Here is a 56970-nt window from a genome sequence, read left to right as displayed (position 1 = left end):
CAGGCTCACTCCTAAAAAAGCTTGAATCCCGAATTCGAAGAGAAAGACCATGAGCAGCCTGCACATCACCCCATTAAGCTCAGCCCTCGGCGCGCAGATCAGCGGCGTCGACATCAGCCAGCCATTGAGCCTGGAACACCGCGACGCGATCGAGCAAGCGTTGCTCAAATATCAGGTTTTATTCTTCCGCAATCAGCCAATCGAGCCGCCGCAACAGGCACGTTTCGCTGCGTACTTTGGTGACCTGCACATTCATCCGATCTACCCGAACGTGCCGGAACAACCGGAAGTGCTGATTCTCGACACCGCCGTCACCGACGTGCGTGACAACGCGATCTGGCACACCGACGTGACCTTCCTGCCGACCCCGGCGATGGGCGCAGTGCTCAGCGCCAAGTTGCTGCCGGAGTTCGGTGGCGACACGTTGTGGGCCAGCGGGATTGCTGCGTATGAAGCGCTGTCGGCGCCGATGAAAGGCTTGCTTGAGGGGCTGACCGCGACCCATGATTTCACTCGCTCGTTTCCGCTGGAACGCTACGGCAATACGCCGGAAGCGTTGGCGCAGTGGGAAGAGGCGCGACGCAAGAATCCACCGCTGTCACACCCGGTGATTCGTACGCATCCGGTCAGCGGGCGGCGGTCGTTGTTCGTCAATGAAGGGTTTACGTCGAAGATCAATGAGCTGTCGGAAACCGAGAGCGAGGCGATTCTGAAGTTTCTGTTCGCCCATGCGACGCGGCCGGAATTCACCATTCGCTGGCGTTGGCAGCAGGACGATATTGCGTTCTGGGACAACCGCGTGACGCAGCATTACGCGGTGGATGATTATCGGCCGGCGCGGCGGGTGATGCAGCGGGCGACGGTGTTGGGGGATGTGCCGTTTTTTCGTTGAGCCCTTTTAAAGCCAAAAGCCCCTCACCCTAACCCTCTCCCGGAGGGAGAGGGGACTGATTGGGGGATGCTTTGGAGGTACGCCGACTTGATATTGCTTTGCTGAACCCATAATCGACTCGGTATTTCAGGTCGATGTATGGCGCAAGACACCTCGGTCGGCTCCCTCTCCCTCAGGGAGAGGGCTGGGGTGAGGGTGACTTACTCCGCCGTCGAAGGCTTCTCCCAAAGATTGATCCCGCCCTCCTGGGCAAACCGGTCAATCTCCGCCAACTCTTCAGCACTGAAGCTCAAATTCTTCAACGCCCCGACGTTCTCGATAATCTGCTCCGGCCGGCTCGCACCAATCAGCGCAGAAGTCACTCTCGGATCACGCAGCGTCCACGCCAGCGCCAGTTGCGCCAGGCTCTGACCACGGCGCTTGGCGATCTCGTTCAACGCGCGCACGTGAGCAATGTTGGCGTCTGACAGGTGCGAAGCCTGCAACGAACCACCGCCCGGACGATTGACCCGCGCATCTGCCGGTACGCCGTTGAGGTACTTGTCGGTGAGCAGACCTTGCGCCAGCGGAGTGAAAGCGATCACGCCCGTACCGAGTTCATCGGTAGTATCGAGCAGGTCTTTTTCCACCCAACGATTGAGCAAGTTATACGCCGGCTGATGAATCAGCAGCGGTACTTTCCACTCTTTCAGCAATGCAGCGATCTCACGGGTTTTCACCCCGGAATACGACGAGATGCCGATGTACAACGCCTTGCCCTGCTGCACGGCGGTGGCGAGGGCACTGGCGGTTTCTTCCAGCGGGGTGTCCGGGTCGAAGCGGTGCGAATAGAAGATATCCACATAGTCGAGACCCAGGCGTTGCAGGCTCTGGTCGAGGCTGGCCAGCACGTATTTGCGCGAACCGCCGCCCTGACCGTAAGGGCCAGGCCACATGTCCCAACCGGCCTTGCTGGAGATGATCAGCTCGTCGCGATACTGCTTGAAGTCTTCGCGCAGCAAGCGGCCGAAATTAGTCTCGGCGCTGCCGTAGGGCGGGCCGTAGTTGTTGGCCAGGTCGAAGTGGTTGATGCCCAGGTCGAACGCGGTGCGCAACAAGGCGCGCTGAGTGTCGATCGGCGTGCTGTCACCGAAGTTATGCCACAGGCCCAGCGACAACGCCGGCAGCACCAGACCGCTGCGCCCGACGCGGCGGTAAGGGATGGAGTCATAGCGGTTTTCGGCAGCGGTGTAAGTCATCGAATCCTCTCTTGTCTGTCTTGAAATGGGTGTCGACTGCTTCGCGAGCAAGCTCGCTCCCATATTGGAATGCAGTCTCCTGTGGGAGCGAGCTTGCTCGCGAAGGGTGTTACACAAATCGATTGCCGGGTCGGGCCAGGCCAAGGTTCTCGCGCAACGTCCGGCCCTCATACTCCGTTCTGAACAGCCCACGCCGTTGCAGTTCCGGGACCACGCCATTGGCAAAGTCTTCAAGTCCGCCCGGCAGGTGCGGCACCAGCACGTTGAAGCCGTCCGCAGCGCCCTGTTCGAACCATTCCTGCAAGCGATCAGCGATCTGCTGCGGCGTACCGACCAGGCTGTAATGCCCGCGTCCGCCAGCAATCTTGCGCCCCAGTTCGACAAGGCTCAGGTTCTCCCGCCCCGCCAGCTCAGTGAGCAGTTTCTGACGGCTCTGCTGACCGCTTTCCGTCAGCGGCAAGTCCGGCAACGGCCCGTCCAGCGGGTACTTCGACAAATCGAAGTTGCCCAGCATACGCCCAAGCAAGGCGACGCCAACCTCGGGTTCGACTAATTGCTGAAACGTTTCACATTTTTCCCGCGCTTCGGCTTCGGTGCCGCCGACCACGACGAAAACCCCGGGCATGATTTTCAGTGCATCGGCGCTGCGACCGTACTTGGGCAAACGTGCTTTGAGGTCGGCGTAGAACGCCTGAGCGTTGGCCAGAGAGGTCTGCGCGGTGAACACCACCTCAGCGGTCTGCGCTGCCAATTCGCGCCCGGTTTCGGAAGAACCGGCCTGCACGATCACCGGTTGCCCCTGCGGTGAACGCGCGACGTTCAGCGGGCCTTTGACCCGGAAGTGGTCGCCGACGTGATCCAGCACGTGCAATTTCGCAGGGTCGTAATACGCCCCGCTGGCCTTGTCGCGAATGAAGGCATCATCCTCCCAGCTGTCCCAAAGCCCGGTCACCACCTGATGAAACTCGCGGGCTCGGCTGTAGCGTTCGGCGTGGCCGATGTGTTCGTCACGCCCGAAATTCAGCGCTTCGGCAGCATTGTCCGACGTCACCAGATTCCACCCCGCGCGCCCACCCGACAGGTGATCGAGCGAAGCGAATTTGCGCGCCACGTGATACGGCTCGTTGTAGCTGGTGGTGGCCGTGGCGATCAGGCCTATGTGTTCGGTCACTGCACTCAGTGCAGAGAGCAACGTCAACGGTTCAAAGTGATCGGAGCGCGCCATGCGACTGGCGATGTCCTGGGTCGGCGCGGCAACACTGTCAGCAACAAACAACGCATCGAACTTCGCCGCCTCGGCAATCTGCGCCAGCCGCTTGTAATGGGCGAAATCCAGTCCCGCATTGGCCGGCACCTCAGGATGACGCCACGCCGCCACGTGGTGCCCGGTGGCCATGAGGAATGCGCCGAGTTTCAACTGTCTGCTCATCTCAGAAATCCTTGCGCAGTTGCACGCCAAAATAGCGCTCGTCATCCCGGGGCACGGCGCGATAAATGTAGTTACCGCCGCTGGCAAGCAATGGCGAATAAGATTTGTCGGTGAGGTTTTTGCCCAGCAGTGCCACGCGCCAGCCATTGCTGTAATCGGCCAGCGCAACACTGGCGTTCCACAGACCGTAGGCGCCCTGCTTGGTGTCGACGTTCTGGCTGATGTCGTACTGCACTTCGCTCTGCCAGCTGTAATCGGTGCCGAGTTCGATATCAAGGCCGTTATCCAGCGGGATGCTGTAGTCGGCGCGTACGTAGCTTTTCCAGTCCGGACTGAACGGCAGCGGTTTGCCGTTGACGTTGCACGACGCCGCCGCGCCCGCCGGGCAGGCGAACTCGTCGATGCGCGCGCGGGTGTACGCCAGTGCGCCGGACAGCTTCAATTGCTGGGTCGCCTGCAAGGCGTAGTCGAGTTCGACGCCTTCGGTGCTGACGCTGCCGGCGTTGATCAGACGCGTTACGACCTGGCCGGCGACGGTGTCGAAGAAGTTCGCCTGATAGTTGTCGTACTCGCTGTGGAATACCGCGAGGTTGGTGGTCAGGCGATTGTTCCAGGACGTGGCTTTGATGCCCGCCTCCCAGGTGTTCGAGGTCTCCGGTTTCAGCGCTTCAGTATCGCGCGGCTGCATGTTGAAGAACACGTTGTAGGCCGGGCCTTTGTAGCCGCGCGAGTAGGTCAAGTAAGTGGTGACCGCATCGCTCAAGTCGTATTGCACACCGAGGCGGCCGGACCAACCGTCTTCGTCCACTGAACCGGAACTGCTGGTGGCCGGTTGAATGCCGCTGACCGTGGTCGCCGAAGTCGAGACGCGGCGGTGATCGTATTCGAGATCATCGTGGGTGTAGCGCAGGCCGGCGATGCCGCGAAAGTCGGAGGTGAAGTTCAGTGTGCTCTCGCCGAACACGGCATAACTGTCGCTGGTGGTGCTGTAATTGGCGACGCCACGGTCGCTGCGCGTGGTCGTTGTCAGCGTGCGCTGATACGTCTCGTCGTCCTTGCCGTGCATGTAGAACAGGCCACCGACGTATTCGAGGAACTCACCCTTCGGTGAAGCCAGACGCAGCTCTTGCGAGTATTGATCGAAGGCCAGATCGCCCTTGTCCGCGGTGCCCGGAAACGCTGCGGTTACCGTGCCGAGACGGTCGCCATCCTGATACTGCGTATTGTCCCAGCCACGCCATGCGGTGATCGATGTCAGCGTGTAATCGCCCAGTTGCCAGTCGAGCTGGCCGGACAAACCTTTGTTGATGTCCTCGACGTGTGAACGGGTGTCGGTGTTGATGTCACGGTTGTGGCTGCTCGCATTGACCGGGCTTAGCGCATTGGCGAAGGCCGGGGTCAGCGACTTGCTGACCACGCCGTTGGGGCCGTCGTCGTGGGACTGCATGTAGTCGGCGATCAGCGTGAAAGTGACGTCGTCATTCGGAGTGAATTCGAGTTTGCCGCGTACGCCGCGATGGTTGTAGCCGTTGACCTCCTGACCGTTGTGTTGGTTGTCGACGTTACCGTCGTAGCTGCCGAACAGGGTGCTGATCGAGCCTTTCAACGTCTCCGGAATCAGGCTGCCGCCAATGCCGAATCGGGTGCGACTTTCGTTGCCGCTGTAGTACGACTGGTCGATGTAACCGTGGGTTTCGGCGGTCGGTGCTTTGCTGGTGATGTTGAGTACACCGGCCGAGGCGTTTTTGCCGAACAGTGTGCCCTGTGGGCCGCGCAATACTTCGACGCGCTCCAGATCCAGCAAGTCGAGAGTGGATTGGCCGGGACGCGCGTAGACCACGCCGTCGATCACCGTGGCCACAGTCGGCTCGACGCCCGGCGAGGTGGAAATCGTGCCGACGCCGCGCACGAACAGCGAGGTGTCTTTGTTCGACGCGCCGGTGCGGAAGTTCAGCGACGGCACTTGCTGGACGATGCTCGCTACGCCGTTGCGGTTGTCGCGCTCCAGTTGTTCGCCATCGATGACCGAAACCGCGACCGGTACTTTTTGCAACGACTCTTCGCGGCGAGTAGCGGTGACGGTCACCGACTTCAGTGTCAGCTCTTGCTCGCTGCTATCAGCGGCGAAGGCATTGGGCAGCGGCAGCGCCGCCAATCCCGTGAATAACCAGCCTGCGGCGCGAATCGACTGCGCCAGTGTGTGTGTCGCCCCAGGAATATTGTGCATGCTCTGCCCGCTCGAAATTGGCCCTTAACCGCTGCCGTTCTGCGACGACAGCGCCTGAATCGGTGTCTTGGGCATTCGCTCGAGCGAGTAGCAGACAGCGCGCTTTGTTAGCGCTACCATCGACAGTATTGGCAAGCCGTACATAGAGCGTCCAATACTGAAAAATTACTTTTATATGCGATTTGGTTTTTAAGAAGGATCGAGCCTTGAGCGAAGAGAAACAGCGCAAACGCCGTGGCGCCGGACGTGTGACCCTGAATGCGGTGGCACGTGAGGCTGGGGTTTCGGCGATTACCGTGTCGCGCTATTTCAATCAGCCCGAGCAGGTTTCGCCCGAACGTCGCGAACGGATTGCGGCGGTGGTGGCACAGTTGGGTTACGTGCCGAATCTGGTGGCCGGTGGGCTGGCCTCGGCGCGGGGGAAAATCGTCGGCATGGTGATCCCGAACATCTCCGGGCCGATCTTCGCCAATACCATTCAAGGCTTCAGCGATACGCTTAGCCGCCATGGCTATCAGCTGTTGCTGGCGTCGAGTTACTTCAGCACTGAACAAGAAGAAAACGCCGTACGTGCGTTTCTCGGCTGGTCGCCAGCAGCGCTGGTGCTGACCAGTCACTTTCACAGTGCGGGTACGGAAAAGATGATCGCCGAGGCGGATATTCCGGTGATTGAAACCTGGGATTACCAGCCGGATCGCGAACCGATGCAGATCGGCTTTTCGCATTTTGAAGTAGGCGTGACGGCCGCCCGATATCTACTCGGAAAAGGCTACCAACGTATCGCCTTCGTGCAGAACAGTGCGCCGGGAGACCTCAGCGCACTGGAGCGCCGTGACGGCTATGCCGCGACCCTGCGCGAATCCGGTCTGAAGCCGTGGGTGTTTGCACCCGATGCCGATCGCGCACCGTTCGAAGCCGGCAAACAGGCGATGGACGCCCTGATGAACGCCTCACCGCGCCCCGATGCAATCATCTTCGCCAACGACAATCTCGCCGCCGGCGGCTTGCTCGCCGGGCAACGCGCAGGCCTGAAAATCCCCGAAGACTGCGCCGTCCTCGGCTTCGGCGATTACCCCTTCGCCGAGATGCTGCTGCCGAGCCTGAGCACGATCAAACCACCGGCACTGGAGATCGGCGTACTGGCTGCAACCCGCGTACTGGAAAGCCTTGGGGTATTGCCGAGCGACGAATTGCAGCGGCTGAATCTGCTGCAGTGCCAAGTCATCGAACGCGAAAGTACCTGATGAATATGGCAGGGGCCGGATTGTCTATGCTCTAAAGGACACAGAGGTGGCCCTTTCGCGAGCAGGCTCGCTCCCACAGGGATTTCCTGTGTACATAAATTTATGTCCAGCCGAGATCCATTGTGGGAGCGAGCCTGCTCGCGAAGGGGCTCTTCCCGACACTGCACCTCCATCAGGCAGAACGCCCCATGCACACCGCCATCATCATTTTCTTCGGCCTGGTCCTGCTCGCGCTGATGCTGTACATCGGCGAGCGTATCGGCTTCAGCCGCCAGACCATGGCCTACGGCTTCGCCGCGCTGTGGCTGGCGTTGACGGTGATTAACGGCGCGGTGGGTGTGGTGCACGCCGGTGAGCCGCTGGGGTCGGAAATAGCCATTGGCAGTGCGGTGTTCGGCGTGCCGATGGCGGCGATGGTGTTGTTCATGGTGCTGAGCGCCGAGTCGTAAAACGTCCCGGCGCCCAGCCGCCGATCAACGTACCAGATGCAGGAACTGCATATGGCGTTCGTACTGATCGAGGATGTCGTTGATGATCTGCTCTTTGGTGTAGCCGACCAGATCGTAGTCCTGACTGCCCTCGCTCAAATGCACTTCGGCGCGGTAGTAGCGACGATTGTTGAGCTGCTTCGAACCCATGCCACCCCGCGCGAACGACGGCGTGAAGTAGCCGCGCATTTGCACCTGATAGATAAACGGATGCGCATCGCCATGGCCGATTTCGAGGCTGACGCTGTCATTCGCCGGATCCGGTTGGGTGACCACGTTGAGGCCTTTCTCGACGAACACCGCCGTCACTTCTTCAATCGCCGGGCGCACCGTGGTGTCCATGAAGCGGTACACCTCGTCCCGCGACGGGAAATGCACAGCCTGACTCAAGCGCTGTCGCCAGCCGCCCGTGCCGCGCCGCGAACCGGAGACCGGGGCCAGCGAATGCAATTGCGCGATCTGTTTCTGCGACTCCAGATAGAACGCCTTGTGCAGGCCCCACATCATCAGCAGCAGAATCAGCGAGAACGGCAACGAGGTCAGCACCACCGCTGACTTCAGCGCATCGATACTGCCGGAGAACAGCAGTGCGCTGGTGATCAGCGCGGTCATCGCGCCCCAGAACACCCGCAGCCATTTCGGCCCGTCTTCGTCCGGGCTACCGCCCTTGGCCGACAGGGTCGAGAGCACCACAGTGCCGGAGTCGGCAGAGGTGACGAAGAATACGAAGCTGATAAACACCGTCACGGCGATGACGGTTTTGCTCCATGGATAGGTTTCCAGCAGCAGGTAAATGCTCATCGACGGGTTGTCGAGGGCCGACATGCCCAGCGCGCTCATGCCGTGGTTAAGTACCTGATCGATGGCGCTGTTGCCGAAGATCGACATCCACGCGAGGGTGAAACCGAGCGGAATCAACAGCACGCCGAAAACGAATTCGCGGATGGTGCGGCCACGGGAAATCCGTGCGATGAACAGGCCCACGAACGGCGACCATGCAATCCACCAGGCCCAGTAGAACACGGTCCAGCCGCCGAGCCAGTCGCTCGGTTTGTCGTAGGCGTAGAGGTCGAAACTCTTCATCGGCAAGGCGCCGAGGTAGTCGCCAAGGTTCTGGATCAAGGTATTGAGCAGATGCTGGGTTGGCCCGGCGAACAACACGAACAGCAGCAGCGCACAAGCCAGCAGCATGTTGATGTCGGACATCACCCGCACGCCTTTATCGACGCCGGAAACCGCAACGATGATCGCCGCGCCCATCATCAGCGTAATCAGGCCGACCTGAATCCACTGGGTGTGAGCGATGCCGAACAGGTAGTCGAGACCGGAGTTGAGGTGCAGCACGCCAAAGCCCATGTCGGCACCCAGACCGAACACCGTGGCGATGATGCCGAAGCCGTCCACCGCGTAACCGATCGGGCCGTTGATGCGCTTGCCGATCAGCGGATACAGCGCCGAACGCAAGGCCAGCGGCAGGTTGTGACGGTAAGCGAAATAGGCCAACGCCATGCCGACGAAGGCGAACACGCCCCAGCCATGCAGGCCCCAGTGCAAGAACAGAATCTGCATCGCCTGACGCGCCGCATCCGCCGTGCCGGCCTCGCCTTGCGGCGGCTGCAGCATGTGGGTCAGCGGTTCAGAGACGCAGAAGAAGAACAGCGTGATGCTGATCCCGGCGGCGAACAGCATGCCGGCCCAGGACAGGTAACTGAATTCGGGTTCGTCGTGGTCGGCACCGAGTTTTATCTTGCCGTAGCCAGATAAGGCGGTGACCACCACGAAGACCAGATACAGGGTCATCGCGAGCATGTAGTACCAGCCGACCGTGTTGGCCGCCCAGTTTTGCGCTTCCAGTAACCAGGCGCCGGCCTGTTCAGGCATGGCGATGACAACGAGACCAAACAGCAGAATGACCGTCGCGGCGAAGTAGAACACCGGCGGATTCATGCGCACCAGACCGCTGGCGGGGGTGGACGATGCACTCATGAAACGTGCACCTCAAGGGGTTGAAACGTGGCTGAAATGATCGGACTCAGCAAAGGCAAGCCTCCTGTTGTGAGCGGGCAGCGAACCACCGGTTTAACTTGAATGAACGTTCAAGTTAAACATGGATGGGGGGGTAAGGACTAATCGTACGGCTAGGCGGTAGTTTTCCTACGCTAGCTCAAGGAGGGGTATGACGTGGGTTTGAGGGTATTCGTTCACTGGAGAATTGGCTGAAGGCCATTATCTCGATTTGCCTGAAAACCATTCGCGAGCAAGCTCGCTCCCACATTTGAAATGCATTCCATTGTGGGAGCGAGCTTGCTCGCGAAGAGGTCAGCAGCCGCGAAGCAAATTTAGAGGCCTACTTCTGCGTCCCGTCATCATGCTGCAAATTGGCCTGAGTCAAATTGCACCCCGCCGGCACACTCCTCGTCAGCCACACATTGCCGCCAATGGTCGAGCCCTTGCCAATGGTGATCCGCCCGAGAATCGTCGCCCCGGCATAAATCACCACATCATCCTCAACAATCGGATGACGCGGATGGCCCTTCTGCAACTGCCCATCCTCATCCGCCGGGAAGCGCTTCGCCCCTAACGTTACCGCCTGATAAATCCGCACACGCTCACCAATGATCGCGGTCTCGCCGATCACCACGCCCGTGCCGTGGTCGATAAAGAAACTACGGCCGATCTGCGCACCCGGATGGATATCGATACCGGTCGCCGAATGAGCGATTTCCGCGCTGATTCGCGCCAGCAACGGCAACCCGGCGCGATACAAATGATGCGCCAGACGATGGTGAATCACCGCCAGAATCCCCGGATAGCACAGCAGCACTTCATCGACACTGCGCGCCGCCGGGTCACCGTGATAGGCCGCCAGCACATCGGTGTCGAGCAGCGTGCGAAGGCCCGGCAATGCGAGGGCGAAATCCTGCACGATCTGGATCGCGCGGGCCTCGACTTCAGTGTCGGCCTGGGCGCTGTGCCGGGCAACGTAACGCAGCTCGAGGCGGGTCTGCGCCAGCAACGCATTCAGTGCGACATCGAGGGTATGGCCGACGTAAAAGTCCTCACTCTCTTCACGCAGATCCACCGGCCCCAGACGCATCGGGAACAACGCACCACACAGCGCTTCAAGAATCTCCGCCATCGCCGCCCGCGACGGCAACTCGCGACCACCCTGCTCGCCGGATGCCCGGCCGTTCTGTGCCCGCCACTGATCCCGCGCGCTGCGCAGTTGACTGACGATGGTCTGCAATTGCCAATGGCTGGAACGCTCGCTCACGGTAAAGACTCCTCACGGGCGGCCGGACTATCTGGCCGCGTCAACGGCGCCTACTTTACGGCATGCTCACGAAGGCGAATTAAGAACCGATAGTGCTGGGCTCAGTCGATTTGGCTATAAGCGATTGGCGGTTGCCCCTGCAAAATCGCGTGCCTATAGTCCTTTCATCTTTCTCCGCCAGTACGGAATCATGATTAAACAACAGCTGGATCGCTTTAACCGTCTCGACCTGCTCGGCCATCCGACGCCGCTGGAAAAACTCGAACGCCTGTCGTCCTGGCTCGGCCGCGAGGTGTACATCAAGCGCGATGACCTGACGCCGCTGGCCATGGGCGGCAACAAGCTGCGCAAACTCGAATACCTCGCCGCCGACGCCCTCGCGCAAGGCGCCGACACACTGATCACCGCCGGTGCGCTGCAATCGAACCACGTTCGGCAAACGGCTGCGCTGGCCGCCAAACTCGGTCTCGGCTGCGTGGCGTTGCTGGAAAATCCACTCGGCACCGATGACAGCAACTACACCGGCAACGGCAATCGCCTGCTGCTGGATCTGTTCGACACCAAGGTCGAGCTGGTCGACAACCTCGACAACGCCGACGAACAACTCGCCGCCCTCGCCGTGCGTTTGCGCAGCAACGGCAAGAAGCCGTATCTGGTGCCGATCGGAGGCTCGAATGCGCTCGGTGCGCTGGGCTACGTGCGCGCCGGACTGGAACTGGCGGAGCAGATCAAGGACACCGGTCTGGATTTCGCCGCTGTGGTTTTGGCCTCTGGCAGCGCCGGCACTCACAGTGGTCTAGCTTTGGCCTTGGCTGAAGTGCTGCCGCAATTGCCGGTGATTGGCGTGACCGTCTCGCGCAGCGAAGAAGACCAGCGACCGAAGGTTCAGGGACTGGCCGAACGCACGGCGGATCTGCTCGGCGTCGAACTGCCGGCCAGTTTCAAGGTGGAGTTGTGGGATGAATATTTCGGCCCGCGTTATGGCGAACCGAATGCCGGGACATTGGCGGCGGTGAAGTTGTTGGCGAGTCAGGAAGCGGTGTTGCTCGATCCGGTTTATACCGGCAAGGCGATGGCGGGGTTGCTGGACGGGATCGGGCGTCAGCGCTTTGATGAGGGGCCGATCATTTTCTTGCACACCGGCGGCGCGCCGGCGTTGTTTGCCTATAAGGACTTTCTCTGACTGATCGTTCCCACGCTCTGCGTGGGAATGCAGCCCGGGACGCTCTGCGTCCTTTCGACGCTGGAACGCGGAGCGTCCCTTGAGGCGTTCCCACGCATAGCGTGGGAACGATCATATATACATATTAGATCTAACAAATTAGATATTAAGTATTTTCAAGTCTAACGAAGACATCCTATAGTCTCGCCGCAGGCGAATTTCGCGCAAGACGCATAAGCTGCTTTAAGGCAGGATAGCGCTGTCGTCGAAATCATAAATTCGCCAACTTTCCTTAAGCGTCTTCCATAAGAAAACACAGGGGCTCGTCATGAATTTTTCCGCACTACGTCGCAATCTGCTGGTGGGTTCGCTGGGCCTGGCGCTGAGCGCCGGTCTGATCGGCCAGGCAGTGGCCGGTGAGCAGCTGCAACAGATCAAGGACAAAGGCGTTATCAACGTCGGCCTGGAAGGCACTTACCCACCGTTCAGCTTCGTTGATGCCGACGGCAAGCTGTCCGGCTTCGAAGTTGAATTCTCTGAGGCGCTGGCCAAAGAGCTGGGTGTGAAGGTCAAGCTGCAGACGACCAAGTGGGATGGCATCCTCGCGGCGCTTGAGTCCAAGCGTCTGGATGCAGTGATCAACCAGGTGACCATTTCCGAAGAGCGCAAGAAGAAGTATGACTTCTCCGAGCCGTACACCGTTTCCGGGATTCAGGCGCTGGTGCTGACCAAGAAAGCCGCCGATCTGAACATCAAATCCGCTGCCGATCTGGGTGGCAAGAAAGTCGGCGTGGGCCTGGGCACCAACTACGAGCAGTGGGTCAAAGCCAACGTGCCGACCGCTGACGTGCGCACCTATGAAGATGATCCGACCAAATTCCAGGACCTGCGTGTCGGCCGTATCGACGCCATCCTGATCGACCGTCTGGCCGCACTGGAATACGCGCGCAAAGCCAAGGACACCACTGCCGCAGGCGAACCGTTCTCTCGTCAGGAAGCTGGCGTTACCTTGCGCAAAGGCGAGCCTGAACTGCTGGCTGCAGTGAACAAGGCTATCGAAAAGCTACGCGCCGATGGCACGCTGGCCAAGCTTTCGGAAAAATACTTCAGCGCTGACGTCACTAAATAATGGAAGCAACTTTCCAAATCGTACGGGAGGCCTTGCCCTTTTTGCTCAAGGGCATGTACTTCACTGTCATCCTCAGCCTGGGTGGCATGTTCTTCGGCTTCCTGCTCGGTTTCAGCCTGGCGTTGATGCGTCTGTCGCGCTTCAAGGTGGCGAACTGGATTGCCCGCATCTACGTGTCGTTTTTTCGCGGCACGCCGCTGCTGGTGCAACTGTTCGTGATCTATTTCGGCTTGCCACAGGTGGGGATCGAACTCGATCCGATCCCGGCCGCCATGATCGGCCTTTCGCTGAACATGGCGGCCTACATTTGTGAAATCCTGCGATCTTCGATCAGCTCGATCGAACGCGGTCAGTGGGAAGCCGCTGCGAGCATTGGCATGACCCGCGCGCAAACCCTGCGGCGGGCCATCCTGCCGCAAGCGATGCGTACGGCATTACCGGCGCTCGGCAACAGCTTCATTTCACTGGTCAAGGACACTGCACAGGCCGCCACGATCCAGGTGCCGGAGTTGTTACGTCAGGCGCAGTTGATCAGCGCACGTAACTTCGAAATTTTCACCATGTACCTTAGTGCCGCACTGCTCTACTGGATTCTGGCCTCGGTGCTCGCGCACTTCCAGAACAAGTTGGAAGAGCGGGTCAATCGGCACGACCAGGAGTCCTGACCCCATGATTGTCGTGGAAAAACTGACAAAGCAGTTCAAGGGTCAAGAGGTGCTCAAGGGCATCGATCTTGAGGTGAAAGAAGGCGAGGTTGTGGCAATCATCGGCCCTAGCGGTTCGGGGAAAACGACGTTCCTGCGCTGCCTGAATTTCCTTGAACAACCCACCAGTGGCCGGATCAAGGTCGGCGATATCGAGATCGATACCAGTCGCCCGTTGAACCAGCAGCAAGCGCTGGTGCGCAACCTGCGCCAGCACGTCGGCTTCGTGTTCCAGAACTTCAACCTGTTCCCCCATCGCACCGCGCTGGAGAACGTCATCGAAGGCCCGATCGTGGTCAAGAAGATGCCGCGCGAAGAGGCCGTTGCTCTAGGCAAAAAGCTGATGGCAAAGGTCGGGCTCGCTGGCAAGGAAGACGCTTATCCGCGTCGTCTCTCGGGTGGTCAGCAACAGCGCGTGGCGATTGCCCGGGCGCTGGCGATGGAGCCGGAAGTGATCCTGTTCGACGAGCCGACTTCGGCTCTCGACCCGGAACTGGTCGGTGAAGTGCTGGCGACCATTCGCGGCCTGGCCGAAGAGAAACGCACCATGGTGATCGTCACCCACGAAATGGGCTTTGCTCGCGATGTGGCCAACCGTGTGGTGTTTTTCGACAAAGGCATAATCGTCGAACAAGGCGAAGCCAAGGCCTTGTTTGCCAACCCGAAAGAAGAACGCACTCGACAGTTTCTCAGCAAGTTTCTGAATCACGCCTGAGCACTTCAATGCGTTATTGGTAACTTCCAAGGATGGAAGTCATCAGTTATCAAAACCCCATCCTGAAAACCTTGTTTGACGCATTACATATATATGTTCTGCAACAGATGATGCCTGCCTGAAACTCTTATCACCCGTCATGACAGCATTCGAATAAATCAGCGCAAAACCCCCATAAAAAACCCAGGTTCCGTGGTCTGTTTCGCTTTGGCGCCTAGGCATACCGCCACAACAGCGTAGGAAACTTCTGATTAATTCGTAATTCCACGATTAACTAACATCGTCTATTGACACCCCCTCCAACACACTCTTATCTAGTCGACGACCGGCACCACTTAGTTTAACAACCCCGTATTCAACTTGAATAAAAGTTAAAGTTTTATTGCCAGTTTATTCACGCCTTTTGTTCTTTCAGAAACGGACTTCGCTGCAAGGCTTCAAGGAGAGAAATCGATGACCCGTACTTCGCACACCCCCGAGCTGGCAGCGCCGATTCTCGCGCCAGCACAAAAAACCGGCATCAATCTGGCCGCCGCCGCCTATCTGCAGATCGAGGTGGCGCCCTATCCCGAAATGGATAGCGGAGACCTCATCGAGCTGTTCTGGAACAAATGCTATGTCGCCTCCAGAGTGCTGACGACCGGTGACGTCGGCACGGCAGTCAGCCTGCGGGTGCCGGAGAGTTTCATCGCCAACGGCACTGCGCGCATTCACTACCGGGTGATGCAGGTCGGTCAGGGGCCGGCGTTTTCGGCGGCGACGCGAGTGCAAGTCAAACTGGACTGCCCCGGTGGGCAACCTTCAGCGCTGAGCGCGGATGAAAACCAGCAATTGGCACCCGTGACCATCCCCGACGCAATTCGCCGCCAAGGCGTGAATCCGAACCAGATCAAACGCGGTGTGCCACTGACCATCGAGCCTTACCTGAACATGGCCGAGGACGACGCCATTACCTTGCGTTGGGGCGATGTACGCATGGATCTGGCACCGATCACCGCCGCAGATGTCGGCTTGCCGATTCAGGTCTGGGTCCCACCGTCGGTGATTGTCGAAGCGGGCGAGGATCTGCGGCTGGACGTGACGTATTGCATTCTCGATCGGGTCGGCAACAACTCACGCTGGGCGCCGCCACGCACCTTGAAGATCGGCTGCGTAAATCCGTATCTGAAAGTCCCTCTGAGGCAGGAACTCAAGGCGGCCGAATCGCGCCAGGCCTGATGCGCCTTACTGGTGACGGGGGGCGAGCCCCCTCACTTGAAACTCTTAACCAACCCGACCATCACCCCTTCTATGCATATTCCTAAAAGTTAGTTTATTTAATTTTTATACACGCTTAGGGTATATGAACCGGACCACCGGACATTCTTTCATTCGCCGCACTTTGCGGCGTTTTTCATGAGATGTGAGGTAGGTCGTATGGTCCGGAACACAATCACCCCAGTGCAGATCGCCAGGGCATTGCGTGCAGCCAAGGAGCGGCACTGATGTCCAGTCTGGCAGACGCAAACGTCCAGTCGGATCTGGACATCGCCCCGTTGTTGTTGCCCGCGCAGGTGTTGCGCAACGACGCCCAAGCCATCAAGGCCGCCCATGAGCTGGCGCAAGTCGCCCGCGTGCAGGCCGCCAAGCGCGACCGCCAGCGCAAGCTGCCGTGGTCGGAAATCGAACAGTTCACCCGCAGCGGTCTGGGCAGCATTGCCATCCCGCGCGAATACGGCGGCCCGCAGGTTTCGTTCGTCACATTGGCCGAAGTTTTCGCGATCATTTCCGCCGCCGACCCGGCGCTGGGGCAAATTCCGCAGAACCAGTTCGGCATCATCAATCTGGTGCTCGGCAGCGCCACCGAAGCGCAGAAACAACAGCTGTTCCAGAGCGTTCTGGAAGGCTGGCGCATCGGCAATGCCGGCCCGGAACGCGGCACCAAAAACACCCTGGAGTTGAAGGCGCGGATCACCGCCGATGGCGATGATTACGTGATCAACGGCCAGAAGTTCTATTCCACCGGCGCACTGTTTGCGCATTGGGTGGCAGTGAAAGCGCTGAACGATGACGGTAAGCAAGTATTGGCCTTCGTCCGTCGCGGCACGCCGGGGCTGCGCATCGTTGATGACTGGTCGGGCTTCGGTCAGCGCACCACCGCCAGCGGTACGATTTTGCTGAACAACGTGCGTGTCGAATCCAGCCTGGTTGTCGACAACTGGAAGATCAACGAGATCCCGAATACCCAAGGCGCGGTGTCGCAGCTGATTCAAGCCGCAATTGACGCCGGCATCGCCCGTGGCGCCATTGATGACGCCATCGAGTTCGTCAAAACCCGCGCACGGCCGTGGATCGACGCCAAGGTCGAGCGCGCCAGCGATGACCTCTATGTGATCGCCGACATCGGCAAACTGAAAATCGAACTGCACGCCGCCGAAGCGCTGCTGCGCAAGGCCGGGCAAGTGCTCGATCAAGTGCACGCCGCGCCGCTCACTGCCGAATCCGCTGCGCGTGCGTCGATCGCCGTCGCCGAAGCGAAAGTGTTGACCACTGAAATCTCACTGCTCGCCAGCGAAAAGCTTTTCGAACTGGCCGGCAGCCGCGCGACCCTCGCCGAATTCAATCTCGACCGCCATTGGCGCAACGCCCGCGTGCACACCCTGCACGACCCGGTGCGCTGGAAATATCACGCGGTCGGCGCCTATCGCCTGAACGGCACTTTACCGGCTCGCCATTCCTGGATCTGACGACCAGACATCTGGAGAAACCTATGACTTTTTCCCATCACGTCGCGGTCATCACCAGCGATGAGCAAGCCCTGATCGTCGCCAGCGACCTGGCCGAAGACTTCAAACGCGACAGCGCCCTGCGCGACCGTGAACGTCGCTTGCCACTGCCGGAACTCGAGGTATTTTCCCGCTCCGGTCTATGGGGCATAAGCGTGCCCAAGGAATACGGCGGCGCTGGCGTGTCCAACGTAACTTTGGCCAAAATCATTGCCCTGATCGCTCAGGCTGACGGCTCGCTCGGGCAGATTCCGCAGAACCATTTCTACGCACTGGAAGTGCTGCGGGTGAACGGCAGCCACGCGCAGAAACAACGGCTGTACGCCGAGGTTCTCGCCGGCCAGCGCTTCGGTAATGCCCTGGCGGAACTGGGCACAAAAACCGCTCACGACCGCGTCACCAGTCTCAAACGCGACGGCGAGGGCTATCGCATCAACGGCCGCAAGTTCTATGCGACCGGCGCGATTTACGCCCAGCGCATTCCAACTTCGGTGGTGGATGAAAACGGCGTGCAGCAACTGGCCTTCGTCCCGCGCGACAGCCAAGGCCTGACCGTGATCGACGACTGGAGCGGTTTCGGCCAACGCACCACCGGTAGCGGTTCAGTAGTATTCGAAGACGTCTACGTCGCCGCTGCAGACGTGCTGCCCTTCCAAAGCGCCTTCGAACGGCCAACCACTGTCGGCCCTCTGGCGCAGATCCTTCACGCCGCCATCGACACCGGTATCGCCCGCGCCGCTTACGAAGACGCGCTGCACTTCGTACGCAGCAAGACACGCCCATGGATCGATTCCGGCAACGACAAAGCCACCGAAGATCCGTTGACGCTGAAAAGCTTCGGCCACTTGAGCATTCGCCTGCACGCCACGGAGGCGTTGCTTGAACGTGCTGGCGAATTCCTCGACGCGGCGCAAGCCGAGACCAACGTCGAGACTGTCGCCGCCGCATCCATTGCCGTTGCCGAAGCACGGGCCATCAGCACCGAAATTTCCCTGGCCGCCGGCAGCACGCTGTTCGAACTGGCCGGCAGTCAAGCGACTCTGATCGAACACGGCCTCGACCGCCACTGGCGCAATGCCCGCGTACACACGCTGCATGACCCGGTGCGCTGGAAATATCACGCGGTGGGCAACTACTACCTCAACGATGAAAACCCTCCGTTGCGAGGGACGATCTGATGAGCGCCGCGAAAAAGAAGATCCTGCTCAACGCGTTCAACATGAACTGCATTGGCCACATCAACCATGGTCTGTGGACGCATCCGCGTGACACCTCGACGCGCTACAACACCATCGAATACTGGACTGAACTGGCGCAGTTGCTGGAACGCGGACTCTTCGACGGGCTGTTCATCGCCGACATCGTCGGCGTGTATGACGTCTATCAGAACTCGGTCGACGTACCGCTGAAAGAGTCGATCCAGTTGCCGGTCAACGATCCGCTGCTGCTGGTTTCAGCCATGGCTGCCGTGACCAAAAATCTCGGTTTCGGTCTGACCGCAAATCTCACTTATGAACCGCCGTATCTATTCGCCCGACGCATGTCGACGCTGGATCATTTGAGCCGTGGTCGTGTTGGCTGGAACATCGTCACCGGTTATCTCGACAGCGCCGCCAAAGCCATGGGCCTCAGTGAACAGGTGGAACATGACCGTCGCTACGACCAGGCCGACGAGTACCTGGAAGTGCTCTACAAACTCTGGGAAGGCAGTTGGGAAAACGGCGCGGTGCTCAATGACCGCCAGCAACGTATCTACGCCGACCCGGAAAAAGTGCACAAGGTCGAGCACAAGGGCGAGTTCTATCAGGTCGAGGGTTATCACCTCTGCGAGCCGTCGCCGCAGCGCACGCCAGTGCTGTTTCAGGCCGGCAGTTCCGATCGCGGCTTGCTCTTCGCCGGGCGTCACGCCGAGTGTGTGTTCATCAGCGGCCAGAACAAACCGTCGACCAAAGTTCAGGTCGACAAAGTGCGTGCCAGCGCTGTTGAAGCGGGGCGTAATCCTGAGGACATCAAGGTGTTCATGGGCCTCAACGTGATCGTCGGTGCGACCGAAGAGGCCGCATGGGCCAAGCACGCCGAGTACCTGAGCTACGCCAGCGCCGAGGCCGGCGTGGCGCATTTTTCCGCGTCGACCGGCATCGACTTTTCCCAGTACGAAATCGACGAACCGATCCAGTACGTGAAGAGCAACGCCATTCAGTCGGCCACCAAGAACCTGCAAAACAACGACTGGACCAGGCGCAAGTTGCTTGAACAGCACGCCCTTGGTGGTCGCTACATCACCGTGGTCGGTTCGGCTGAGCAAGTGGCGGATGAGCTGGAGTCGTGGATCGCCGAGTCCGGCCTGGATGGCTTCAACCTGACCCGCATTGTTACGCCGGAGAGCTATGTCGATTTCATTGACCTGGTAATTCCGGAGCTGCAGCGGCGCGGGTCGTACAAGACCGGGTACGACACCGGCAGCTTGCGCGAAAAGCTGTTTCATGGAGCGGCGCAGCTACCGGAGCAACACACCGGCTCTTCGTACCAGCATTAAAAGCTTCGCGAGCAAGCTCGCTCCCACATTTGGAATGCATTTCCCTGTGGGAGCGAGCTTGCTCGCGAAGAGGCCCGACCAGACACCACAAATTTATGCACTGACTGGAAAACTCATCATGACCAAAAAACGCCTGTCCCACCCAGTCAAAGCACTGGCCCTGGCCCTCGGCCTGTTCAGCTCGGCCATCTTCGCCGCCGACGCGCCCCTGAAAATCGGCACCACCGCCGCCTTCGCCATCCCGCTGGAAGCTGCCGTTGAAGAGGCCTCCAAACAAGGCCTGAAAGTCGAGTTGGTGGAGTTCACCGACTGGATCGCGCCAAACGTCAGCCTCGCCGCCGGCGACATCGACGTGAACTACTTCCAGCACATCCCGTTCCTCGAAAACGCCAAAGCCGCCTCGGGTTTTGATCTGGTGCCATTCGCGCCGGGGATCATCAACAACGTCGGCCTCTATTCGAAAAAATACAAAAGCTTCGACGAGCTGCCCGAAGGCGCCAGCGTCGCCATCGCCAACGACCCAATCAACAGCGGGCGCGGTCTGCAACTGCTGGCCAAGGCCGGTTTGATCACGCTGAAACCGGGCGTCGGCTACAAGGCTACCGAAGACGATATCGTCGCCAACCCGAAGAAAATCAAAATACTCCAGGTCGAAGCCGTGCAACTGGTGCGTGCTTACGACGATGCCGATCTGGTCCAGGGCTACCCGGCCTACATTCGTCTGGCGAAGACCTTCGATGCCGGTTCGGCGCTGCTGTTCGACGGCCTCGACCACAAGGAATACGTGATCCAGTTTGTTATCCAGCCGAAGAGCAAAACCGATCCGCGCCTGATCAAATTCGTCGACATCTACCAGCACTCGCCCGCCGTTCGCGCGGCACTGGATAAGGCCCACGGCAAGCTGTATCAAGCCGGTTGGGAAAGCTGAGCATGACGGCCGCGATCCAACGGCGACTGGAAATTCCAGAGCCACACAATGCTGAAAAAACCGAGCTGCACCCCGAGCTGAATCGCGCCCACGTACGCTTCATCGGTCTGGGCAAAATCTACAACGGTCGCCAAGGTCCGGTCGCGGCATTGCAGGGCATTGATCTGGCGATCCAGCGCGGCGAAGTGTTCGGCATTATCGGCCGCAGCGGCGCTGGCAAGTCATCGCTGATCCGTACGATCAATCGTCTGGAGCAACCGACTTCGGGGCGGGTGCTGATCGATCAGGTCGACATTAGCGAGTTCGATGAAGATCGTCTCGTCGCTTTGCGCCGACGCATCGGCATGATCTTCCAGCACTTCAATCTGATGTCGGCCAAGACCGTTTGGCAGAACGTTGAACTGCCGCTGAAAGTCGCTGGCGTGCCGAAAGAGCACCGCGAAAAAAAGGTTCGGGAGCTGCTCGAACTGGTTGGCCTGCAAGAGAAACACAAGGCTTATCCGGCGCAGCTTTCCGGTGGACAGAAACAGCGCGTCGGCATCGCCCGCGCGCTGGTGCATGACCCGGATATTTTGCTCTGTGACGAGGCCACTTCGGCGCTCGACCCGGAGACCACCCAGTCGATCCTCGGCCTGCTGCGCGAGATCAATAAACGCTTGGGTCTGACCATCGTTCTGATTACTCATGAGATGGCGGTGATCCGCGAAATCTGCGACCGCGTTGTCGTGCTTGAGCACGGCCGCGTCGTCGAGCAAGGCCCGGTATGGGAAGTGTTCGGCAACCCGCAACATGAGGTCAGCCAGACCTTGCTCGCGCCGCTGCAACACGCATTGCCGGAGGAATTGCAGTCCCGCTTGCACGCGCTGCCGCCATCCTCCGACGCCGCTGTGGTGCTGCGCTTGCAGTTCACCGGCAGCGCCAGTGACGAGCCAGATCTGGCGGCACTGTTCGCGGCATTGGGTGGCCGGGTGAAGTTGCTTCAGGGCGGCGTCGAACGGATTCAGGGTCACTCGTTGGGGCAACTGTTGTTGGCTGTCAGCGGCTCAGCGTTTAGCGCCGAACAATTGCGCGAGCGCGCCGCACCATGGGCGCAACGTGTGGAGGTATTGGGTTATGTGGTTTGATCGCTTGCTACAGGGGTTTATCGACACGTTCCTGATGGTCGGTGTGTCGTCGCTGATCGCGTTGCTGGTGGGGATTCCCATGGCGGTGATTCTGGTCACCAGCGACAAGGGCAGGATCTATGAAGCGCCGGTGTTGAACCGTGCCTTGGGCGCGTTCGTTAACCTGTTTCGCTCGATCCCGTTTCTGATTCTGATGGTCGCGCTGATTCCGTTCACCCGGTTGATTGTCGGTACCACCTACGGTGTCTGGGCTGCCGTCGTGCCGCTGACGATTGCGGCGACGCCGTTCTTTGCGCGGATTGCCGAAGTGAGTCTGCGCGAGGTTGATCATGGTTTGATCGAAGCCGCGCAGGCGATGGGCTGCCGGCGTTGGCACATTGTCTGGCATGTGTTGTTGCCGGAGGCGCTGCCGGGGATCGTCGGCGGGTTCACTATCACGTTGGTGACCATGATCAATTCGTCGGCGATGGCCGGGGCAATTGGCGCGGGCGGGTTGGGGGATATCGCCTATCGCTACGGCTATCAGCGCTTTGACAGCCAGATCATGCTGACGGTGATTGTGTTGCTGGTAGCGTTGGTGGCGGTGATTCAGTTGGGTGGGGATCGGTTGGCGCGAGGCCTCAACAAGCGCTGAGTTTGTTGTCCTCCTTTCGTCACGGCCCTGGCTCTGCCCTAGTCGCAATACGGATGCAATTCCAACGCTGGCTCACCCTGCGACATGCACATGAATGGAGTTTTTTTTCAAAAAGCGTTGGGTGCTTTCGTGGCTGATAACACTGTTCAGATCCTGTTGACTCTGAAAAACCAGATCGGTCATGTTTTTCCAACTTACAGCGCTGTGGGATTGCCATTCCACGTATTCGGCAGGCGATTCAAGACCCTTTTCACTTCCGTCAATAACCTGGCTTAACACTTTCCAGGTGCCCAGTTCCATTGTGTGAAAAACGGGATATAAATTTTCAAATGAAGCGAGGTTATTCATTGAAGGTTTCAGATCGAAGCTGTCAACTCCGGTCAGCGTCATGTACTCGCGCGACTGATCCGGCAAATAGAACGCGGCCGCACCGTATGACGATGCACCTCCGGCGCTAGCGAGATGTTCAGAGAGTTTCAATGCTCCGTAAACAGGCCGCATTTCTCCGCTGAATTTTGGATGATCCACCGACCCATACTCTTTTAATATCTTGGAGGGGGAATGAGCATAGTCGTACATGCCCATTTCAAATCCATCCCTGATTTCACCAAACCCTGGTTCAAATCCCCGCTGCCATAGATTTTTAACAACACTGCCTCTTAATTCATTAATACTCTCGATCGTATAATTGATGGTGAGTTTCGAATTGGCAATAACCTCCACGGCTGCCTTAAGCAATTCTTCCGCAGCGCCTGCGTTGTCTACACGCGCCAGTTTTTTCACTTTTAAGATGGCGTAGCTTTTATCCGTTTCTTTGCGGGCCATTATGTTGGGTACCAGATGCTGTTTGAAGTGAATTTTTTTAGCGGCCTCAGCTTTGCTTTCACCACTAAAAAATTCACTTAGCCCTCTTACTGTTCCTTGCTCATCAGTAAAGATCACTGGATTGTTCCCTACCATTTCGAATAAATTCAGACCGTCAAGTTCCCCCATTGGATCGGCACTGACCCACCGTTGCAACCAAGGTGCATAGTAACGATGACCGTAGTGATAAAGCCCGGTCGCATCCCTCTCCTTACCCGAATAACGGATGGTTTTATACTTCGCGACCAAGGCATTTTTACCAGCCCAGCACGCCGTACCACCAAACGGGTAATAGTGCTCCTGAGTCAAAATTCCTGCGCCATCGTCCAATTCCAGAGAGCTGGAACCAAGATGATCACTCAGGCTGTAACGCAGTTGATCGCTTTCAGCGCCATCAGGCCAATGCAGCATTCGCACCTGATTACGCCCGGCTTCGACACTGATCACATGCCGCTCTTTTCCGTTCGCTTCGCGATGCACCTCAAGACCCGGCAGATAACGCACTTCTGATTTCAGGGTTTGCCCGGATGTCTGGCTGAGGCGTGCTTTACGCAGCCGATGGCCGGGTCGATCGTAAACATAACCTTCGTCGTCATTCGGCTCGTCCTGGCGTTGCACCAGCGTCACTCGTCTCAATTGATTGCGCACATCCCAGCTCATGGCCTGTCCGCGCTGCAATTCCAACTGATTGCCAGCGAAATCAAATCCTTCCGAGATCTGCGGTTCTCCCGGCAGAGAACCATCGTCGCGCTGGGCCAGACTCCGATTGCTGTACGCAGAGGTAAACATCGAAAATCCCGGCGCACCGCTGTGATGTCGAGTGAGCAGATTGCCCGCTGCGTCGTAATCGAATGTCTGGGTGTAATTGCGCCGCTGATTGGGGTCCAATGGTGTGGGCAGCAAATCCGGTAACGCCGGACCATGGCTCGGGGAACTGACTTCCCAGCCCCTGGCTTCGATCAGTTGATAGAGGCTGTCGTAGCGATACCGACTGACGGGATCGACGCGCTGATTGCTGAAGTAAGTCACCGCCTGGGTTTTATCTTCCAGACTGACGATGTTGCCCACCGGGTCATAGGCGTAGTTCAGATCCTGCAAAGGCGTTTGCATACCGACAGCTGCCACTAATCTGAGTAGGCGGCCGTCTTCACTGTTGTACTCGGTACGGGCGATGACACCGTTACCAGCCGTCTCACTTTCGACCTTATCCTCGGCGTTGTAGCGGATTTTGCTGACCAGGTATTTCGGCTGCCGACCCTCGCTGGCCTGCAAAAGCCAAGTCGCGCAAGGTTTTCCCGCGACGTTGTAATGCAGCGTTTTTGTGTTACCCGCCGCATCGATATGACGCTGCAGTTCTCCTGTCGGGTTGAAGATTTGACGGGTGACATACATTTTTTCTTCGAGATACTCATCGCGACCGGCGGGTTCGAGTGGCCAGTCGGGGCTCTCAAGCTTGATCAGAAACCGCCGCGACTCCACCAGCATGGCGCCGCCAAGGCCATAGTCATTGAAGTGCCGGTTGCCGGCAGGGTCGTCATGGCGAATGAGTTGGCCGCACAGATTGTTGAGCGCGCATTCATCGGTGGCTTCGCCATAAGTCCAGCGCTCGACTACTTGAGACTGTCCGCCGAGCGCTTGCTCGGTAAGCGTTATCGGACGTTGGAGATCATCGTATTGGTGATGACTCTCGTTGCCCCGCGCATCCCAGCCAGAACCCATCGATCCCGCTTCACTCAAAAGACTCAACTGCCAGCCAGCGTCAACGCTCTCTGTAAGTAGCGCCTGACCACTCAATGCGTAAATTGTGGCCAGATTCGGCTTCGGCGCAGTGCCCCACAAACGCGGATCCCACGCCGCCACCTGACGCCCGGGCGCATCAAAGATCTGCCGGGTGATGCGCGATTCGATGTCGGGTTGGTCTGGATGCCGACAATAGGCAACGCTACGAATCGCCAAGGTACGCGGGTCCATGACCGACAAGGTCGGAGTGGCGGTGTCATGATGAGTATTCATGTTGACGCGAGTCCCTGGCATCAGTGAACCAAGAATGAACCTGTTTTCCTTCGCCCGATACTGTAAGAACTAACAGGTGCGACCAGCCATTTATCGCCAGCGCTCCCGCCGTCATGGCGTATATTCGGCACATCCCAATTGCCTGCGTATCCCGACCATGAAGCAGACTCCCACCGATCTCGAACAGATCACCGCCACCACCCTCGGCCACTACAACTCGGTGGCTGAAGACTTCCGTGAAGGCACCCGCGACCACGATGTCAGCCAGAATATCGATGCGCTACTGCGGCATATTCAGGGTTCAGCGCCGTTCACCATTCTGGATTTCGGCTGCGGTCCGGGGCGGGACTTGCAGACGTTTACCCGCATGGGTCACATCGCCGTCGGCCTCGACGGTTCGCAAGAGTTTGCGCGAATGGCCCGTGAGGACAGTGGCTGTGAGGTGTTGCAGCAGGACTTTCTGAAGCTCGATCTACCGGCGGAGCGCTTCGACGGGATCTTTGCCAATGCGGTGCTTTTTCATGTGCCGTTGCAGGAACTGCCACGGGTATTGCAGCAGTTGCGCGGGGCATTGAAGCCCGGCGGGGTGTTGTTCAGTTCCAATCCGCGTGGGGATAATCGTGAGGGCTGGAACGGGCCGCGTTATGGCTCGTATCACGATCTGGCAGCGTGGCAAGGGTTGTTGACGGCGGCGGGGTTTGTTGAACTGGAGCATTACTTCCGGCCGGCGGGGCTGCCGCGAGAGCAGCAGCCTTGGTTGGCCAGTGTTTGGCGTAAGGGCTGAGTAAAGTCAGGAAAAGCCCTCACCCCAGCCCTCTCCCACAGGGAGAGGGGGCCGACCGAGGTGTCTCACTTCATACATCGACCTGAGAGACCGAGTCGATTATGGATTCAGCGAAGAGATTTCAGGTCGGCGTATCTCCAAGGCATCCCCCAATCAGTCCCCTCTCCCTTTGGGAGAGGGTTAGGGTGAGGGTCGCTGTTGACTCAGTCCTTCTTCGGTTCGCGAATCTTGTACCAGGCCACATACAGCGCCGGCAGGAACAACAGCGTCAGCAACGTCGCGACCACAATCCCGCCAATCATCGCGTACGCCATCGGCCCCCAGAACACTTCGCGGGCGATCGGGATCATGCCCATGCTCGCTGCCGCCGCCGTCAACAGAATCGGTCTGCGCCGGTGTTCGGTCGCCTCCACCACCGCATCCCACGGCGCATAGCCTTTCTTCTCGAACTCATCGATCTGCGTCACCAGAATCACCGAGTTACGGATGATGATGCCGATCAGCGCGAGAATCCCCAGAATCGCCACGAAACCCATCGGCGTACCAGTCGGCACCAGCGCCAGCACCACGCCGATCAGCCCCAGCGGCGCGACACTCGCGACGAGGAACATCTTCTGCACGCTGTGCAACTGGATCATCAGGAAGGTCGCCATCAAAAACAGCATCAACGGCAGAACCTTGGCAATCGGTCCCTGGGCCTTGCCGCTTTCCTCGACCGTACCGCCGGTAGCGACTTTGTAGCCGACCGGCAGTTTTTCGGCGAACGCATCAATCGACGGCTTGAGGATTTTCACCAGATCGGTCGGCTGGATCTCGTCGCGCACCGACGCCTTGATGGTAATGGTCGGCAAGCGGTCGCGACGCCACACCAGCGGCTGCTCCAGTTCATAACGCACGGTGGCGAACGCCAGCAGCGGAATCGACGTACCGCTCGGCGTGACGATCTGCAGGTTCTGCAGAGTCTCCGGCGTGCCGCGTTCGGAATCCACCGCGCGGCCGACCACGTTGATCAGGTAGATATCGTCATCGACCTGGGTCAACGGCGAGCCACTGACGATGCTGTTCATCAGCTTCGCCACGTCTTCGGAGGACAGCCCGAGTTGGCGCGCCTTGTCCTGCGCGATATCGATGCGCAGGACTTTGCCCGGCTCGTTCCAGTCGTAAATGATCTCGCCGATGTGCGAGTTCTTGTCCAGTTCGGTAGCAAGGTCGATGGCGTGTTTGCGCACTTGATCGATGTCCTTGCCGCTGACCCGGTACTGGATCGGACGTCCCACCGGCGGGCCCATTTCCAGTGCCTGCACGTAGCTGCCGATACCGACGAACTCTTTGCGCAAGCGCTCACGCAGCCTTTCACTCAGCGCCTCGCGGGATTCGAAGCCTTTGCTGACGATCACCAGTTGCGCGTAGTACGGGTTCTGCAATTGCTGGTCGAGCGGCAGGTAGAAACGGATCGCGCCCTGACCGATGTAGGTACTCCAGCGCACGATGTCCGGGTCGCCCTTGAGGGTTTCCTCCAGTTTGTCGACGGCCTTGCGGGTTTCGTCGATCGAGGCGTTTTGCGGCAGGTTCAGGTCGACGAGAATTTCCGGGCGATCCGACGCCGGGAAAAACTGGTTCTGCACAAAGCGCATGCAAAATACCGCGAGCACGAACATCAGCACCGTGAAACCGATTGCCCACCAGCGGTTGCGCATCGCCCACAACAGTCCGCCATTGAACGCGCGGCCAATACGCCCTGGCTCAGCGGCATGGGGTTTGACGTTGGTGCTGAGAATGTGCACGCCGATCACCGGGGCGAAGAACACCGCCACCACCCACGAGACGATCATCGCCACGGCGATCACCGCAAACAGCGTGTAGGTGTACTCACCGGCGGAACTGGCGTTGAGGCCGATCGGCACGAAACCGGCGACGGTCACCAGCGTACCGGTGAGCATCGGGAACGCCGTCGAGGTGTAGGCGAACGTCGCCGCCTGCTCCTTGGTCTCGCCCATTTCCAGGCGCGTGACCATCATCTCCACGGTAATCATCGCGTCGTCGACCAACAGGCCGAGGGCGATGATCAGTGCGCCGAGAGAAATCCGCTGCATGGTGATGCCGCTGTATTCCATGAACACAAAGACCATCGCCAGCACCAACGGAATCGAGCAAGCCACCACCAGACCGGCACGCACGCCAAGGCTGATGAAGCTCACCACCAGCACGATGATCACTGCCTCGAACAGCGCGCTGGTGAAGCCGCCAACGGCCTCTTCCACCACCACCGCCTGATCGGACACCGTGTGCACGCCAACGCCGACCGGCAAGTCCGCCGTCAGTTGGTCGATACGCGCGTGCAAGGCTTTACCGAATTCCTGCACGTTGCCACCCTTCTGCATGGCAATGGCGAGACCGATGGCCGGTTTGCCATCGAAGCGGAATTCCGGGGTGGCCGGATCGACGTAACCGCGACTGATGTCGGCAATATCGGCCAGACGATAGAAGCGGTCATTGAGCTTGAGATTGACCTCGGCCAGATCCTTCTCCGAGGCGAACTGCCCCGAGGTGCGCACGGAAATCCGCTCCGGTCCGGCCTCGATCACACCGGCCGGGGTCACGGCGTTCTGTGATTGCAGGCTTTCCACCACCTGACGCTGATCGATGCCCAACGCGGCGAGTTTGCGCGTGGAGAAGTTCAGGTAGATCACTTCGTCCTGCTGGCCGACCATTTCGATCTTGCCCAGCCCCGGCACATTGCGGATCTCGGCCCGCGCCTGCTCAACGTAATCGCGTAACTGGCGCATGGTCAGGCCATCGGCAGTGAACGCATACACCGAACCGAATACATCACCGAACTCGTCGTTGAACCCCGGGCCCTGAATCCCTTGGGGAAACTGCCCGCGAATGTCGTTGATCTTCTTGCGCACCTGGTACCAGATTTCCGGGATGTCCTTGGCACTGGTGGTGTCGCGCAGGTACACGTACACCGTCGATTCGCCTGGGCGCGTGTAGCTTTTCACGTAGTCGAGGGAATCGAGTTCTTCGAGTTTTTTCTCGATGCGATCGGTGACTTGCTTGAGGGTTTCCTCTTGGGTTGCGCCCGGCCATTTGGTCTGGATCACCATGGTTTTGATGGTGAAGGACGGGTCTTCTTCGCGGCCCAGATTGAAGTACGAAAAGACGCCCATCAGCAACGCAACGAACATCAGGTACCAGACGAAAGACTGATGTTTGAGGGCCCATTCGGAGAGGTTGAAAGAGCCTTTCATTGACTGTCCTCGTCAAGTTTTACCGATTGTCCGGGTTTGAGACTGTTGACGCCGGCGCTGACCACACGCTCGCCGTTCTTCACGCCGCCCGCCAGTACGACGCTGTTGTCGGTACGGCTGATGACCGTGACATCGCGGGGGCTGACGGTTTTGTTTTGCGTGTCGATCACCCAGATCCGCGGTTTGCCATCGACCTCCTGCAATGCCGTGGCGGGCAATTCGATGCGCGGTTTGATCGCCGAACTCAGGGTGACGCTGATCGCTGTGCCGAGGCGGAAACCGTCCGGCGTGTCGGCCAGGGTCAGGCGCGCCCGTCGTGTGCGCGTAGCACTTTGTGCCTGTGGTTCGATTTCACGAATGATCGCGGTGGTGTTGATGCTCGGATCGAGCTGCGCGGCCACGGAAAACACTACATCGCTGGGGATCTGATCGACCAGGGTATCGGGCAGATCGATCACCGCTTCCTTGATGTCCGGTTGCGCCAGGGTCACCACTTGCTGACCGGCCGTGACGACCTGCCCGGCCTCGGCGTTCCACGCAGTAACCACGGCGCGGTGGTCAGAGCGCAATTCGGTGTAGCCGAGTTGGTCCTTGCTCTGATTGACCGCCGCGCGCGCCTGATCCAGCGAGGCCTGGGTGGTTTTCAGATCGGTGGTGGCAATGTCCAGTTGTGCCTGCGCACCGACGCCTCTATCGAACAGCGCCTGCTGACGCCGAGCGTTGGCTTGCGCGTTGATCAGTTGCGCCTGGACCTTGGCCAGATCGCCTTGAGCCGAGCGCAACTGGTTTTGCTGATCGGACGGGTCGAGGGTGGCGAGCAATGTGCCCTTCTCCACCTCGGCACCGACATCGACGTTACGGCTGGCAATACGGCCACCGACGCGGAAACCGGTGTTGCTCTCGTAACGCGCCTGGATGCTGCCGGCAAAACGCCCGAGATTCTCTTCACTAAGCGCTTCGACCTTGACCGACAGCACCGGACGTACCGGCTCGGGCGGCGGTTCTTTCTTGGAACACGCGGCCAGCAATACCGCCATGGATAACAACCACAAGCGCTTCATGGCTGTGCTCCCGGTTGCAGATCCTTGTAGGTGTTTGCGGCGATCTCGACTTTCATGCCGGGATGCAACAATTGCCCGCCGGCGACGATGACTTTTTCGCCCCCCTTGAGACCTTCGCTGATGATGACTTTGCCGGTCAGGTAACGGCCGACCGTGACTGTGTGCAATTGCGCCTCACCTTTGTCGTCGACCAGCCACACCGCCGGGTCACTGATATTTTTCGTCAGCGCCGACCACGGCAGTTCGACTGCCGATTTGCCGGAGCCTTTGGCCGTGGCACTGACCACCGAACCGAGCTGCATGCCCGGCGGCAGTTTGTCGAGGGTGACTTTGACTTGCACGGTGCCGGATTGCGCCGACACTGCCGGGGTGACTTCGCGCACGGTGCCGGTGGTTTTGATCTCGGGGTTGTCGAGCAGGCTGACGGTGATCTTGTTATCCGCAGGGCGTTCGGCGAGCAGCGATTCATAGACGTTGAACACCGCATCACGATCGCCATCACGGGCCAGACTGAAAATCGGCGCGGTGGCCTGCACGACCTGGCCAACTTCGGCCTGACGCTCAGTGATAACGCCCGGCGCGTCAGCGATCAGTGAGGTGTAACTGAGTTGATCCTTGGCATTGGCCAGTTGCGCCTGCGCCGCGCTCAGAGCGCTCTGGCTGCTGCGCAACGCGGCTTGAGCGGAATCGTATTCGCTCTGACTGGTGTAGCCCTTGGGCAGCAGTTTTTGCTGACGCACGAAGGCTGCCGCACTCTGCTTCACCCGGGCTTGTTCAGCGACGACCTGAGCTTGAGCCGAATCGACGTTGGTCTGCAAATCCTTGGGGTCGAGTTTGGCCAGCACCTGCTTGGCGGTGACCCGGTCACCGACATCGACCATGCGCTGGATGATCTTGCCGCCGACGCGGAACGACAATTCGGTCTGCACGCGCGCCTGCACGTCACCGGTCAATGTCACCGAAGCCGCGTAATCCGCGGGTTTGACTTCCTGTACAAAGACCCTTGGCAAGTATTCCTGCGCGGGTTTCTTGTCGCCGCAAGCGGTCAGCAAGGCCATGGCACTGAGGGCCACCACCACTTTCAATCCGGGACCCGCCATGCAGACTCCTTGGCATTTTTCGAGACTATCGGGACGATACGACTTCAGAGCTTAGAACAGGGTTCCCGGCTTGCACGTTGGTCTTATGAAGAAAAAGCCTGGCGCGCTGCTAACGGTTATCCTGTTGGCTGTCAGCCGCACCTGAAAAAGGACGTCCATGCTCAACACTCTGGCAGTGGCCAATTACCGTTCGATCAACAAACTGGTGATCCCGCTGGGCCGGCTGAACCTGATCACCGGCCCCAACGGCAGCGGCAAATCCAACCTCTACCGGGCCTTGCGCTTGCTGGCGGAAACCGCTCAGGGCGGCGTGGTCAATGCGCTGGCCCGTGAAGGCGGACTGGAGTCGACCTTCTGGGCCGGGCCGGAAACCATCAGCCGACGCATGCGCAACGGCGAAGTGCCGATCCAGTCAACGGTGCGCCAAGGTGTGAAGCGCCTGCGTCTGGGATTTGCCGGGGAGGATTTCAGTTATTCGATCAGCCTCGGCCTGCCCGATTCCAACGGGCACTTCATGCTGCCCGAACATTCGCGCCCCATTCCCTCGCGCTTCAGCCTCGACCCGCAGATCAAGCGCGAATGCATCTGGGCCGGCGCGCTTTACCGTCCCGCCAGCCTGCTTGTAGATCGTGACGGGCCGATGATCCGCGCACGCGCCGAACGCAAATGGGATGTGCTGGCGCAACACACGCCGAATTTCGATAGTTTGTTTGATCAGGTCGGCAGCCTGCGCAGCTCGCCGGAAGTGTTTCAGATGCGCGAGTTCATTCGCCGCTGGCGCTTTTATGATCACTTTCGCAGTGACGCTGACGCGCCGGTGCGCCAGCCGCAATTGGGCACGCGCACGCCGGTGCTGCATCACGACGGTCGGGATCTGGCGGCGGCGTTGCAGACCATCATCGAGATTGGTGATGGCGACGCGATGCGTGCGGCAATTACCGATGCGTTTCCGGGCGCACGCGTGCATATCGAAGCGCAGGCCGGCGGACGCTTTGCCATCGAGTTTTATCAGGAAGGCTTGTTGCGGCCGCTGTCGGCGGCGGAGTTGTCGGACGGGACGTTGCGTTATCTGTTGCTGGTCGCAGCGTTGCTGACGCCGAGACCGCCGTCGCTGATGGTACTGAACGAGCCGGAAACCAGTTTGCATCCGGATCTGTTGCCGGCGTTGGCGCGCTTGATCATTCGTGCGTCTGAGCAGTGCCAGGTGTGGGTGGTGTCGCATGCGCGGCGATTGATTTCGGCGTTGCAGGAAGATCCGGAGTGCAATTGCATTGTGCTGGAGAAAACCCTGGGGCAGACCGGGATTGTCGGGCAGAAGGTGCTGGATGAGCCGGCGTGGCATTGGCCGGATTGAGTGCTTCGGTCAAAAGCCCCTCACCCTAACCCTCTCCCAGAGGGAGAGGGGACTGACCGAGTTGGTCTTTCGAGTTACGCCGACATGAAAGTCTCAAGTTGAACTCAGGTTTTGAAAAGCCCAGAGATCGGCTCCCTCTCCTTCGGGAGAGGGCTGGGGTGAGGGGCAGGCCTCACCACCGACCTGACAGACAATCACCCCTGCCACTTGCCGCCTTCGACAATCACGCTCTCAGGCTTGGTGTCATCGCTCAGTTCCTTACGCACATATTGGTCGTACAGCTTGAGCAAATACTTCTCTTCGCCCAGCTTGGTCAACTCGGTATTCACCCAGTCGCGCAGCTCGATATTGCCCTTCTTCACCGCCGGCGCAATCGGTGCTTCAGCCCCCAGTTTGTCCTCCAGCACGCGATAGCCCGGGTTCTGCTTGGCCCAACTGAACAACACCAGATTGTCCTGTGCATAAGCATCGCCTCGACCATTGGCCAGGGCCTGCAACGACTCGGAGTTTTTCTCGAACTTCAGCAGTTTCCAGTCCGGGTGATTCTTGGTCAGCCAGATATCCGCCGTCGTACCGGTGGTGACGATAGTGGTGCGGGTCGCCAAATCATCGAGGTTTTTCACCGAGCTGCTTTGCGGTACGAGCGCCTGCACCGCAACCTTGAGATTCGGATTGGTGAATTCCACCGCTTCCTTGCGCTCCGGGGTGACGGTCATGTTGGCGAGGATCAGGTCAACCTTGTCGCTTTGCAGGAACGGGATGCGGCTCGCCGGTTCAACCGCGACGAATTCGACTTTGTTTTCATCGCCGAGCAGATCTTTGGCGAAACGGCGACCAATGTCGGTATCGAAGCCGACGTAACGCCCTGCTTCATCGACGAAACCGAAGGGCGGCTTATCGGTAAAGACGCCAACGATCAGTTTGTCGCGAGCCTTGATCTTGTCCAGATAACCGGCCGGCGCGGTGCTTTCGCTGGCGACCTTCGGCTTCGGCGGTTCTTCGGTCTTGCTGCAACCGGCAAGCAAGGCGAGGCTCAGTAGGGGCAGTAAAAAAGCGGCAGTTTTCATAACAGTTCCAGTTCCTTTGTCGGATTCGTTTTTGGCAGTGTTGCAACGAAGGAGAACTTCTCCAGAAACTGCTGCGCGCGTGCGGTTTGCGGGTTCGTAAAGAAAATCTCGGGCGGGTTCTGCTCAAGGATGCGCCCGGCATCCATGAACACGATGCGGTCGGCCACCGCGCGGGCGAAGGCCATTTCATGGGTGACGATCAGCAGGGTCATGCCTTCGCGAGCGAGGCCCTGAATGACCTGCAAAACTTCCTTGACCATCTCCGGGTCAAGAGCGGCAGTGACTTCGTCGAAGAGCATCACCCGTGGGTTCATGCACAGCGAGCGGACGATGGCGATGCGTTGCTGCTGACCGCCGGACAGCTGACGCGGGAAGGCGTCGCGCTTGTCCAGAAGTCCCACGCGTTCAAGCAGCGCTTCGGCTTGCTGCTGCGCTTCGCGGCGCTGACGTTTTTGCACCTTCAGCGGCCCAAGCAGCAGATTGTCGAGCACGCTCATGTGCGGGAACAGGTGATAACTCTGGAAGACCATGCCGATCTGCTGGCGGATGTCGCGCCAGTCGGTGGCCTTGTCCAGCAGTTCGCGGCCGACAAATTTCAGGCTGCCGCTGTGGGCCTGTTCCAGACCATTGAGGCAACGCAGCAGGGTGCTTTTGCCGCAACCGCTGGGGCCGAGGATGACGATCACTTCGCCACTCTGCACCTGCAAGTCAATACCGTTGAGCACCTGCTGCTCGCCATAGTATTTGTTGAAGCCGTGAAACTCGATCAATGCGCTCATGCTTGCGTCCAGCGCCGCTCCAGCACGCGCGAAGCGGCCGACAGCGGGTAGCAGATGAAAAAGAAAAACAGGAACAGCGCGCCGTAGATCAGCACCGATTCGTAGGTGCGCTCGATGATCTGTTGGCCGACTTTGATCACGTCGACCACACCGATCAGCACCGCCAGCGAGCTGGTCTTGATGATCCGCGTGTAGACGTTGATGGTTGGTGGCGTCATGCGTTTCAGCGCTTGCGGCAGCAGCACGTAGCCGTAAAGTTGTGCGGCGTTCAGACCGATCGACAGCCCCGCTTCACGCTGCCCGCGTGGCAACGAATGCAGAGCGCCGCGCGCCACTTCGCCCACTTCGCTGGCGCCCCACAGCGACAGCACCAGCACCGCGCACCAGAAACTCGGAATGCTCAGGCCGAAGAAAATCGGCAAGCCGAAAAACAGCAGATACAACCAGACCAGCACCGGAATCGCCCGGAACAGCTCCAGATACACCCGCAAAATCGCGTTCACCCACGTGATGTTGAGCGTGCGCAACACGCCGTAGAGCACACCACCGACGGTGCTGATGGCGATGCTCAGAAACGAGATCGACAAGGTTTGCCCAGCGCCTTTGGCCAATTGCGGCAACGACACCCAGAGCAATTCAAGACCCGAACTGGCCATGCTGGAGCCTCCTTTCCAGACGGCTGAGCAGCAGCGACAGCGGCAGAAACAACAGCACGCAGATCAGCGTCAGCACGGCGAGCATTTCGTAGGTTTTGTAATAGAGCGCGATGTAGCTCTTGGTGGTGTAGAGGATTTCCGGCACCGCCACCGCCGAGACCACGGTGGTTTCCTTGAGCAGAAAAATGAAATTGGCGAACAACGACGGCAGGCTGAGAATCCCCGCTTGCGGCAGGATCACGTAGCGCAGCAACTGGCCGTGGGACAGGCCGATCGAGCGCCCCGATTCCAGTTGCGCCTGCGGCACCGCATCGACGCCAGCACGCAGCACTTCGGTGAGGTAAGCGCCGCCGAGGAAGGTCATGGTGATGATCGCGGCGGTGAAACCGGACACCTGAATCCCCACGGCCGGCAAGGCGAAGTAGACGAAGAACAACTGGATCAGCAGCGGCGTGTTGCGAGCCAGTTCCACGTACAGGCCGACCAGTTTTTGCAGGTATGGCGTGCGGAACACCAGAATCGTCGCGTTGAGTAGCGCCACCAGCAACGAGGTGCCAATAGCGATGAAGCCGACCTGCAGCGTCACGCCCACAGCTTTGAGAAACGCCGGCAGGGTGCTGAGGATAAATGCGTAGTCGAAAGTCATGAAACGTCCTGGACGCCGCTCGGTAAGCGACGGTGGCGCAGTCCATGGACAGCGGGTGGCTGTCCGGCAGACACCGACTTTATAGGTATAAAAAAAAGAATTTAAATACCGTTAAAGCATATTGATATCACCCAAAAAACTATCCTGTGGGTTTGCCGGGAAGGAATAAGAAGGCTATTTTCCTTTGCGCTGTAGGACGGATCTTTTTTTCACGAAAGCCCTCCAAGGACGAACAGCTTTTGGCCAGACTCCCCCGGCCAAACCCATAACAAGGAAGAGAACATGGACGTAAAAGTGCCGCAGCGACTGGATCCGCAGGAAATTGTGAAATTGTTGGTGGCGTTGAGGCGGGCGTTGAAGGCCCAGGTGGCCTGAGCTCAAGATCAAAAGCACCCTCACCCCAGCCCTCTCCCAGGGGGAGAGGGAGCCGACCGAGGTGTCTTGCGTCATACATCGACCTGACAGATCTTGTCGATTATGGATTCAGCAGAGATCTTTCACGTCGGCGTACCTCTACGACATCTCCCAATCAGTCCCCTCACCAGCCCTCTCCCGGAGGGAGAGGGGGCCGACCGCAGTGTCTTTCGTCAAACATCGACCTGAAAGACCGAGTCGATTATGGATTCAGCAGAGATCTTTCACGTCGACGTACCTCTAAAGCATCCCCCGATCAGTCCCCTCTCCCTTTGGGAGAGGGCTAGGGTGAGGGGCTTTTCCAAGCCACACACAAAAACGCCGATGCCCATCACTGGCCATCGGCGTTTTCACACCTTGAAGGGGTTCACTCAAGCGTCAGATCAGAACGCCGGCAGTACCGCGCCGTTGTACTTCTTCTCGATGAACGCTTTGACTTCCGGGCTGGTCAGGGCTTTGGCCAGTTTCTGGATTGCATCGCTGTTCTTGTTGTCCTCACGGGCCACCAGGAAGTTCACGTACGGCGAGTCAGCGCCTTCAATCACCAGCGCATCTTTCTGCGGGTTCAACTTGGCTTCCAGCGCGTAGTTGGTATTGATCATGTCCAGATCAACTTCCTTCAGAACACGTGGCAGCAGGGCCGATTCCAGTTCCTTGAACTTGAAGTTGTGCGGGTTCTTGGCGATGTCTTTCGGCGTTGCCAGCGCGTTTTTCGGATCTTTCAGCTCGATCAGGCCAGCCTTCTGCAGCAGGATCAGCGCACGGCCGCTGTTGCTGCCTTCGTTGGGGATGGCGATGGTCGCGCCGTCCGGCAGTTCAGCCAGGGTCTTGTACTTGCTCGAGTAGCCGCCGAACGGTTCAACGTGCACGCCCTGCACGGTCACCAGGTACTTGGACTTGTCGTCCTTGTATTTGCCCTGGTTGAAGCTGTTCAGGTACGGCAGGGTCTGGAAGTAGTTGGCGTCCAGACGTTTCTCGCCAACCTGTACGTTCGGCTGAACGTAGTCGGTGAAGACTTTGATTTCCAGATCCACGCCTTCTTTGGCCAGGGTCGGCTTGATCAGCTCGAGGATTTCAGCGTGCGGGACCGGGGTCGCAGCGACCACCAGTTTCTCGCCGGCATTGGCCAGGGAAGCAGTCAGAGCAGCCGCCAATGCGGTAAACAACAGAACCTTTTTCATGCAGTGTCCTTATCGAAAATCACGGTCGTCATCGACGACGGCATCTAATACGTGTGCCAGTGAAGTGATATCGCTGGCGTGGGTCGGACAATACCGGGATTTTTTATTCCCGGACAATAACGTTTATTCAGCTTCATATTCCATTTTGTTCATGTTGAACGAAACGGTTACAACGCCGCACTCAAGCTCAACAGTAAATCTTTCAATGCCTTACGCTCGGCGACGCTGCCGCCGATGTTGATTTGTGCAACCAGACGTTCGATCTGAAGCTGCGGCCCAGACACCTCCGGCAGGTTCAGGTGCTCAGGCAGAATCTCTTCGCCGGTGCTCACCAGCAAGGCAAAGTGAATGACGTTTTCCAGCTCACGGGTGTTGCCCGGCCAGCTGTGTTGTTCTAGCACGTGCTGCGCCGCTTCGCTGATTAGTGGCACGGGCAAGTCGAGGCGCTGGCTATAAATGCCGAGGAAATACTCGGCCAGCGAAAGAATGTCGCCTATGCGTGCGCGCAAGGCAGGCAGTTCCAGTTGCCCTTCGCTCAAGTAGTGATAGAGGCGCTCATGAAATTTGCCGGCGTCCACCGCTTGCGCCAGATCGATGCTGGTCGCCGCGACCAGACGCACATCCACAGGGCTCGGTTGAAGCGCACCGACACGGGTGACTTCGTGATTCTCCAGCGCCGCAAGCAACTTGATCTGGATCGGCAGCGGCAAATCGCCGATTTCATCGAGGTACAAGGTGCCGCCATTGGCCGAACCGAACCAGCCCGCGCGACTACTCGCCGAGCCGCTGTAACTGCCGGCGGCATAGCCGAAGAGTTCGGCATCGGCGTAAGTTGGGCTGATCGCCCCGCAATTGACCGAGACAAATAAACCGCTGCGATCACTGGCGCGATGGATGTGCCGGGCGAGCAGTTCCTTACCGGTGCCGGTCTCGCCGCGAATCAACACTGAAATCGCACGCGGTGCCAGTTGTTCCAGCTCCTCGCGCAACTGACGCGAGCGCTGGTCGACAAACACCAGCGCTTTGGCACGAATGCTCAGGGGGCTTTTTTCAGCGTCGGGAAAGGTCAGCAATGGCTGACCGAAGGTTTCAAAACTCATGGCAGACTCCCGCCCAAAACCGCCGGCAGACGGGGGCGTTGAAAGAAATAAAAATCAGGCGCGTCGGCGGGCGTGGTGTTCCATGCGGTTTTGCAGGCGATAGAGATAAGCAAAACCCTGCTCCCAGCGCTGATGCCCGGACTTGACGTTGATGTGTCCGGCACCGGCGAGAATTCCCGCCTCGGCACCCCAGTTGCGCGCCAGTTCCAGAGCACGCGGTGCGCTGACGGCGGCGTCGTTGTCGGAGCTGACGACCTGGCTCGGAAATGGCAGCAAGTCAGTCGGAATCGGTGCGAAGTTACGCAGCGCCGGCGCGCAGGCCGGGCGCTCGACATCGGCCGGCGCAACCAGCAAGGCGCCGCGGACCTGACGCAGATATTGCAACGGCGCAGTGGCTGCCCAATGGGCAACGGTGACGCAACCCAGGCTGTGGGCGATAAGGATCACCGGCGTACTGTCGGCGGCAATCGCCTCGGCCAGTGCCGCGACCCAGTCTTCACGACGCGGCGTCAGCCAGTCGGCCTGCTCGACCCGCGCGCTGTTCGGCAGGCTGTTCTGCCAGTGGCTTTGCCAATGATCTTCTGGCGATCCTTGCCAGCCCGGCACAATCAGGTAGCGGATTGATTCGTTGCGCATGGGGAGCTCTCCTGCATCGTGTCTGTTCCTGAACGAGTATAGGGAGGGGATTTATATTCGTTAAGGAATAAGAAGCTATTTATTAAGACCTGAAACGAATATGAGATGTGTGCATGGCTGGAAATCTTTTCCCCCTCACCCCAGCCCTCTCCCCCACGGGGGCGAGGGGGGAAGGGAGCCGATCACCTGGCCTTTCAAATCCGGAGTTCGACTGGATTTTTCATGTCGGTGTAACTCGTAAGAACAACGCGATCAGTCCCCTCTCCCTCTGGGAGAGGGCTAGGGTGAGGGCTTCGCTTCTAATGCCAGAAATAAAAAAAGGGCCGCACCCTGCCAAGGAGACGGCCCCGGAAAAACGTTAAATCTGTCACCGCGCAGTAATCACCGACAACTTGGTAATCCCCGCCCGTTCAATCGAAGCCATCGCCCGCGCCACTTCGCCGTAGTTCACCCCATCATCGGCCTGCAATTGCACACGCACTTCCGGGTCCTTGGCCTTGGCCGACTTCAGGTTGAATTCCAGCAAGTCCGGCTGAATCTCATCCTTGTTGATAAACAGTTTGCCGGCACCATCAATGCTCACCACCAGCGGATCCTTCTGTTCGACCGGCGCCACCGCTTCAGTCTTCGGCAGGTTGATCGGGATCGCGTTGGTCAACAGCGGTGCGGTGACGATAAACACCACCAGCAGCACCAGCATCACATCCACCAGCGGCGTCACGTTGATCTCGCTGAGTACCTCATCACTGTCTTGCGTGGAGAAGGCCATATCAGGACGCCTCCTTCACTTTTGCCGAACTGCCGGTTGCTGCGACCTTGTGCGCGGTCGGGTGAATCAACACGCGGAACGAGCTCTTCTGCGCCAGGCTGTAAAAGTCGTGGGCGAAGTCATCGAGATCAGCCGCCGTCAGTTTCAACCGACGCAAAAAGTAGTTGTAAACCAGCACTGCTGGCACCGCGACGGCGATCCCCACACCCGTTGCAACCAGGGCTGCACCGATCGGGCCGGCGACGGTTTCCAGGCTCGCCGAACCTGCGGCGCTGATGCCTTTCAATGCTTCCATGATTCCCCATACCGTGCCGAACAAACCAATGAACGGCGACGTACTGCCAATACTGGCGACCACTGCCAAGCCTGTTTCCAGCGAACGGCGTTCGCGGACAATTTGCTGGCGCAGGGCGCGCTCCAGTCGATCCTGATGGTTGATCGCCTGGCTCAGATCATTCGCCTGTGGCGCCTCGCCCACTTGAATCGCCGCGTAACCAGCCTGTGCCACTCGGGCTGCTGCGCCGGGCTGGGTTTCACTCAACTCAGCGGCGGAATCCAGACTCGACGCCGCCCAGAAACGTTTATGAAAACGCCGATCCTGCGCCTTCAGCCGTCCGAATTGCCAAGCCTTGAGCAATGCCAGGCCCCAGGTGGCAACGGAAAAAACCACCAGCAGCCAGATCACCGCGCTTTCGATGGATTCCAGTGGAGATGCCAGTAACGTCATGATGTATTCCCTCGTGTAAACGTTTCGCGCGAATTTGGTTTCGGTTTAATGAATCTTGAAATCGATGGGCACGCTGACCCAGCCGTCCTGGGCGACATCACCCTGCTTGGCCGGAACGAAACTCCAACGTTTCACGGCATTCAGCGCCGCGTCGTCGAGCTGTTGCCGGCCACTGCTTTTTGCTATCTGGATCTCGCCCGGCTTGCCGCTGGCCAGCACATGTACGCGTAGCAACACCGTGCCTTCCCAACCGCGACGCTGAGCCAGCGACGGATATTCCGGTGCCGGGTTTTTCAGGTACGCGGCATTTGCCGAGGCCGGGGTTACCGGTGCCGGCGCCGGTGGTGCAGGTGGCGCTGGCGCTGCAACCGGGGCTGCAGGTTGTGGCGGCGCGGGCGGCTGTTCGACCGCTTTCGGCGCTGGCTTGGGTGCCTGTTTAACCACCGGCTTGGGTTTCGGAACCGGTTTTGGCGGCGGTGGTTTTACCGCCAGTTCGTCTTCCACTGGCGGTGGCGGTTCAACCACCGGCGCAGGTGGCGGCGGCTCGACAACCGGTGGCGCGGGCGGTGCCGGACGCGAAAACTCGATGGTCATCGGCGGAATTTCCGGCGGCACAATCGGCAGCACCGGCGTCGGCTTCTGGCTGATCCAGTAGATCACCGCGCCATGCACCACCAACGCGAGCACGCCGAGCAGAATGGTTTCGCGCCGACTCAGAATGCCCTTGGGCGCACGTTGCAAACGCAACTGTCCCAACGGCACACGATGCGGTCGGCCAAGATCGACCAATTCGCCACTTGGCGTCTGACGCCACAGCAATTCCTCTGCGCTGGCGGCGGTCTGGACATTGCCCATTGATTCACTCCCTGCGGTCTTTTTGCGTTCTCTACAAAAACTGCCGATCAACCGTTCGTTGAATCCCCCACGGTGGATCGTTAGGTGAATCATTGGGCTTTCCGCTTATCTCCGAAAGTAATCTTTAAAGTTGTAGATAGATCATTAAGAAATATACAAATCGATCATTTTCCGCAAAGCCGCGCCAATCAAGGGCTGCAGCCCTGCAGCCAAATGTCGATGCTTTTCAAGCATTAAAAATATTCGCTGAAGGTATGGGACGGCACCACATTCCTGCTTACAACAATCGAGTTGATTGACATGCCGTGGGCGCATTAGATGTCAGCGCATTTTAAAATCGACTCAGGAAGAGTAATGATGCAATTAACCAAACGGACAATGATGTACATGGCGCTGATACTGGCGCCCTTATCGATGGCATCGGCAGCGACGAAGGATGCGGAGCCCGCTCAGTTGGAGATCAGCAACAAAACCAGCTTCCCTCTTTATGTATTTCAAAACGAGTGGCGCAAAGTTGTGTTGCCGGGCGAACGTATTCAGGCGAAGGACTACAAGGAGTCAGCTGTGACAGTTGCTACATCGACGCCCGAGGCGGCGATCAAGTTTGTAACGCTGAGTTACGCAAAAGGCTGTAAAGCGCAAACGTGTGTATTGATTACCGGAAATTAATTAAACGCCGGTATCGCAGAAGCGATTTTCTCGATGCTGAAAAAAAACCGCCACGCTCGATAAAGGCGTGGCGGCTTTTTCATCCCTTTGTTATTGCTTGACGACATTCAACTATCGTCCACGTCAACGACTAACGAATTTGCAATAAGCACTGTTCAACCCACCCACGTCTTATCACCGTTCGTTCGAGCACTCTTTCCAATTCAACTAACGGCTGGCATTGGTTTGCTGCACACCGACAACGGGTGCAATAACCGCTGTCTCGGAGCGTGGCGTGCCCGTTGGCACCCAGTCATAACTCACAGGCAACGCCCGATACACCCAATTGCTGATCGCATCGCTGCCCGGTGCCTTGCCGAGATACGGGCTGACGTATTCCCAGACGTTTTCACCGTTGGCCGTCACCTGGAAAAAGCGCCCGTTCATACCTTCGTCGATCAGCGTGTTGCCATTGGGCAAGCGCCGCGCACTGCTGATGAATGAACTGTAGAACGCCCACCCAGGCTGCTTCGAATTCGCTGCGCTGTACTGCCAGACAATCTCGTTTTTCAGCGGGTCGATTTCCAATACTCGCGAACCGGAAATCAGCCCAAGGGTAACGTTCGGATAGCCCGCCGAACCCTGGTTGTCGAACACAAGCAGATTGCCGGCGCCAAGTAATCCGGCCGGGATGATGTGTGCATCATGCTGACCGACAAACTGATCCACCGGGCGTGGCAATTTCTGCGCAGTTTTCGGGTTGATCAGCGGCAGGTTCGGGCCGAGACGCCAGACCACTTTGCCGCTGTTCTTGTCGATGATCGCGATGAAGTTGGCGTTGCGTGAATCGATCAGCAGGTTGTCCGGATTGAAACGCTTGTCACCGGCATCGAACCACTTGTTCGGCCCCACCAGACTGAGGTTGTTGATGTGCAGGTAGTCCGGATTTTCACTGGCGCGCACCAGCTTCAACTGCTCGGCGGTAAAGCCGAATTCATTCAGATGCTCCGAGGCCAGCCACTGCCATTTCACCGCGCCGTCGGGGCTGACTTCATAGATGGCATCGTCGATCACCTCGGGCACTTTGAAGCCTTTGACCTTGTGCACCTTGTTCGCCAGCACCACGGTGTTGCCATTGCTCAAACGGCGCTGATCATGGTGCTGTTGCGCCGCGCCACCGGGCGCCTTGTCGCCCCATTGCCAAACGACTTTGCCGTTCCAGTCCAGCTCGCCGACGCTCTGATTACCCAGACCATTGCCGGCCGAACCGAGCTTGCCGGGATCCTTGTCACTCAGTTGCAGCAACACATGCCCACGCTCTCCGCCGACCAGTTTCGGGTCGATGATCGCTGACGGGAAACCTGCCTGTGGCCAGGTTTTCACCTCGTTGCCGTTCATGTCGATCAGGTGTGTCTGCTTGTCGGCACCGCTGAAAATCACGTACTGGTTGAACGCCTTGTTCGGGTCGTAACGAGTGACCCCCGTCGGGTAAACACTCGGCGCGGCGAAGGCGCCGGCACTGAGCACTGCGCCGGACAGCAACACCGGCAAAGCGGTTTTGATACGCAACATGATGCAGCTCCTTGAATGACGAATCAGAAGTCGTAGCGACCGGTGACGCCGAGGGTGCGCGGTGTGCCGAGCAGGCCTTCATAGCCGCCGTTGCCGCCCGTCCACAGGGTCGTGTAGTAGGTTTTGTCGAAGGCGTTTTTCAGCCACAGCGATACATCCCACTGCCCCTGGTTGAAGTCACCGCGCAGGCCGGTGGAGAAGTTGACCACGGCGTAACTCGGGATCTGGCCGTAGTCGGAATCTTCGACCGTACCGACGGCTTTCGAACGGAACGCATAGCTGGCGGTGACGTAGGGTTCGAAGCCGTTATCCAGATTCCATTTGTATTCGCCGTTGGCGTTGCCGATCCACTTCGAGGCGCCAACCACTTGATGGCCGCTGAGGTCGCAGGAGGCTGGAGCACCCGGCGCCTGGCTGACTTCCGGCGGGCACGGGGCATCTTTGTACGAGAGGTAGCTGACGTCGTTGTAGGAGCCGTTGATGTTCAGGGTCAGCCCGCGCAACGGGATCACCGTGCTTTCGAACTCGACCCCGCGCGAACGTACGGAGCCGGCGTTGGTCAGGTATTGCACGCGGTTTTCCGCGTCGTAGGCGTTGGTCTGGTAAGCGTTGACCTGGGTCCAGAAGACGTTGGCGTTGAGTTGCAGACGGTGGTCCCACAGCGTGCTTTTGAAACCGAGTTCGGCGTTGTTCGCGCGCTCGGTGCCGATCAGTAGCGAATCGGCGCCGGCCACCGGAGCGGAACCGACGGCGAGGTTGACCCCGCCGGATTTCTCGCCGTGGGACAAGGTGGCGTAGCCGAGCACATCATCGGTGATGCGATAGCTGAGGTTGAGCAGCCCGGACGGACTGGAGCTGTACTGGTTCAAATCACCAGAGTCATAAGCGCCGGCACGTCCGCGTCGCGCCGTGGCCGCAGCGCCTGTTACGGCGGCGCCACCGATTGGCGCATCGCGCGTGACCCAGGCGGATTTTTCTTCATAAGTGCCACGCACCCCGGCGGTGAAATCCAGCCGCTCGGTAAGATGCCAGGTGCCTTGGGCGAACAGCGCAAAACTGTCGGTCTTGATATGGCCGTTGCCAATGCTAGTGACATTGGCCAGCGCACCGGGCGCCGTGCCGTTCCAGATATCCGCCTGTGGCCCGTAATAGGCGAAGGATTTATTGTCCAGATCCGAGCCAAAGTAATAGGCGCCGACGACGTAATCGAAAAATTCACCCTTGGGCGAAGCCAGGCGAAATTCCTGCGAATACTGTTTGTCCTCCACCGAGACCCCGGCGTTATAGCTCGCCGGCACGTTGAGGCCGTCGTCGTTGCGCGGGGTGAAATTCCAAAAGCGATAGGAGCTGATCGAGGTCAGCGTGAAGTCACTCGGCAGCGTCCAGTTGGCCTCCACCGAGGTGCCGCCCTGATGCACAGTTACATGCTGGTCGTTGTCCAGATTGACCTTGCGGTGCGAGCCGTTTACCAATGTTGCGCCGGCTGCGTTGGCGCGCGACTGATAGAGATTGACGCCGTTGATGGTCGGCCCGGTGTTGTACAACACGCGGGTGCCCGCACTGGAATCCTCTTCGTTGTAGTCACCGATCCAGCGCAGGTTGAAATCTTCGTTGGGCTTGAACAGCAGCTGCGCGCGGAAGCCATCGCGCGAGCCGCCATTCAAATCATGGCCGTCGTATTCGTTTTTGATATCGCCGTCGCTACGGGTGCGATAGGCCGAAAAACGCCCGGCCAATTGATCATTGAGCGGCCCGGAAATGGTGCCCTTGGTCTGGAAATAGCCGTCCTCGCCCACCGAGGTTTCAATGCTGCGCTCGGGCGTGAAGGTTGGCGCGCGGGTGCTGATGTTGATCACCCCGGCGGTGGTGTTTTTGCCGAACAACGTGCCTTGCGGACCGCGCAGGACTTCGAGCTGTTCGATGTCCATCAAGTCAAACACCGCCATCCCCGGACGACCCAGGTAGACGTTGTCGATGTACAGGCCGACGCTGCCTTCCAGGCCATCACTGGCCGGGTTATTACCGAGGCCACGGATCGACACGCTGGACTGCCGCGCATGCATGTAGGCGACGTTGACGCTGGGCACCAGTTGCTGCAAATCCTGAATCCGGTAGACCCGCTGCGTCTCCAGATTCTGCCCGCTGACCACACTCATTGGCGTCGGTACATCCTGCGAACTTTCCTCGCGGCGGCGGGTGGTGACGGTCACGGTTTCCAGTTGCGAACTGTTGGCGGCAGGCTTGCCGGCCGGCACTGGCGCCGGGGTTTCTGCTTCAGCGGCGTAGCCGTGAGTCCAGCTCGCGCTCCCTGCCAGCAACAGGGCCAGAGGCAGGCGTTTGAGCCGTCGTGGTGTTAAGGGTGACGCAAGGTTCAACGGACTCATGGCGCGGCTCCTGGTCAAAAAACACACAGACATCTTCAGCGCTGCATATTCTTTTAAGTTATTTATTTATGGATTTACAAATATTTACTGCATAAGAGATTGCCTTTATAAGGAGTCGACCTAATGCATATCCAATGCATTTCCCGGATATTTTTTATGTGAAAAATGCATATCGACTTGCGTCAACTTCGTCACTTCATCGCCCTGGCTGAACAACGCAGCTTTGTGGCTGGCGCGCAGGCGGTGAACCTGTCGCAGTCGGCGTTCAGCCGCAGCATTCAGGCGCTTGAGCACAGCGTCGGCTGTCAGTTGGTTGATCGCGGGCGCAAGGAATTACCGCCGACCAAACAGGGTCAGGTGCTGCTGGAGCACGCACGGCGGCTGGTCAGTGGTGCGCAGCAAATGGCCAACGAGATCAGTCAGTTCAACGGGTTGGAGGCCGGAGAATTGCGTTTCGGTTGTGGGCCGGCGCCGGCGGCGGGTCTGATTCCTCGCGCGATTGGCAGCTTTATCGGGCGTTATCCGAGAGCGCGGGTGCAATTTCAGGTCGATGACTGGCAGAGTCTGAGCAAGCGACTGATGAGCGAGGAATTCGAATTCTTTGTCGCGGACACACGCTACTTCGAGGCGGATCCGGATTATCTGACGCACCGGTTGCGGCCGCGTAAATGGCATTTCTGCTGCCGCGCAGGACATCCGCTGGCGGCTTTCGACAAGGTCAGCGCAGAGCAATTGATGAGCTATCCACTGGCGGTGAGTATTCGTCCGCCGAACCTGCGCAAAGTCATAGTCGATCTCAGTGGGCGCCCGGATTTCACCCCGAATGTTGAATGCGAAAACAGCTCGAGTCTGCTCAGTGTGGTGCTGCGCTCGGATGCGATCGGGATTGTCGGGGCGTATTCGGATGCGTTGCATCAAGCCAAGGGTGATTTGGTGTGTTTGCGCATCGAAGGGCTGGCGGATGATCTTGAGGAGTTGTACACCCGCTATGGGATTGTCAGCCGCGCGGGGTATCGGTTGTCGCCGTTGGCGCAGGCGATGATTGAGCAGATCAAAGAGATTGATGCGGTGGATGAGGAAGTCTGTTCTCTGGAGAATTTTGCCGTCTGACATGGCGCTTTCGCGAGCAGGCTCGCTCCCACAATGGATTGTGGTGAATACAGAATGTGTGATCGCCACTAACCCTGTGGGAGCGAGCCTGCTCGCGAAGGGGCCGGTACAGGCACCGATGCATTCCCTGCATAAAGCCCATTCCCCAAATGCACTTGCCGAACACCCCCAGCGAAAGCGAAAACCCTCGCCTGTCCCACTGACCGGTGAATCCCATGCCCACCCCGCCAAACCCCGTGCGCAACGTGCTGTACATCATTTGCGATCAACTGCGCCGCGATTATCTGTCCTGCTACGGCCATCCACATCTGCATACACCCAACATCGATCGACTCGCTGCGGCCGGCGTACGTTTCAGCCGCGCCTACACCCAAGGCACGATCTGCGGCCCGTCGCGGATGTCGGCTTACACCGGGCGTTATGTGAGCAGCCATCAAGTGGCGTGGAACGCCGTGCCGTTACCGCTGGAAGAATTGACCATCGGCGATTACCTGCGCCCGCACGGCATCCGTACCGCGCTGGTCGGCAAGACCCACGCCACCGCGAATGTCGATGCCTTGCAACGTCTGGCGATCAATCCTGACAGCGAGCAAGCCGAAATCCTCAACGAAGTCGGCTTCGAACCGTACATGCGCCACGACGGCATCTACCCCGACGATCCGCTGTTCGACGACAAACGCGAATCCGCGCCCTATACCCATTACCTGCGTGAACACGGCTTCGACGGCAAAAACCCTTGGCACGACTGGGCCAACGCTGCCGAAGGCGAAAACGGTGAAATCCTCAGCGGCTGGCAAATGCGTCATGCGAATTTGCCAGCACGAATTCCCGAGCAACACTCAGAGACTGTCTACACTACAAATCGAGCCATCGACTTCATCACCGAGCAAGGCGAGAAATCGTGGTGTTTACACCTTTCCTATATCAAACCGCACTGGCCCTACATCGTACCAGCGCCGTACCACGCCTTGTACGGTACGAAATCGATTCTCGAAGCGGTCCGCGCGATGCCCTCCGAAGCCAGCAAACACCCCGTATACACTGCCTTTCGTCAACATGAGGAAAGCCTCAACTTTTCCCGCGACGCAGTACGATTGACTGTAATCCCTACGTACATGGGCCTGATCAAGCAGGTGGATGATCAACTCGGACGGCTGTTCGATTTTCTGCAGAGCAATGGTCGCTGGGATGACACGCTGATCGTGTTCACCAGCGATCACGGTGACTTTTTGGGCGATCACTGGCTCGGTGAGAAGGAGTTTTTGCTGGAGCAGGCGGTGGGGGTACCGTTGATCGTTCGAGACCCTCGGGCGGCGGCGGATGTCACTCGCGGAACGGTAGATGATCGACTGGCGGAAACCATCGACGCCCTACCGACGTTTCTTCAAGCGCTGGGATTGCCGGGGGCAGAGCATCGGCTTGAAGGGCGTTCGTTGATCCCGCTTCTGCATGGTGAAAATCCGGACTGGCGCCGCTATGCAATCAGCGAATACGACTACGCCTTTCAGGCGCCGGCGCGTGAGCGCCTGGGCCAGCCGATCGATCGTTGCCGGATGACCATGGTGCGCAGCGAGCGCTGGAAATACCTGGCGTACGACGGTTTTCGACCGCAGTTGTTTGATCTGCTGAATGATCCGCAGGAGTTGCGCGATTTGGGTGATGACCCGGAATTCGCGGGGGTGCGCGAGGAGCATGCGGGGTATTTGTTTGAATGGGTGCGGGGTTTGAAGCGGCGGACGACGATCAGTCATCAGGAGATTGATTCACGCGGGCAGCGGTTTCGCTACGGAGAGCCGGAGACCGAGAAGGTTGTGCAGATTGGGGTTTGGTAGCTTGAAGAGCCCCTCACCCTAACCCTCTCCCGGAGGGAGAGGGGACTGAATGGGGGATATTTCAGAGGTACACCGACCTGATCGTGCTTCACCGAATCCATAATCGGTAAGGTGGTTCAAGTCGATGCATAGCGCGAGACAACTCGGTCAGCTCCCTCTCCCTCCGGGAGAGGGCTGGGGTGAGGGGCTGTTGATCTTCAGTCACGACCTTTGATGGTCTGACTGCGCTGCCCGTTCGCGCCCACCGGCACTTCCCCCTTGAGCGTCACCCGACGCACCACCCGATCCTGCGTACCGTAATCATCAATCGCATAATGCTGCGTCGAACGGTTATCCCAGATCGCCACATCACCGGCCTTCCAGCGCCAGCGCACGGTGTTTTCCTGACGGATCACATGGCTCTGCAACAGCCCGAACAGATGCGCCGAATCCGCCTGTGAATACCCCTTGATACGTTTGACGAAATGCCCCAACAACAAACTCTTCTCGCCACTGATCGGGTGCACGCGCACCACCGGGTGCTCGGTCTCGTACACAGTGGAGGTGAAGACCTTGCGATAGCGCTCAAGCTTCTCCGCCGAGACGTCCGGCTTGGCGCTGGCGTAGTCGTATTCGTTGCTGTGCACGGCGACCAGTTTGTCGGCCAGTTCACGCAGCTCGGTCGGCAAGCCGTTGTACGCCGTTGCGGTGTTGGCCCACAGGGTGTCGCCACCGAAGGCCGGGGCCACCACCGAGCGCAGGATCGAGGCTTTCGGGTAGGCGTCGACGAAGGTCACGTCGGTGTGCCAGGAGTTGGCGCGCTGGCCTTCAGCGCCGTCCAGTTCCAGCAGATAACGGGTGCCCTCACGGGACGGTACGGTCGGGTGCGCCACTGGCTCGCCGAGCAGATGGGCGAAGGCTTCCTGACGCTGATCATCAAGCTGGGTCTGCTCACGGAAGAACACGACTTTGTACTGAACCAGCGCCTGCTGGATAGCTTCGACGGTGGCGGCGTCCAGCTCACCGGACAAATGCACGCCACGGATCTCGGCGCCGATACGACCGGCGACCGGATGAATCTCCAGCGCGTGGACAGCGGGTTTTACTGCGAGTGCGGCATTGCTCATGGGTAGGCCCTCATCGACTGCTTACGGTTGGACGGCAGCGAAACAACGCTCTATCTATATTCCATTTACATCTAATAGATATTCACATGCTTCGTTGACGGAATAAGAGCTTGCATTTAAAACCTCTAGCAACCCTCGTCGCAAATGCCTTCGAGCTATTTTTAGGATGCCGGAAAAGCATATGGATCTTCGCCAGTTGCGCTACTTCATCGCCCTCAACGAACACCGCAGTTTTGTCCGTGCGGCGGACGCGATGGGCATCACTCAACCGGCGTTCAGCCGCAGCATTCAGGGGCTTGAGCAAGAGTTCGGCTGCGTGCTGGTGGATCGCGGCAACAAGGATCTGCGCCCCACGCCTGAGGGCCAGGTGGTGCTGCAACATGCCCTGAGCCTGGTACAAGGCGCGGCGTTGCTCAGCGCCGAAGTGACGCAGATGACCAAGCTCGATGCCGGCGAAGTGCACTTCGGTTGCGGCCCGGCGCCAGCGGTGAAACTGGTCCCGGACGCGGTGGCGCAATTCATCAATGCGCACCCGAAAGTGCGCACCTGTTTTCAGGTGGATAACTGGGAAAAGCTCAGCCGCGCGCTGAGCCGTGAAGAGATCGAATTCTTTATTGCCGACATCCGCCATTTCGAGTCCGATCCGAACTTCCAGACCCAGGCACTGACACCCAAGCGCGGGGTGTTTTTCTGCCGGCCGGGGCATCCGTTATTGGCCAAGGAAAGCCTGTCGACCAATGACATGTTCGACTATCCGCTGGCAACCACGCTGATCCCGCCGGGGATTCGCAAATTGTTGGCGAACCTCAGTGGCCGCATCGATTTCTCCCCGACCATCGAGACCGAGCATTTTCCAGCGCTGGTGAAAGTGGTGCTGCAATCGAATGCGATTGGCGTCGGTACGGAAGAGGCGTTTATCGAGGATATTGCCAAGGGTTCGCTGGTGTTGCTGCACTGGCGCAATCTGCCGCAGAACCTGGAAAGCATGAATGCGCGTTGCGGGATCGTCAGTCGCACCGGATTTCGGCTGTCGCCGGCAGCAAGGGCGATGATCGAGACCTTGGTGGCAGTGGATAGGCAGGACGTCAGCGTCGCCGTTTAGCGCCCTTTCGCGAGCAGGCTCGCTCCCACAATTGGAATGCATTTCCCTGTGGGAGCGAGCCTGCTCGCGAAGAGGCCAGAGCAGGTGCTAAAGATTCAGAGCTTGGCCGCTGCCAACTCAGGCGCCACCCAGTCATTCACCTTGAACGGCTTGCGAATAAGCTTCTGCTGCGCCGCCAGATCAACTTTGTCCTGCAAACTGCCAAGGAACACCGGATCCAGCGTTGACGGGAACACTTCGCTCAACTTCTGATCCTGCAGATCCTGCCTCAGAATCACCGGCGGATAACTCGCCAATCCTGAGACCAATTGCACGTAAGCAGCCTTGTTGCTGTCCTGTGTCAACCACTCAACAGCCTGCTGTTGGGCCTTGAGCAGCTTGGCCACGACTTCCGGGTGCGCATCGACAAACTTGCCCGTGCCGACCAGCACCGACTGCACACTACCCGCACCGCCGAGATCTTTGGTGTTGAGCGGCAGTTCGGCCAGCCCTTTGGCCTGCAATGCGCTCAACCCGGAACTGCCCCAGGACGCATCGATCTGCTTGGCTGCCAACGCCGCGACCGCTGCGTTGAAGTCCAGATTGATGACCTTCAGATCCTTCTCACTCAAGCCCTGACTGGCCAGCGCCGCATCAAACGACAACTGCGTCGCGGTGCCCCGGAAAATCGCCACACGCTTGCCTTTGAGATCCTGCAGCGTCTTGATCCCCGACCCCGGCACCACGCCCAGATACTGCTTCACCCCACGGGCACTGGCGCTGAGCAACCGCGTATCGAGGCCATTGGACTTGCCGATGATTGCCGCGAGATCGCCCAGATACGCCAGATCAACCTGACCATTGGCGAACGCCTCGTTGATTACCGGCCCGGCGCCCTTGAAGAAACTCCACTGAATCTTGATGCCCTGCTCGGCGAAGGCCTTTTCGAAGATCTGCTGATCGCGCAACACATCGACCACACCGCCGCCGCTGTGCTGGGTGCCGGCACTCAGGTCGGGCACCGCAATCCTGATTTCCTTGAGTTCGTCGGCATGCGCGGTGAACGCCAGCAGGCCCGCCAGAGCAGGAACGGCAAACAGACTGAAAACACGTTTGAAGGGGAGGTTCATGGGTGCAGCTCCTTGATCACGACGGGCGTTGAGGAGCCGAAAGTAGGCCGAATGAATACCTTCGCTTAAATACTATAAATGCACATTTTTATAGCTTTTAACGCTAAGCAAGCATTAACGGGGCTTGCAGCGGCATATGCATTAACAGCATCGAAAATATTCTTCGAATGCATTGGATGCGTTTGGGCTGGAAGCCTTAAATGGCCTCGCTTATCTCTTAAAAGAATCCATATCGACATTGTTATAACTTTTTGTTTTTAGCTAATACCGCTAAAGATCTTGAGCCAACCCGACAACGGAGGTCACCCATGGCCCGCCAATCCTTGCTCAGTCTCCCCCTGCCCGCGCCGCCGCTGAAAAGCCGCCGCACTTGGCCAAGCCTGAACCAACGCCTGTTGCCGTGGCTGCTGCCCCTTGGCCTGTTCGCGCTGTGGTGGCTGGCCGCGCGCAACGAATGGATGAGCGAACAGATCCTGCCCGCGCCGTCACTGGTGTGGAACAGCGCTGTCGAGTTGTCGCGGGGCGAGTTATGGGGCCACTTGTGGATCAGTCTGCAGCGTTTGTTCTGGGGACTGCTCGCGGGGGTTTCTGCGGGTGCATTGCTCGGCGCAGCACTGGGATTCAGTCGTCGTCTTGAACGCTTGATCTTCCCGACCTTCGCCGGACTTTCACAAATACCGACGCTGGCGTGGATTCCCTTGTTCATGGTGTTTTTCGGCATCGGCGAAGTGCTGAAACTGGTGGTGCTGATCAAAGCCATCGTGGTTCCGGTGACCCTGCACACACTGGTCGGCGTAAGAGATGCACAACCAAAACTGCGCGAAGCTGCCGCTGTTTTACGCTTGCCGCCTCACCTGCTGATCCGTCGCCTGGTGCTCCCCGCCGCCCTCCCCGCGTTCATGGCTGGCGTACGTCTGGCGCTGGCCGCCGGATGGACTTCGTTGCTGGCCGTCGAACTGCTCGCCTCCAGCGAAGGCATCGGTTATCTGATGGTCTGGGCGCGACAGCTATTCATGCTCGACATCGTGTTCGTGTGCATCGTGGTCATCGGTTTGATCGGTGTGGCGATGGATCGCGGCATCGGTCTGCTGGACAGGAAACTGGTGCACTGGCCGCATCCGGCCACCGCCGAAATCCGTCGCGGCCCGCGTTATGAAGGCTGGCAGCGTCTGCAACCGTGGCTATTGCCGCTGGGCTTGTTGGCGCTGTGGCAATTGGCAAGTGACCAACAGTGGGTCGACGCCAATATTCTGGTCAGCCCGTTGGCCGTTTTGAGCACGGCATGGGACGGTCTGCTTGATGGCACGCTGATCAGCGGCATGGCCCTCAGCCTGGGCCGCACACTCGGTGGCCTGTTGCTCGGCGGCGGTCTCGGGTTGGCCTTGGGCCTGCTGCTGGGTCTGTCGAACATCAGCGAACGCCTGCTCGGCCCGACCCTCGCGGCCCTCCGTCAGATCGCCATCTTCGCCTGGGTGCCGCTGCTCACCGCGTGGTTCGGTCTCGGCGAATTGGCCAAGTGGGTGTTCGTCGCCCTCGCGGCCTTCTTTCCGCTGTTTATCGCCACCCAACGCAGCGTCGCCAACCTCTCGCCTCAACTCAACGAGGCCGCAAAAGTGTTGCGTCTGAGTCTCGGCCAACGCCTGCGTCGGCTGGTGCTGCCGGGCGCCGCGCCGGGAATTTTCGCAGGCCTCAGACTGAGCCTGATCTACGCCTGGCTCGGCACCATCGGCGCTGAATATTTCATGCCGTCCAACGGCGGCATCGGCAGCCAGATGATCAGCGCCCAACAGTTGCTGCGCATGGATCTGATCATGGCCGGCATGCTTCTCGTCGGTCTCACCGGCGCCCTGCTCAACCTTATTGGCCAACGCCTGGAAATTCGCGCGACCCGCTGGAGACACGCATGAACGCACCGATTGTCAGCTTTAAACACGTAGGCAAATCCTTCGACGTCGACGGTTTCGAACTGGAGGCGATTCGCGAATTCAACCTCGACATCGCCGAGGGCGAGTTCGTCGCCATCGTCGGCTCCAGCGGCTGCGGTAAATCGACGTTACTGCGGTTATTGGTGGGCCTTGATACGCAGTTTCGCGGGCAGATCACGGTGGATGGCAAAGCCGTCAGCGGCATTGGCGGCGAGCGCGGCATCGTCTTTCAGGAGCACCGTTTGTTTCCGTGGTTGACCGTCGCTGACAACATCGGCCTGGGCCTGGTCAACGAGCCGCTGAGCGCTGCGCAGAAGCAACAACGGATCAACGACTTCATCGAGCTGGTCGGCCTGCGCGACTTCACCCGCGCCTATCCGCACCAACTCTCCGGTGGCATGGCGCAACGTGTGGCGATTGCTCGCGGACTGGTCGCCAGCCCCAGAATTCTGCTGCTCGACGAGCCCTTCGGCGCGCTCGATGCACTCACCCGCCAGCAAATGCAGGACGAGCTATTGGCGATACGCGACCGCGCAAAAATCACCACCATCCTTGTCACCCATGACGTCGAAGAGGCGATCTTCCTCGCTGACCGCGTGGTGGTCATGGAGCCGCGTCCGGGGCGGATCAAGCAAGTGGTCGACATCGCTTTGCCGCACCCGCGCCAGCGCAGCAGTTTCGACTTCCATCAATTGCGTGAAGAACTGCTGCACGAACTGACCAGTGACGACCATTACCAACCGAGCGTACCGGTGCAGATCCGTGATTTGCCGCTGACGTTCATTGCCTGCTGAACAGGAGTTTTGCGATGCCGCAACGTCCCAATTTTCTGGTGATTCTGGCCGACGATCTAGGCTTCTCCGACATCGGTGCGTTCGGCGGAGAAATCGCCACGCCACACCTCGATGCCTTGGCCAACAACGGTCTGCGCCTGACCGATTTTCACACCGCACCGACCTGCTCGCCAACCCGCTCGATGCTGTTGACCGGTACCGACCACCACATCGCCGGCATCGGCACCATGGCCGAAACGCTGACCCCGGAACTCATCGGTAAACCGGGTTATGAGGGCTATCTCAACGACCGTGTGGTGGCGCTGCCGGAGCTGCTGCGCGAGGCCGGTTATCAAACGTTGATGAGCGGCAAATGGCACCTCGGCCTGAAGGCCGAACTGGCGCCGCATGCACGGGGTTTCGAGCGCTCGTTTTCGCTGCTGCCGGGCGCGGCCAACCACTACGGGTTCGAGCCGACCTACGATGAGCAAACGCCCGGCCTGCTGAAATCCACCCCGGCGCTGTACATCGAGGACGATACGTTCATCGATGAATTGCCGAAGGACTTCTATTCCTCCGATGCCTTCGGCGACAAATTGCTGCAGTACCTCAAGGAGCGTGACCAGACCCGGCCGTTCTTCGCTTATCTGCCATTCTCCGCGCCGCACTGGCCGTTGCAGGCGCCCGCCGACATCGTCGAGAAATACCGTGGCCGCTATGACGCTGGCCCGGAAGTGCTGCGCCAGGAACGCCTGGAAAAACTCAAAGCCCTCGGCCTGATCGAGCCGGACGTCGAGCCCCATCCGCTGATTCAGTTGACCCAGCAGTGGGACGCATTAAGCGACGAGCAAAAGCAGATTTCCGCGCGGGCCATGGAGGTCTACGCAGCGATGGTCGAGCGCATGGACTGGAACATTGGTCGGGTCGTCGACTATCTGCGTCAGCAAGGGCAGCTCGACAATACGTTCATCCTGTTCATGTCCGACAACGGTGCCGAAGGCGCGCTGCTCGAAGCGTTCCCCAAGTTCGGTCCGGAACTGGTGACCTATCTCAGCCAGCATTACGACAACAGCCTCGACAACATTGGCCGGGCTAACTCCTACGTCTGGTACGGGCCGAACTGGGCGCAGGTGGCAACCGCGCCATCGCGGCTGTTCAAGGCATTTACCACTGAAGGCGGGATTCGCGTGCCGGCGCTGCTGCACTATCCGCAGTTGCCGCTCAAAGGGCAGATCAGCCATGGTTTCGGCACGGTGATGGACATTACGCCGACGATTCTCGATCTGGCTGGCGTACGTCATCCGGGCAAGCTTTGGCACGGCAAACCGGTGGCGCCGTTGCGTGGCAAATCGTGGTTGGGGTTCTTGTCGGGTGAGACTGCGCAGGTGCATGACGAGCATACGGTGACAGGATGGGAATTGTTCGGGCGTCGGGCGATTCGCCAGGGGTCGTGGAAAGCGGTGTGGATTCCCGGGCCTGTCGGGCCGGCGACCTGGCAGCTGTATGATTTGAGCAGTGATCCGGGGGAGATTCATGATCTGGCGGTGAGTCGACCGGAGAAGCTCAGCGCGTTGATCGGGCATTGGCAGCAGTATGTCGAGGAGACTGGGGTGATCTTGAGTGAATCGCCGTTTCAGCCGGATTGAAGGGGAAGATCAAAAGC

46 protein-coding genes are annotated in these 56970 nt (G+C 59.0%); 23 read left to right on the top strand and 23 right to left on the bottom strand.

Translation table 11 applies throughout. The annotated features are described in order from the left end of the window. The first annotated feature begins 49 nt into the window (after positions 1-49). Complete coding sequence (gene tauD / locus L8H52_RS28415; protein ID WP_242209842.1) at positions 50-892, top strand: taurine dioxygenase; 843 nt, start codon at positions 50-52, stop codon at positions 890-892. 200 nt (positions 893-1092) lie between these two features. Here tauD and mgrA read toward each other — a convergent pair whose 3' ends face one another. The 3 genes from mgrA to L8H52_RS28400 all read right to left on the bottom strand — a co-directional run bounded on the left by mgrA (position 1093) and on the right by L8H52_RS28400 (position 5786). Further along, the gene (gene mgrA / locus L8H52_RS28410; protein WP_242209841.1) at positions 1093-2130 is read right to left on the bottom strand and encodes an L-glyceraldehyde 3-phosphate reductase; all 1038 of its coding nucleotides are present in this window, start codon (positions 2128-2130) and stop codon (positions 1093-1095) included. A 109-nt stretch (positions 2131-2239) separates the two neighbouring features. Beyond that, positions 2240-3559, bottom strand: coding sequence for an LLM class flavin-dependent oxidoreductase (locus L8H52_RS28405; RefSeq protein WP_242209840.1), 1320 nt, complete (start codon positions 3557-3559; stop codon positions 2240-2242). A 1-nt stretch (position 3560) separates the two neighbouring features. Next, entirely contained in the window at positions 3561-5786 is a 2226-nt protein-coding gene (locus L8H52_RS28400; protein ID WP_242209839.1) for a TonB-dependent receptor, read from the bottom strand. A gap of 206 nt (positions 5787-5992) precedes the next feature. On the opposite strand from L8H52_RS28400, the gene L8H52_RS28395 reads away from it, so the two are divergent. Further along, positions 5993-7030, top strand: a complete 1038-nt coding sequence (locus tag L8H52_RS28395; protein ID WP_242209838.1) for a LacI family DNA-binding transcriptional regulator — start codon at positions 5993-5995, stop codon at positions 7028-7030. Between the two features lie 188 nt (positions 7031-7218). Next, entirely contained in the window at positions 7219-7479 is a 261-nt protein-coding gene (locus L8H52_RS28390; protein ID WP_242209837.1) for a hypothetical protein, read from the top strand. 24 nt (positions 7480-7503) lie between these two features. On the opposite strand, the gene betT is transcribed toward L8H52_RS28390, so the two are convergent. Continuing rightward, positions 7504-9465 (bottom strand): choline transporter BetT, encoded by a 1962-nt coding sequence (betT, locus tag L8H52_RS28385; RefSeq protein ID WP_191626939.1) that lies wholly within the window; start codon positions 9463-9465, stop codon positions 7504-7506. A 400-nt stretch (positions 9466-9865) separates the two neighbouring features. Beyond that, a complete protein-coding gene (gene epsC / locus L8H52_RS28380; RefSeq protein ID WP_016983653.1) occupies positions 9866-10792 on the bottom strand; it encodes a serine O-acetyltransferase EpsC in 927 nt (308 codons plus the stop codon). Positions 10793-10982: 190 nt separating this feature from the next. Between epsC and L8H52_RS28375 the strand changes: the two genes are divergently transcribed. The 11 genes from L8H52_RS28375 (at position 10983) to L8H52_RS28325 (ending at position 22489) form a co-directional block, all read left to right on the top strand. Continuing rightward, positions 10983-11975: a D-cysteine desulfhydrase gene (locus L8H52_RS28375; RefSeq protein ID WP_242209836.1), complete on the top strand. Its 993-nt coding sequence runs from the start codon at positions 10983-10985 to the stop codon at positions 11973-11975. A gap of 307 nt (positions 11976-12282) precedes the next feature. Then, a complete protein-coding gene (tcyJ, locus tag L8H52_RS28370; protein WP_095047088.1) occupies positions 12283-13083 on the top strand; it encodes a cystine ABC transporter substrate-binding protein in 801 nt (266 codons plus the stop codon). Continuing rightward, complete coding sequence (gene tcyL, locus L8H52_RS28365; protein WP_242209835.1) at positions 13083-13748, top strand: cystine ABC transporter permease; 666 nt, start codon at positions 13083-13085, stop codon at positions 13746-13748. Before tcyJ ends, tcyL begins: the two co-directional genes overlap by 1 nt. A 4-nt stretch (positions 13749-13752) precedes the next feature. Further along, positions 13753-14502 (top strand): L-cystine ABC transporter ATP-binding protein TcyN, encoded by a 750-nt coding sequence (gene tcyN / locus L8H52_RS28360; protein ID WP_242209834.1) that lies wholly within the window; start codon positions 13753-13755, stop codon positions 14500-14502. Positions 14503-14955: 453 nt separating this feature from the next. Beyond that, positions 14956-15720 (top strand): hypothetical protein, encoded by a 765-nt coding sequence (locus tag L8H52_RS28355; RefSeq protein WP_242209833.1) that lies wholly within the window; start codon positions 14956-14958, stop codon positions 15718-15720. A 266-nt stretch (positions 15721-15986) separates the two neighbouring features. Further along, on the top strand, positions 15987-17228 hold the full coding sequence (locus L8H52_RS28350; RefSeq protein WP_242209832.1) for an SfnB family sulfur acquisition oxidoreductase: 1242 nt from the start codon (positions 15987-15989) through the stop codon (positions 17226-17228). A 23-nt stretch (positions 17229-17251) separates the two neighbouring features. Continuing rightward, positions 17252-18445 (top strand): SfnB family sulfur acquisition oxidoreductase, encoded by a 1194-nt coding sequence (locus tag L8H52_RS28345; protein ID WP_242209831.1) that lies wholly within the window; start codon positions 17252-17254, stop codon positions 18443-18445. Then, positions 18445-19803 carry an LLM class flavin-dependent oxidoreductase gene (locus L8H52_RS28340; protein ID WP_242209830.1) on the top strand — a complete coding sequence of 453 codons (1359 nt, stop codon included), beginning with the start codon at positions 18445-18447 and terminating at the stop codon, positions 19801-19803. Before L8H52_RS28345 ends, L8H52_RS28340 begins: the two co-directional genes overlap by 1 nt. A 118-nt stretch (positions 19804-19921) precedes the next feature. Continuing rightward, positions 19922-20731 (top strand): MetQ/NlpA family ABC transporter substrate-binding protein, encoded by an 810-nt coding sequence (locus L8H52_RS28335; protein ID WP_242209829.1) that lies wholly within the window; start codon positions 19922-19924, stop codon positions 20729-20731. Positions 20732-20733: 2 nt separating this feature from the next. After that, on the top strand, positions 20734-21855 hold the full coding sequence (locus L8H52_RS28330) for an ATP-binding cassette domain-containing protein (RefSeq protein ID WP_242209828.1): 1122 nt from the start codon (positions 20734-20736) through the stop codon (positions 21853-21855). Then, on the top strand, positions 21845-22489 hold the full coding sequence (locus tag L8H52_RS28325) for a methionine ABC transporter permease (protein WP_242209827.1): 645 nt from the start codon (positions 21845-21847) through the stop codon (positions 22487-22489). The genes L8H52_RS28330 and L8H52_RS28325 overlap by 11 nt, the downstream gene beginning before the upstream one ends. 72 nt (positions 22490-22561) lie before the next feature. Here the strand turns inward: L8H52_RS28325 and L8H52_RS28320 are convergent, their stop codons facing one another. Then, positions 22562-25366: an RHS repeat-associated core domain-containing protein gene (locus tag L8H52_RS28320; protein ID WP_242209826.1), complete on the bottom strand. Its 2805-nt coding sequence runs from the start codon at positions 25364-25366 to the stop codon at positions 22562-22564. A gap of 157 nt (positions 25367-25523) precedes the next feature. On the opposite strand from L8H52_RS28320, the gene L8H52_RS28315 reads away from it, so the two are divergent. Next, positions 25524-26150, top strand: coding sequence for a class I SAM-dependent methyltransferase (locus tag L8H52_RS28315; RefSeq protein WP_242209825.1), 627 nt, complete (start codon positions 25524-25526; stop codon positions 26148-26150). A 203-nt stretch (positions 26151-26353) separates the two neighbouring features. Here the strand turns inward: L8H52_RS28315 and L8H52_RS28310 are convergent, their stop codons facing one another. Genes L8H52_RS28310 through L8H52_RS28300 form a run of 3 tightly spaced genes read right to left on the bottom strand, consistent with a single transcriptional unit; the run spans position 26354 to position 31562 of the window. Next, a complete protein-coding gene (locus L8H52_RS28310; protein WP_242209824.1) occupies positions 26354-29401 on the bottom strand; it encodes an efflux RND transporter permease subunit in 3048 nt (1015 codons plus the stop codon). Then, positions 29398-30462 carry an efflux RND transporter periplasmic adaptor subunit gene (locus L8H52_RS28305; RefSeq protein ID WP_242209823.1) on the bottom strand — a complete coding sequence of 355 codons (1065 nt, stop codon included), beginning with the start codon at positions 30460-30462 and terminating at the stop codon, positions 29398-29400. The genes L8H52_RS28310 and L8H52_RS28305 overlap by 4 nt, the downstream gene beginning before the upstream one ends. Beyond that, the gene (locus tag L8H52_RS28300) at positions 30459-31562 is read right to left on the bottom strand and encodes an efflux RND transporter periplasmic adaptor subunit (RefSeq protein ID WP_242209822.1); all 1104 of its coding nucleotides are present in this window, start codon (positions 31560-31562) and stop codon (positions 30459-30461) included. The genes L8H52_RS28305 and L8H52_RS28300 overlap by 4 nt, the downstream gene beginning before the upstream one ends. Before the next feature lie 157 nt (positions 31563-31719). On the opposite strand from L8H52_RS28300, the gene L8H52_RS28295 reads away from it, so the two are divergent. Then, a complete protein-coding gene (locus L8H52_RS28295; protein ID WP_242209821.1) occupies positions 31720-32916 on the top strand; it encodes an AAA family ATPase in 1197 nt (398 codons plus the stop codon). Between the two features lie 194 nt (positions 32917-33110). Here L8H52_RS28295 and L8H52_RS28290 read toward each other — a convergent pair whose 3' ends face one another. From L8H52_RS28290 to L8H52_RS28245, 10 genes are all read right to left on the bottom strand, one after another. After that, positions 33111-33983, bottom strand: a complete 873-nt coding sequence (locus L8H52_RS28290; protein WP_053116498.1) for a transporter substrate-binding domain-containing protein — start codon at positions 33981-33983, stop codon at positions 33111-33113. Beyond that, on the bottom strand, positions 33980-34762 hold the full coding sequence (locus L8H52_RS28285) for an amino acid ABC transporter ATP-binding protein (RefSeq protein WP_242209820.1): 783 nt from the start codon (positions 34760-34762) through the stop codon (positions 33980-33982). Before L8H52_RS28285 ends, L8H52_RS28290 begins: the two co-directional genes overlap by 4 nt. Continuing rightward, the gene (locus L8H52_RS28280) at positions 34759-35418 is read right to left on the bottom strand and encodes an amino acid ABC transporter permease (RefSeq protein WP_242209819.1); all 660 of its coding nucleotides are present in this window, start codon (positions 35416-35418) and stop codon (positions 34759-34761) included. The genes L8H52_RS28285 and L8H52_RS28280 overlap by 4 nt, the downstream gene beginning before the upstream one ends. After that, positions 35399-36064 carry an amino acid ABC transporter permease gene (locus L8H52_RS28275; RefSeq protein WP_008083580.1) on the bottom strand — a complete coding sequence of 222 codons (666 nt, stop codon included), beginning with the start codon at positions 36062-36064 and terminating at the stop codon, positions 35399-35401. Before L8H52_RS28275 ends, L8H52_RS28280 begins: the two co-directional genes overlap by 20 nt. Positions 36065-36861: 797 nt before the next feature. Further along, positions 36862-37659, bottom strand: coding sequence for a MetQ/NlpA family ABC transporter substrate-binding protein (locus tag L8H52_RS28270; RefSeq protein WP_007918708.1), 798 nt, complete (start codon positions 37657-37659; stop codon positions 36862-36864). A 167-nt stretch (positions 37660-37826) separates the two neighbouring features. Then, positions 37827-38759: a sigma 54-interacting transcriptional regulator gene (locus tag L8H52_RS28265; RefSeq protein ID WP_242209818.1), complete on the bottom strand. Its 933-nt coding sequence runs from the start codon at positions 38757-38759 to the stop codon at positions 37827-37829. Between the two features lie 54 nt (positions 38760-38813). Then, positions 38814-39395 carry an alpha/beta hydrolase gene (locus tag L8H52_RS28260; protein ID WP_077570156.1) on the bottom strand — a complete coding sequence of 194 codons (582 nt, stop codon included), beginning with the start codon at positions 39393-39395 and terminating at the stop codon, positions 38814-38816. A 367-nt stretch (positions 39396-39762) separates the two neighbouring features. Next, positions 39763-40164, bottom strand: a complete 402-nt coding sequence (locus tag L8H52_RS28255; RefSeq protein WP_003220570.1) for a biopolymer transporter ExbD — start codon at positions 40162-40164, stop codon at positions 39763-39765. 1 nt (position 40165) lies between these two features. Next, complete coding sequence (locus L8H52_RS28250; protein ID WP_242209817.1) at positions 40166-40891, bottom strand: MotA/TolQ/ExbB proton channel family protein; 726 nt, start codon at positions 40889-40891, stop codon at positions 40166-40168. Positions 40892-40936: 45 nt separating this feature from the next. Further along, positions 40937-41746, bottom strand: a complete 810-nt coding sequence (locus L8H52_RS28245; protein WP_242209816.1) for an energy transducer TonB — start codon at positions 41744-41746, stop codon at positions 40937-40939. Between the two features lie 354 nt (positions 41747-42100). Between L8H52_RS28245 and L8H52_RS28240 the strand changes: the two genes are divergently transcribed. After that, positions 42101-42415 (top strand): hypothetical protein, encoded by a 315-nt coding sequence (locus tag L8H52_RS28240; RefSeq protein ID WP_242209815.1) that lies wholly within the window; start codon positions 42101-42103, stop codon positions 42413-42415. Positions 42416-42622: 207 nt separating this feature from the next. Here L8H52_RS28240 and L8H52_RS28235 read toward each other — a convergent pair whose 3' ends face one another. After that, positions 42623-43966, bottom strand: coding sequence for an aryl-sulfate sulfotransferase (locus tag L8H52_RS28235; protein ID WP_242209814.1), 1344 nt, complete (start codon positions 43964-43966; stop codon positions 42623-42625). A 23-nt stretch (positions 43967-43989) separates the two neighbouring features. Continuing rightward, positions 43990-46350 (bottom strand): TonB-dependent receptor, encoded by a 2361-nt coding sequence (locus L8H52_RS28230; RefSeq protein ID WP_242209813.1) that lies wholly within the window; start codon positions 46348-46350, stop codon positions 43990-43992. Between the two features lie 165 nt (positions 46351-46515). Between L8H52_RS28230 and L8H52_RS28225 the strand changes: the two genes are divergently transcribed. Next, positions 46516-47460, top strand: a complete 945-nt coding sequence (locus L8H52_RS28225) for a LysR family transcriptional regulator (protein WP_242209812.1) — start codon at positions 46516-46518, stop codon at positions 47458-47460. Between the two features lie 215 nt (positions 47461-47675). Then, complete coding sequence (locus L8H52_RS28220; protein WP_242209811.1) at positions 47676-49292, top strand: alkaline phosphatase family protein; 1617 nt, start codon at positions 47676-47678, stop codon at positions 49290-49292. Positions 49293-49489: 197 nt separating this feature from the next. Here the strand turns inward: L8H52_RS28220 and L8H52_RS28215 are convergent, their stop codons facing one another. Then, the gene (locus L8H52_RS28215) at positions 49490-50398 is read right to left on the bottom strand and encodes a TauD/TfdA family dioxygenase (protein ID WP_095113908.1); all 909 of its coding nucleotides are present in this window, start codon (positions 50396-50398) and stop codon (positions 49490-49492) included. 181 nt (positions 50399-50579) lie between these two features. Between L8H52_RS28215 and L8H52_RS28210 the strand changes: the two genes are divergently transcribed. After that, complete coding sequence (locus L8H52_RS28210; RefSeq protein WP_242209810.1) at positions 50580-51500, top strand: LysR family transcriptional regulator; 921 nt, start codon at positions 50580-50582, stop codon at positions 51498-51500. Positions 51501-51595: 95 nt separating this feature from the next. On the opposite strand, the gene L8H52_RS28205 is transcribed toward L8H52_RS28210, so the two are convergent. Next, positions 51596-52609: an ABC transporter substrate-binding protein gene (locus L8H52_RS28205; RefSeq protein ID WP_242209809.1), complete on the bottom strand. Its 1014-nt coding sequence runs from the start codon at positions 52607-52609 to the stop codon at positions 51596-51598. 308 nt (positions 52610-52917) lie between these two features. Between L8H52_RS28205 and L8H52_RS28200 the strand changes: the two genes are divergently transcribed. The 3 genes from L8H52_RS28200 to L8H52_RS28190 are packed head-to-tail and all read left to right on the top strand — an operon-like array spanning position 52918 to position 56953. Beyond that, a complete protein-coding gene (locus L8H52_RS28200; RefSeq protein WP_242209808.1) occupies positions 52918-54516 on the top strand; it encodes an ABC transporter permease subunit in 1599 nt (532 codons plus the stop codon). Further along, positions 54513-55328 (top strand): ABC transporter ATP-binding protein, encoded by an 816-nt coding sequence (locus tag L8H52_RS28195; RefSeq protein WP_150750241.1) that lies wholly within the window; start codon positions 54513-54515, stop codon positions 55326-55328. The genes L8H52_RS28200 and L8H52_RS28195 overlap by 4 nt, the downstream gene beginning before the upstream one ends. Positions 55329-55342: 14 nt before the next feature. Beyond that, the gene (locus tag L8H52_RS28190; RefSeq protein ID WP_242209807.1) at positions 55343-56953 is read left to right on the top strand and encodes an arylsulfatase; all 1611 of its coding nucleotides are present in this window, start codon (positions 55343-55345) and stop codon (positions 56951-56953) included. Positions 56954-56970 lie beyond the last annotated feature (17 nt).

It is taken from the genome of Pseudomonas sp. CROZ-RG-20F-R04-15 (assembly GCF_022662375.1).
GTDB lineage: Bacteria > Pseudomonadota > Gammaproteobacteria > Pseudomonadales > Pseudomonadaceae > Aquipseudomonas.
The sequence above is the reverse complement of the archived record's forward strand: the minus strand, read 5'-3'. Positions and strand labels throughout refer to the sequence as shown.

Coding starts and splice junctions, on each gene's coding strand:
- tauD (WP_242209842.1), top strand. CDS start 50: ATGAGCAGCCTGCACATCACCCCATTAAGCTCAGCCCTCGGCGCGCAG.
- mgrA (WP_242209841.1), bottom strand. CDS start 2,130: ATGACTTACACCGCTGCCGAAAACCGCTATGACTCCATCCCTTACCGC.
- L8H52_RS28405 (WP_242209840.1), bottom strand. CDS start 3,559: ATGAGCAGACAGTTGAAACTCGGCGCATTCCTCATGGCCACCGGGCAC.
- L8H52_RS28400 (WP_242209839.1), bottom strand. CDS start 5,786: ATGCACAATATTCCTGGGGCGACACACACACTGGCGCAGTCGATTCGC.
- L8H52_RS28390 (WP_242209837.1), top strand. CDS start 7,219: ATGCACACCGCCATCATCATTTTCTTCGGCCTGGTCCTGCTCGCGCTG.
- betT (WP_191626939.1), bottom strand. CDS start 9,465: ATGAATCCGCCGGTGTTCTACTTCGCCGCGACGGTCATTCTGCTGTTT.
- L8H52_RS28375 (WP_242209836.1), top strand. CDS start 10,983: ATGATTAAACAACAGCTGGATCGCTTTAACCGTCTCGACCTGCTCGGC.
- tcyJ (WP_095047088.1), top strand. CDS start 12,283: ATGAATTTTTCCGCACTACGTCGCAATCTGCTGGTGGGTTCGCTGGGC.
- tcyL (WP_242209835.1), top strand. CDS start 13,083: ATGGAAGCAACTTTCCAAATCGTACGGGAGGCCTTGCCCTTTTTGCTC.
- tcyN (WP_242209834.1), top strand. CDS start 13,753: ATGATTGTCGTGGAAAAACTGACAAAGCAGTTCAAGGGTCAAGAGGTG.
- L8H52_RS28355 (WP_242209833.1), top strand. CDS start 14,956: ATGACCCGTACTTCGCACACCCCCGAGCTGGCAGCGCCGATTCTCGCG.
- L8H52_RS28350 (WP_242209832.1), top strand. CDS start 15,987: ATGTCCAGTCTGGCAGACGCAAACGTCCAGTCGGATCTGGACATCGCC.
- L8H52_RS28345 (WP_242209831.1), top strand. CDS start 17,252: ATGACTTTTTCCCATCACGTCGCGGTCATCACCAGCGATGAGCAAGCC.
- L8H52_RS28340 (WP_242209830.1), top strand. CDS start 18,445: ATGAGCGCCGCGAAAAAGAAGATCCTGCTCAACGCGTTCAACATGAAC.
- L8H52_RS28335 (WP_242209829.1), top strand. CDS start 19,922: ATGACCAAAAAACGCCTGTCCCACCCAGTCAAAGCACTGGCCCTGGCC.
- L8H52_RS28330 (WP_242209828.1), top strand. CDS start 20,734: ATGACGGCCGCGATCCAACGGCGACTGGAAATTCCAGAGCCACACAAT.
- L8H52_RS28325 (WP_242209827.1), top strand. CDS start 21,845: ATGTGGTTTGATCGCTTGCTACAGGGGTTTATCGACACGTTCCTGATG.
- L8H52_RS28320 (WP_242209826.1), bottom strand. CDS start 25,366: ATGAATACTCATCATGACACCGCCACTCCGACCTTGTCGGTCATGGAC.
- L8H52_RS28315 (WP_242209825.1), top strand. CDS start 25,524: ATGAAGCAGACTCCCACCGATCTCGAACAGATCACCGCCACCACCCTC.
- L8H52_RS28310 (WP_242209824.1), bottom strand. CDS start 29,401: ATGAAAGGCTCTTTCAACCTCTCCGAATGGGCCCTCAAACATCAGTCT.
- L8H52_RS28305 (WP_242209823.1), bottom strand. CDS start 30,462: ATGAAGCGCTTGTGGTTGTTATCCATGGCGGTATTGCTGGCCGCGTGT.
- L8H52_RS28300 (WP_242209822.1), bottom strand. CDS start 31,562: ATGGCGGGTCCCGGATTGAAAGTGGTGGTGGCCCTCAGTGCCATGGCC.
- L8H52_RS28295 (WP_242209821.1), top strand. CDS start 31,720: ATGCTCAACACTCTGGCAGTGGCCAATTACCGTTCGATCAACAAACTG.
- L8H52_RS28290 (WP_053116498.1), bottom strand. CDS start 33,983: ATGAAAACTGCCGCTTTTTTACTGCCCCTACTGAGCCTCGCCTTGCTT.
- L8H52_RS28285 (WP_242209820.1), bottom strand. CDS start 34,762: ATGAGCGCATTGATCGAGTTTCACGGCTTCAACAAATACTATGGCGAG.
- L8H52_RS28280 (WP_242209819.1), bottom strand. CDS start 35,418: ATGGCCAGTTCGGGTCTTGAATTGCTCTGGGTGTCGTTGCCGCAATTG.
- L8H52_RS28275 (WP_008083580.1), bottom strand. CDS start 36,064: ATGACTTTCGACTACGCATTTATCCTCAGCACCCTGCCGGCGTTTCTC.
- L8H52_RS28270 (WP_007918708.1), bottom strand. CDS start 37,659: ATGAAAAAGGTTCTGTTGTTTACCGCATTGGCGGCTGCTCTGACTGCT.
- L8H52_RS28265 (WP_242209818.1), bottom strand. CDS start 38,759: ATGAGTTTTGAAACCTTCGGTCAGCCATTGCTGACCTTTCCCGACGCT.
- L8H52_RS28260 (WP_077570156.1), bottom strand. CDS start 39,395: ATGCGCAACGAATCAATCCGCTACCTGATTGTGCCGGGCTGGCAAGGA.
- L8H52_RS28255 (WP_003220570.1), bottom strand. CDS start 40,164: ATGGCCTTCTCCACGCAAGACAGTGATGAGGTACTCAGCGAGATCAAC.
- L8H52_RS28250 (WP_242209817.1), bottom strand. CDS start 40,891: ATGACGTTACTGGCATCTCCACTGGAATCCATCGAAAGCGCGGTGATC.
- L8H52_RS28245 (WP_242209816.1), bottom strand. CDS start 41,746: ATGGGCAATGTCCAGACCGCCGCCAGCGCAGAGGAATTGCTGTGGCGT.
- L8H52_RS28240 (WP_242209815.1), top strand. CDS start 42,101: ATGATGCAATTAACCAAACGGACAATGATGTACATGGCGCTGATACTG.
- L8H52_RS28235 (WP_242209814.1), bottom strand. CDS start 43,966: ATGTTGCGTATCAAAACCGCTTTGCCGGTGTTGCTGTCCGGCGCAGTG.
- L8H52_RS28230 (WP_242209813.1), bottom strand. CDS start 46,350: ATGAGTCCGTTGAACCTTGCGTCACCCTTAACACCACGACGGCTCAAA.
- L8H52_RS28225 (WP_242209812.1), top strand. CDS start 46,516: ATGCATATCGACTTGCGTCAACTTCGTCACTTCATCGCCCTGGCTGAA.
- L8H52_RS28220 (WP_242209811.1), top strand. CDS start 47,676: ATGCCCACCCCGCCAAACCCCGTGCGCAACGTGCTGTACATCATTTGC.
- L8H52_RS28215 (WP_095113908.1), bottom strand. CDS start 50,398: ATGAGCAATGCCGCACTCGCAGTAAAACCCGCTGTCCACGCGCTGGAG.
- L8H52_RS28210 (WP_242209810.1), top strand. CDS start 50,580: ATGGATCTTCGCCAGTTGCGCTACTTCATCGCCCTCAACGAACACCGC.
- L8H52_RS28205 (WP_242209809.1), bottom strand. CDS start 52,609: ATGAACCTCCCCTTCAAACGTGTTTTCAGTCTGTTTGCCGTTCCTGCT.
- L8H52_RS28200 (WP_242209808.1), top strand. CDS start 52,918: ATGGCCCGCCAATCCTTGCTCAGTCTCCCCCTGCCCGCGCCGCCGCTG.
- L8H52_RS28195 (WP_150750241.1), top strand. CDS start 54,513: ATGAACGCACCGATTGTCAGCTTTAAACACGTAGGCAAATCCTTCGAC.
- L8H52_RS28190 (WP_242209807.1), top strand. CDS start 55,343: ATGCCGCAACGTCCCAATTTTCTGGTGATTCTGGCCGACGATCTAGGC.